The following is a 46,155-nucleotide window of genomic DNA, read 5'->3' as shown; positions in this document are numbered from 1 at the left end:
ACCGAAGGCCAATACGCCGCCGCCGACGTCAAAGACAAAGCAACAGAGGCCAAGGACCACGTCCAAAACCCCTAACCACCACCCAGCAGACAGGCCGGCAACCCGCCTCCCCCGGCGGCGTCGGCCTGTCTGCTTTTCACCTCTCCCCCGTTCGACGAAGGAAACTCCATGAAGAAGCTTTTGCTTGCCCTGCTCCCCACCATCATCAGCCGCATCATGCGCGCCCGCCGGGCCAAGCAGAACCCGGCCGCGAATCCCCGCAGCCGCAACCGGTTCTGATCCTAGAAACGTCCTTAGAGGGGCCCGCCCCGGGCCGAAGATTCAGTAGGAGTACCATGCCCATCCCCGAACAGCGGGGGCCGATCAGCGCCGCCCTGCTCGCGATCCTCGCCGGCCAGCCCGTTGATACGCCCGCCGGCCTGGCCGACCTCCACGCACTTGTGACCTCACAACTGGCCGAGGCTCAAGACGTTATCGAGGACGACGACCTCCAGCTGGCCTTGTTCTGCCTGTACGAGCTGCATTACAGCGGGCTGGACGGCGTGGATGACAGTTGGGAATGGCACCCCGGCATGATCGCCGTCCGCCGGCTTCTGGAGAAGCCGTTCGAACAGGGACTGAGGACTGCAGCCAAAGCTGCGGTTCCCGACATTCCGCAGGTTCCCGGGGCGGTTCCGATCAGCGACGGCGTGGCCACGGTCCTGTTTAACCTCGCGGCGTCGGACACGGGGCCCAGCATGTCGAAGTATGTGGCGAAGAGGGCCACACTTTCCCAGCTCAAGGAATTCCTCATTCAGAAATCCATCTACCAACTCAAGGAAGCGGACCCGCACACCTGGGCCATTCCCCGCCTCGCCGGCCGTGCCAAGGCGGCCCTGGTGGAAATCCAGGCGGACGAATACGGCGGCGGCCGCGCGGACCGGATGCACAGCGCCCTCTTTGCCAGGACCATGCGTGCCCTCGGGCTCGATGACCGCTATGGCGCCTACGTCAACACGATTCCGGCCCTTGCCCTGGCATCAGTGAACATGATGTCCCTCTTCGGGCTGAACCGCCGGCTGCGCGGTGCCATCGCCGGTCACCTGGCGATCTATGAGATGACGTCCTCCCGGCCCAACCAGCTCTACGGGAACGGTTTCCGCCGGCATAACTTCGATGCCGCAGCGACAGCGTACTTCGATGAGCACGTCGAAGCAGACGCCGTCCACGAGCAGATTGCCGGGCGGGATCTGGCCGGAGGCCTGGTGGAAGCGGACCCGGACCTGCTCCCCGACGTCTTGTTCGGCGCGACGGCGGCCCTCGCCCTGGACACCTTGCTCACCCACCACGTTGTGGACGCTTGGGAAAACGGCCGGTCATCGCTGCGCACCAAATTGCCCGCCGCGGCATGACTACAGAAGATCAGGAGCACATGAACCACGAACCAGCAGAAGGGTCGATCGTGGTCTGCCCGGACGGACCGCTGCTGGTCCGCGGGGACTTCGAGATCCTCACGCCAACAGGGGAACCCGTTCCCAGGCAGCGCCGGACGGTGGCGCTCTGCCGCTGCGGAGCCTCAGCGATCAAACCGTACTGCGACGGGACCCACAAGCTGATAAAGTTCCGGACCGAACCTGCCGACGCGGGACGGCCCGAAACGTAAAACTATTCATCACTAATTGCGATGAATATTGTGCGGAAAACATCGCTTTTTCTTAAATGCTATGCAGTTAGATACTGGGATCCACACCACATTTACCCGTCTGGTGTCAGCCCACTAAAATCCCGCAGAGCGAAGAAGCAGCGATGAAGAAACGTATCCAGCACCGCCAGTTCCACAGCAAGAGTTCCCGGAAAGGCCGCGAGGCGCGGACCGGCGAACATTGCCCGCTGAACGGATGGTGGGCGCCGGCCGGCCAGGAGGCAGATGCGCAACTCCTCGCCGAGGGGAGCATCATGCCGCCGAGCGGCGGCGAGTTGGTGACGTGGACTTTGGTGGCGAGCCAGTTCGGGTCCCGCAGGCCCCAGTATGTCCTCTCTGCCGCGGGAGCCTCCATTGACAGCTTCTAGCCAAGTGTCAGCACAGGAGGGCTGTGAAGACGGCTGCCACTTCTGCGAAGGACCGGAAACGGACTGAGCCGAGAGTCACCCGGGCGAGCGGACGACGGCGGGAGCGTTCCCGCCGTCGTACCTTTCCGTCTGGTGCCAACCTGCTCACGTGATTGCGCAGGACCCTGGTTTCCGTTTCCCTATTACCTCAGGAGCGCCGGTTCGGAATTCACGGTGAGCAGCCGAAGGAGCGGGCCTATGTCGTGGCTGGATTCGAGTTCCATGACGTTCTCCACCACGCTGAGTGCCGCCGTCTCCGGCAGCCTGGTGGTGGCGAGGCCCATGAACTTACTTATGGTTTCGTCGTCGCTGAGCCTGTTAGTGGAGGCACCCTTAGCCCGGACAGCCTGGACAATGATGGTGCCGGACTCCGTCTGCACCTCGATCCGCGGTTCCGCCGAACCTCCCTGCTGCTGGGGGTCCACCACCAAGTGGATCCGTTCCATGAGTTCGAGGATCCGGGGGTCAGTCCTGCCCTGTTCGGCCACTTCAGCCAGGCCGACTCCCCCGTGCAGGAGAGCCGTGGCGAGGGCGAACTGCATGCTCAACTGAGCCGAAACCAAGGAGCTCACGTCGGCCTTGCCGCACATGTCGGCGATGAGCGCGCTGGTGTGGACGGTGATCTTGCGGACCGACTCGGCAGAGACGCCGGGCTGCTCCCGCAGATCCAGGATGACATCGATGGCGGCGTGGGTGCTGCGGCAGGTGGCGTAGGGCTTGATGGATGCCCGTTCAATCTGCCATTCCTCACCGAGTGTTTCGAACAGGCGGGATTGGTCTATGTCCTCGTGCCGGCCGTAGAGGCGCAGGAAGCTGCCCCACGGGGCGGCGAACAGGTCCCGCGGTCCGGTGAACCCGGACCTGGCGAGAAGTGCGCTGTTCAGGCCTGCTTCGGCAGCGCGGCCCACGTGCATGCGCTTAGACATTGCACCGTCACCGATGAATGACCAGGTGCCGCCGGTGAAGGACCCGGCCAGGCCAATGGCAGAAACCATCTGTTCGGTGTCCAGGCCAAGGATCACGCCGGACGCCACTGCGGCTCCGAATGTTCCGCACACGCCGGTGGAATGCCAGCCCGCATTGTTGACGGAGTCGTAGCCGCCCAGAGCGTCCTGGACGCGGCGGGCCACTTCATATCCACCGATGACGGCGTGGAGGAGACTGGCGCCGCCAACGTGCGGTCCGCCGTCGGCTGTTCCGCCGTCGGTTACTCCCCCGCGGGAACCGGCCATGGGCAGCGACGCTGCCGCAAGCGCCGCGGGCAGCACAACAGCACCCGAATGGTCGCACCCGCCGGAGTCGTCCAGTTCGAAGGCGTGGCAGGCGATGCCGTTGACGAACGCCGCCCCGAGCGCGGGCAGTTCGGCGGGTGTCCCCCAAAGCGGTGCCCCTGAGCCGGAGGCGGGAGATCCATAGACAGCTCCGAGCGCTGTTCGGCTGATGTCCACTTCCCGTGAGGAGGCTCCTGCAATTCCGGCACCAAGAGTGTCAAGGATGTGGATCTTGGCCCTGTGCCGGACATCGGCGGGGATGTCTGCTGGCCGCAGCGCCGTGAGGAAACCGGCGATCCGCTCTGAAGCAGTGGGGTGGTTGGTCATGTTGGCCTGCCTTCGCGGGTAAGTGCGTGGAATATCTCGGCGGGGTGGTCTGCAGGATTGGGTTTGGCGCTCTGCCGCCACCACTGGGCCACGTCGCCGCCGGTGGCGTGCCATATGTCGTCGTGGGCGGATACATGGTCCATGAACTCGCGCAGCATTCCGATCCGCCCGGGGGTGGCGATGATTTCCGGGTGGAGGGTCAGGACGAAGCACAACCCTTCTGCACGGTAGGCGTCGAATTCCAGGATCCAGTTCCGCAGCACTTCCCGGCTGGAGGCAATCCGTGGACTTCCCGCAGGGATGGGTGGGTCCAGGTTGAAGACGAAGTAGGGGTAGTCGTCCAGTTCGTGGTGGCGGGGCACTTCCACCAATGCGGCCGCAGATCCTGCGTGGAAGTGGGGCAGGTCGTCGCCGTGCCAAGACGAGGACCACGTGAATCGCTGGGTAAGCAGCTCGTCAGTCAGCCCGGGCGCGTAGGACCCGCGTCCTGCGCGGAATCCCTCCGGACGCAGCCCGAGGCGGGACTGGAAGGCGTCCTGGGCGCGACCGATACTGTCCACCTGTTCGGCGAGGGATTGGCTGCCCATGTCTTCGAGCTGCCAGCCCATGTTGCCGAACTCGTGCCCTGCCCCGGCGACTGCCTCGAGCTGCCGGGGGTAGCTCGCGAGGTTGGCGCCGGGAACGAACCAGCTCGCTTTGGTGCCTGTGCGGTCCAGTTCAGCCAGCAGGCGGTCCACTCCCCGCGTTCCCCCGTACTGTCCCACCGACAGGCTCTTGGCGCGGTCGACGGCGTCAGGCGCCGCAGCGAGTACGGACAGTTCCGCCTCAAACCCGACCGTGACTACGAAGGCGCACTTTTTACCCTCGGGCCACCGTCCCTGGGTTTGAGTGATAGTCACGTCTGAGGCTCCTTGGTCTGCTGCCACCACGTGGCGATGTCGGCGCATGTGCTGAACCAGACGTCGTCGGCATCTTTCGCGTGCCGGATCCAGCGGTCCAGCAGTACTGCCCGGCCGGGTTTGCCCACCACTTTGGGGTGGAAGATGGTGGACAGGCACAGGCCTTCGGCGTGATAGCCGTCGAACTCCCTGGTCCAGTTGTCCAGCGTGAGGTCATAGCTGGCTATCCGATCACCGCCCGAGGGCCAGTCCGGGTTGGTGGTGTAAGCAAGCGAGGCGTAGTCGTCCATGTCGGACCGGGCAGGGATCTCAACGAGCTTCCCGCCGGTGTGGAAGTACGGGCGGTCGTCTCCGCGCATGGAACTGGAGTAGAGGAAACCCATCTCCTCGAGCAAGGCCGGGGTCTCGGGGCGCCAGTCCCCCGATGGTGTCCGGAAGCCGACCGCCGTGGTGCCCAGGACATCCTGGAAGATGCGTTGGCTGGTTTCGATGACGTGCCGCTGCTCCACCAGGCTGAGGTCCCAATACTTTTCGTGCTTGTAGCCGTGGTGGGCCATTTCGTGGCCCTGCTCAACGATGCGCCGGCACTGCTCCGGCCACGTCTCCACCACCCAGGCAGGAGTGAAGAAAGTCGCCGCTATTTCGTGCGTTTTCAATAGCCCGAGGATCCTGTCCACGGCCCGCCAAGGTCCGTAGGCGCCTTGGCTGAAGTACTCCGGCCGGTCCCAGATGGTGCCTTTGAGCATGGCATCGCCGGTGGGACCGTCAAGGTCGAAGGCCAGGGCGACGGCGCTGCGTTTGCCTTCCGGCCACACCGCCGCCCCAGCCTTCACTGCTGCGTCTCGGTTCACTTGACGCCGTTGACCTCGGGGGTCATGGCACCGTAGCCCAGGCCCCACTTGTCGAGGATCTTCTGGTACTCGCCATTGTCAACGATCTCGGTGAACGCGTCTTTCACGGCGTTGGCCAGTTGGGTGTCGCCCTTCTTCATGAGGACGCCGAACGGCTTGGCCGGCAGCGGGTCCAGGACGGAAGCGTATTTTCCGGGTTCAGTCTTGGCAAAGTAGGCCAGGTTTTCGCCGCCCTGCGCTGCAAGGTCCACTCGGCCCTGCTCGATCTGGAGGCGGGCTGCAGCTCCGGAGTCCGTGGGGAGGATACTCAGCTCAGGAAGGCCCTTGTCCGTGCAGACGGTCTTGCTGAGGGTCTTGACCTGCTCAAAGTAATCGGTCTTGCCACTGACTGCCAGCTTCTTGCCGCAAATATCCGTTTGCTGAGTGAACTCTCCCGCACGGGCGCCGGAGGTGTAGAGGCGGCCCTGGGATTTGAAGTAGTCCACGAAGTCGGCGGTCTTCTGCCGTTCCAGGGTGTCGGAGATGCCGGACATCACCAGGTCCACGCGGCCTGTCTGGACGGAGTTGATCAGTTGGTCGAAAGGCGACTCGACCACTTCGATCTCGACACCGAGGACCTCGCCAAGCTTCTGCTGCAGTTCGATGTCGACGCCGGAGAGTTTCTTGTCGCTGTCCCGGAACTCCATGGGCGGGAAGTCGGGAGACAGGCCGATCCGGATCTTTCCGGCGTCTTTGATTGCCTGGGGCAGGCCGGTCGTGCCTGCGGCTGCCTCGGTAGCAGTCTCTGCGCCGCCCACGCATGCTGTGAGGCCAAAGGCCGTGACGGCGGTCAGAGCCGCGATGCGTGCGGCATTGGTGAAGTGCTTCATGATGGCTCCAGTTCGTTGGGGATGGTGAGTCAAGAAAATCTTCGGGATGGTGAACTTAGAAAACGCGGGAAAGGAAGGCTTTGGTCCGCTCGTGCTGGGGATTTCCAAGGACGTCGGCGGGCGGGCCGAGCTCTACGATTTCGCCACCGTGCATAAAGGCGACGCGGTCCGCCACTTCTTTGGCGAATCCGATCTCGTGGGTGACCACGATCATGGTGAGGCCAGACTTGGCGAGGTCCTTCATCACGTCCAGCACCTCACCCACCAGTTCGGGGTCCAGCGCCGACGTCGGCTCGTCAAAGAGGATCAGTTCCGGCTTCATGGCCAGCGCCCTCGCGATGGCAACGCGCTGCTGCTGTCCGCCGGACAACTGACGGGGGTAGGACGACTCGCGTCCTTCCAAGCCCACCCGGGCAAGGAGTTCCGAAGCATGCCGCTTGGCCTCTGCGGGCTTGACCTTGTTGACGAGCACCGGCCCTTCGATGATGTTCTCCAGCACCGTCATATGGGGGAAGAGGTTGAACCGCTGGAAAACCATGCCGATGGACCGCCGCTGCCTGGCCGCCTCTTTGTCTGAAAGTTCATAGAGGCGGTTACCGTCCTGGCGGTACCCCACCACTTTCTCGCCCACCCAGATGCGCCCGTTGGAGAGCGTCTCAAGGTGGTTGATGCAGCGGAGGAATGTGCTCTTTCCGGAACCGGAGGCACCCAGGAGGCAGACCACCTCTCCGGCATTGACGTCAAGGTTGATGCCCTTCAGCACTTCATTCAGGCCGAAGCTCTTGTGGACGTTTTCGGCGCGGACCAGAACGTTCGTGGTCATGAGAGTGCCTTCCTGTTGGTGCCGAAGATGCTTTTCAGATGCTGGAAGGGAGTCAGCGGCAATTGCCGGCTGGAGGAACCCTTGGCGAAGAATCGTTCAAGGTAGTACTGGCCGATGCTGAGGATGGATACCGCGCCCAAGTACCAGACGGCACAGACGATGAGCAGTTCCATGATCCGGTTGTTGACGTAGTAAATGTGCTGGGCTTCGGAGAGGATTTCGCTCACGCCGATGGCGGAGGCCAGCGAGGTGGTCTTCAGCATGCCGATCACTTCGTTGCCCACGGGCGGGATGATGACCCGCATCGCCTGGGGCAGCACGATGCGGCGCATAGCCTGCAGACGTGTCATGCCCACGGCCTGGGCTGCTTCCGTCTGGCCCTCGTCAACGGAGAGGATGCCGCCGCGGACCACTTCGGACGTGTAGGCGCCCTGGTTCAGACCGAGGCCGATGGACGCTGCGACAAAGGGTGTGAGCACATCAATCATGCGGCCCGAGTAAAGTCCCGGGATGCCGATCACTGGGAAGATCAGCGCAAGGTTGAACCACATAAGGAGCTGTAGGTAGACCGGGGTGCCGCGGAAGACCCAGATATACAGCCAGGCCACACCGGAGACCACAGGATTCTTGGACAGGCGCATCACGGCGGTGACCACGCCCAGGATCAGGCCAAGGGCCATGGCCACTGCGGTGAGGAGAAGGGCCACACCGATGCCTTGGATCAGCACGGGGACTGTCAGGTATTCCTGGACCGTGGGCCAGTCGATCTTGGCGCGGGAGAAGGAGACTCCCAACCAGACGAGGAGGAGCACCACCGCTGCGGCGCCAACCCACCGCCCCACGTGCCGCCGGGGGACAATTTTCAAGTCGACCGAAGCAGCGTCGGTGACGCTGGGCTCAGTTTGAGTGTTCATGGCTTTTTCCTGATCGTGGAGGGTATCTGCTGCGCCGCGTGCATCTGCGCTGATAGGGCCCATGGTTCAGCCCTCGTGGTCCGGCCTGACCCGCAGGCCGTTGTAGTCGGCAGCCCAGGTCTTCATCTGGTCCAGCCTTGCCCGCAGCCGCGTCAGTTGTTCGGCCACTCGCTTGGGTGACGTTCCACCAAACCCTGAATGGGCATCGAGTGCCGCTTCGAGAGTCAGGACGTTCCTGATATCGGGGGTCAGGCGGCGATCCACCGAGGCCAGTTGCTCATCGCTGAGGTCGTCGTAGTCCAGTCCCCGGCTTTCGCAGAAGCGCACAAGGGAGCCGGAAACTTCGTGTGCCTCGCTGAAGGGAATCCCCTGCCTGGCGAGCCAGTCGGCAACTTCGGTGGCGAGCGTGTAGCCGGCTGTCGCCTGCCGGCGGACTTCCTGGACATTGACGGTGAAGGTCCGGACCAGGCCCGACAGTGCCGGAAGCGCAACTTCCAGGGTGTCAACGGCGTCGATGACGGCGTTCTTGTCCTCCGCGAGGTCCCGGTTGTAGGCCAGCGGCAGGGATTTGACGGTTGCCATGAGTCCCATGAGGTCCCCAAGGACGCGCCCTGCCTTGCCGCGGGCCAACTCGGCGATGTCCGGGTTCTTCTTTTGCGGCATGATGGAGCTGCCCGTGCAGTAGGCGTCATCCATGGTGATCCAGCGGAACTGCTGGGAGGCCCAGGAGATGATCTCCTCGCACAAACGCGAAATGTCGATCAGCGTCAGGGAACAGACGAAGAGGAATTCAATGGCGGCGTCGCGGCTTCCCACGGCGTCGATCGAGTTTTCTGCACTGGTTTCGTAGCCTTGTTCCCTTGCCGCGATTTCGGGGTTGAGGGCAAAGGTTGAACCGGCCAGGGCCGCGGCTCCAAGGGGCGAAACAGCTGCCCTGCGGTCCCAGTCCTGGAAGCGCTCAAGGTCCCGGATCAGGGGCTGTGCGTGCGCCAGGATCTGATGGCCAAAGACCACCGGTTGTGCGGACTGAAGATGCGTAAAGCCGGGGACGGGCGTGTTCAGGTGCTGGTCGGCCTGCCCGGCCAGGGACTCCGCCAGTTCGATCAGCAGTTCACTGACCCGCCGGACTTTGTCCCGCATGTAGAGCCTGAGGTCGTTGGCAGCCTGGTCGTTGCGTGAGCGTCCGGCGCGGATCTTGCCGCCCACCGGTCCCATGCGCTCGATGAGGAGGCGTTCAAGGAAGGTGTGGACGTCTTCGTCCGCTTCCTGGGGGCGCACGCGGTCACGCTCGATGTCCCTTGCCAGGTCATCAATCGTGTCCAGGAACTTCCCCAGCTCAGCATCACCGATGAGGCCGGAGCGGTTGAGCTCCCGGACATGGGCCCGTGAACCGTGCAGATCGTACGGTGCCATGCGGAAGTACCGGGGATCAGCCCGCGAAAAGCGGGCGAGTTCCGGGCTGGACGTGCCCTCGAAACGGCCGCCCCACAACTTTGTCTGTTCATTCATTCGTACAGCTCCTGCCTGGAAAAAGTCTGCGCCGATGAGTGATCCGTATCACTTCATGCAACGAAAGTATTTCTGAAGTAAACAGTAATTGTCAATGGTTTCAATGTTGTTTCGCTCAGATTACGTATAGCGCAGTCCAAGGTAGGACACCGGTCTCCCGCAATTCGTCTATGCTATGAGACACCGGTATCTCCAGCAATTGTTTTTCTTTAGGGCCGGACCGCCGGGCGCCGCCGGCGCCCTCACGATGCCAGGTACAGAGCGCAAGAAAGGGCCCGAAACCAAGGGTCTCGGGCCCTGAAGAGGGACGCTGGAGGGGCTACGCGATGGGCGTGACCGCCACTCCCGCGAGGTCGGAAACGGAAGCGCGCTGAGTGAACGTTGCCGGGAGCAGGTGGTCCTTGAACTCCGGGCCCGAACCGTCGATACGGCCCAGCAGTACCTCCGCGGCCTTCATCCCCATCTCATAGGCAGGATTGGAAATGGCGTGGACTTCCGGGCAACTGACCGTCATCCAGTCCGCATCGTCAAGGCATACGAGCGAAATGTCCTCCGGAACGGTCAACCCCGCCGCGCGAATTGCCTGGAAGGCCGGGAGTGCCAGCTTGCTGTAGGAAGCGATGATGGCACTGGGCCTGTCCCGGCGGTTGAGCAAGGAGGCAACAATCACGTGGGTCTTTTGTGGTGACATGGCGTCGGAAATGAACTCATAGCGCACGCCCGCGGCCCTGGCCGACTCCCGCACGGCGCGGACCCTGTCCGCAATGGTTGAGATAGGGAGGGGGTGTCCCGCCTCCAGCTCCTCGGGAGTCTTGGTGGTGGCCGAAAGGAAGGCAATATTCCGGTGCCCCTTGCTGATCAGGTATTCCATGACGGTCTTGGCGTCCGCGTAGCAGTCAGTCCCAACCCAATCGGAGTCCACGTTGTCGGGACGCCGGTCGAAGAGCACCAAAGGCCGCCCCATGCCCACAACATCCAGCAGGTGCCCGGAATCGCTCCGGCTGGTCGACGCCACGATCAGGCCGTCCACGCGCTTGTCCAGGAACACTTGGACTGCCGCGCGTTCTGCGTCGATATTCTCATCCGTGTTTGCGAGGATGACATCGAAGCCTGCCGCCTTCGCAGCATCGGTCATGCCCCGCACAGCCCGGGCGAAATGTGGATTTTCGATATCGCTCACCACAACCCCAATGGTGTGCGAACGGCCCGAACTGACACTCCTGGCCAGCGCATTGCTCCGGTAACCAAGGGCTTCGGCCGCCGCGGACACCATGGATTGGAGCTCCGGGCTTACCGACCCATATCCGCCCAAGGCACGTGCCGCAGTGGAACGCGAGACCCCCGCCACCCGGGCCACGTCCATCAGGGTAGCCGTGCCATTACGTTTCAATTCCATTGCTAAAATTTACAACAAAAATCGTGGTCTAGGCGGCCAATTCTAGATGCATTGATACCGGTTTCCCAAAAGAATGCCATTGCAGGGGTTTTGGGTCCCGGCCCGGTTATGGTCTATCTACGTGGACGTCGAGCTCTACCGGGACGGGCCGCCGGACCGCATCATCTACTGGGCAATGGTCCAGCCCCCACGCGATGACTTCCCGCACCGTTCCTTCGTCTTGGGTCGACACCGCTCGAACGGTGACCTTCATGCTGACCGGGCCGGCCGGCACGTCCTCCGCGATGCCTAGAATGCCCCGGTCATCGGATTCGCCGTCCACCTCCACCTTCAAGGAAGAGAAGACCATCCCCTGTTCGGCAGCGCGCATCGCGATCAGTGTGGCTGCACAGGAAGCGTACGCGGCACGGAAGAGCCACCCGGGTGAGGGCGCTGATGCAGTTCCTCCGACCCCGGCCACCATGTCTGTGACAAGGGATGCACCATCGGCGCCGGTTACGCGAACCCGAAGGCCGTCCTCCACCACGGCGGAGGCAACCGAGTCGCGATAACGCGCCTCGTCAGGGTGTGCGGCCAGGTACGCCTTGGCTGACGAGATCGCCTCGGCAATTCGTGAGCTGCTCATCCGTGTCTCCTTCGCCGCTGCTTCCGGTGTGGCGCTGACTCTGCGCGTAGCCGGCCGCATGGCGGGCGGCGCAGGATGCTCTCATGCTGAACCTTCAGGTGCGCTCACGCAAGGGAACGACGGCGGGAGGTTCCCGCCGTCGTTCTCGCTTCGGTTGGGTGCCTACTGGCGGAAGGGGACCTTCTCCCAGTTCAGGACGCTGCCGGCCTCGCCGCTGTTGCCGCCCACCGTGAACCTGACGTAGTTGGTGGCGTTGGCCGATCCGTCCACGGTGATGCGCTGCAGGTCATCCGCGGCGGGCTGGCCGTAGATGTCCAGCCACGGCGAGCCATCCGCCAGCGGCTGGTTCTCGGCGAAGACGTGGCTGTCGCCGTTGATGAGGTAGACCGGCCGGTCGAAGCGATTGGTTTCGTCGATGATAGCCGCCACAATGTCGCGGAACCCGGAGACCGTTTCGGGGTTGGCAGAGGCCGCGGCGAGCTGCGAAGGATCGAACATGTCGGCCTGGGTCATAAGCACCACGGCTCGGTCGTTGCGGCGATCGGCGTCGGCGAAGGTGCTGTGTATCTGGTCCAGGACGGCATCCGTCCGGTGCTCAACTTCGGCCAACTGCTCCGGAGTCGGCGCGGTTTCGCCCAGGCCGCTCCACGGCAGCAGCGAGTTGTTGCTGCCCTGGATGTTCAGCACAGAGAAGGCCACGCGGTTCTGGACGAAGCGGACGTTTTCCGGCAGACCCAGGTTCTCCTGGGTCTGGACCGGCATCGTCTCCCCGAGGGTCTTGCCGGGCTCGTCGAAGAAGACCTCACGCAGCTTGCTCAGCCGTTCCAGCGGGTTGTAGGCGCCGTTGTTGGTGCGGTGACAGTCCACCCACTCGTTGTCGCCCGGGGTGAAGACCAATGGGTGCCCGAAGGTATCGAACTGGGAGCGGATGCTGGTGAAGTACTCGTCGGAGCAGACCGAGGAGCCGTTCTTGATATCGCCCACGTGGGTGACGAACTTCAGCGCGCTGTCGGCGTTGATGTCCTGGACGCGGGACGGGAACTTGGCGATTTCGGCGTCGCCGTAAGGGATATCGCCGATGACGCCAAAGGTGAACGCTTCGTTGTCGGAGGTGTGGTTGGACGCGTTGGCGGGCAGCGGCGCAAGGAGGCCGAGCGCCAGGGCGGCTGCCGCCGTCGTCGTTTTCAGGGTCTTTGAAGGCATGGAGGTCTTCCTACTCTCTGTTGCGGGGCTGTTAGGCCGTGCGGGCGGCGAGGAACTGTTCCAGCGCCTCAAGGTCGTCGGTGTTGATGTGGTCCACGCCAGCGTCGAAGAGTTCGTTCCAGACAGCGTCTCGGGCGGCGCCGGGCTGGTCCGGGGTGGCCCAGAAACGGACGCGGTAGCCCTTAATGTGTGCCTCTGCCACGTATGCCTGGAGCTTGGCGCGTTCGGCCTCGGGCATGGGGCCAACGCCCTGCCAGCTGAAAAGCTTGGTCCAGTTGTCACTGACCAGCGGCATGAGTTCGGCAGGCTTTCCGGAGGTGAGGTCGGCGGAGCGTCCGTCGTAAAAGCCGAACCGCTTGTCCTGTGCCTCCATGGTGGCCAGTGGACGGTTTCCGCTGATGACGGCAGTGACGGGCCCTGATTTGGTGGTTCCGTTGCTGTAGCGGCTCATGATGCTTCGGTGCTCGGCCAGTTCCTGCTCGATTGCGGCGTAGGTGGCCTCCCCTTCGCTCTTGATGTCGATCAGGAGCTGGAAGCTGCCGTCCCAGTGGGGGTAAACGCTGTGGCCCTGGTTCCGAACCAGCTCGTCCAGCGGATCGAGGTAGAGGCTCTCGAGCGTTACTCCGGGCGTGGCATCCTCGAGGTCGTGGGCGACGAGCAGTTCGCCGTCGACGAGCCAGACGTCTGCCTCAACGCTGGTGAAGCCGTGCTCGAGGGCATCGAACAGTGGGCGGTCGTGCTCATAGTCGTTGTGGGCGTGGGCGGCGGGCAGCGGCTGTCCGAGGACCACGGACGACGGCGCGTGGGCCGCGTTCGCGGCAGGCGGGGCTGCGATTCCGGTCAGGGAGGTAAGGGCCACGAGGGCGGTGACGGCGCTTTTCAGGAACACGGGGTTCTCCTTGGTACAGCTGAGTCGATTCATCGCCCAGGCGATGGGGGCGCTGGGCAGTGGTGCGTGAAAAGACTTCCTGCTGCGGGAGAACGGGCGTGGCCACAACGGTTTCGGGACGGTGAACGGGAGGCGTCGGTTACGGACCTGCCGGGATCATCACCAATTACGGAACGGCTTTATTGCTGTTCGGCTTGGGGCTAGCTCCTCTGCCAATTCTGTACCCGGCCCAGAACGCCAGGACGAGCAGGCCGGTGGCTGCTACCGCCAAGCCGATCTGTGTCCCTTGGCTAACGATGGCCACACCGCTCCCCATGAAGAGCTGGTCACTCAGCGGCGCGTAAGCGAACCAGCCGAAGCTGACATTCGCGTTGCTCCAGGCGACGAGACAACCCACCACTAACGCGACGAGGCCCACCACGGGCAGGACGGCCGCCGAGACCCGGGCTGACTTTTCCTTGCGTTCCCCTGACGTGCTGTGTTCCCCCATGGAGGCGAGTCTAACCCGGCGGAGGGCGACTGTTACGAGGGGGATGTTGCCGGTGTGTAAGATCCGGAACCATGAGCGTAACGCCGAGCACCACTGGAACTGTCCGGGCTGTCTTCCTTGATGTTGACGGTACTTATGCGGACTATGGCGTGGTTCCCGAGGGGCACGTGCGCGCAGTCCGGACGGCACGGAAGGCCGGTCATCGGGTCTTTTTATGCACAGGGCGTCCAGTGTCAATGTTGCCCAAGAGCATTCTCGCCGCCGGTTTCGACGGCCTGGTGGCCAGCGCCGGTGCCTACGCCGAGGTAGGCGGGACTGTGCTCCTGGACAGGCTGTTTCCGGCTGATCTTGCGGCCCGCACTGTCCGGGCGCTCGACGCGCACGACGCCGTGTATGTCCTGGAGGCGCAGGAGGCCCTGTACGCACCACCGGCGGCGATGCAACGCTTGCAGATGATCCTGGACGCCCATTTCGAGCAGTCACCCGAGGGCCCGGTGGGTTCGTCCGACATCATGCGGGCTGTGCGTCCCACCTCGGACCTGGCCGCCGTACCGTTCGCCAAGGTCTCCGTCTTTGACTCCCCCGTTGCCATGGAGCATCTGGTCGGCGAAATCGGCGGGGCCATCGCGGTGGTCGCCAATTCGGTGGCCGACGACGGCAGGCACGCGGGGGAACTGTACCAGCGCGGGATCAGCAAGGCCGACGGCGTCGCAGCCGTTATCGCCCATCTGGGCATTGCCCGGGAAGACACGGTTGCGATCGGCGACGGCGCCAACGACCTGGAGATGATCGCCTACGCAGGGGTCGGCGTCGCCATCGAAGGATCACTCCCGGAGCTTGTGGCACTCGCCGATCGCACCGCCGCGCCTCCCCGGGAGGAAGGGCTCGTTGCCGCTTTCGCCGAGCTCGGCCTCATCTGATCAGGCCCGGCGCAGCGGCATCACAAGTTGGCGGCTTCTTGCTCCGCAATGCGGATCATCCGGAGCTCGTCCTCCACCGCGCGGGTCGGCCAGTAGTCCCACGACAGCTCATTCGCCCGCGTCAGGTCCGCTTCCGGAAAGAGCTTGACGAGCAGCCCGGAAGCCTGAAGCAGGGCGATCAGTGCCGTGGTCCTGGCATCGGGCGCTTCGGAGCCAGGTTTGGCATCAGGGGCACCGTCCCCGGGCTTCGTGGACTCAGCCGCCGTGGCATCGGCCGGGCCGGCGTCGGCGGTCCTTGCGTCGGAGGTCCCGGCGTCGGCCGTGCCCGCAACGGCCGTGCCCGCAACGGCCGTTCCGGCGTCGGTTGAAGTGTCAGGCACCTCAAGGTTGGACGGCGGGCCGCTGAGGGCGGCGCGGATCTTTTCCAGGAGCGCCGCCTCCGGGGCATGGTCCTTCTCCGGGTAGCGCACGGCCCGGAACAGGCCCAGGTGCCGTTCGCCCACATGTTCCACGATGCCCCGTGACGCCATCCCTTCGTAGATACGCTGGACTTCGGCGCGGCCCTCGAGCATGGAGACCCAACGCTTGGGGGTGTGGGGCCGGGATTTGCCGCGGATGAGTTCCAGTTCGTGCTGGAGATCCGTTTCCGGGGAGGCGCCCGTAGCTTTGACGTGCTTGCCCTGCAGTTCGATCGCGTCGATCAGGTCCAATTCGGCCAGGATTGCGCCGGCCAAGGTGGTCCTGAGTGCGAACACCGGAATATCTGGTTTGCCGGTGACGTCGTTCGTTGCCAGAAGGAGGAAGGCCTGGGGGAGGTTCAGCTCCGACGCCTTCGATGTTTCAGCGTTCATAGCATCATGGTGGCCCTCTTGGGCGCCCACCACAACGGGGATTTACAAGCACCGGCGACGCCAAGGATCAGCAGGCATAAGCTGATTACACAACATCTCTTCCATCACCGGGGAGGTCACCATGGACGCGGAAACCGCCGACGTGACCGGTCATGATGTCACCACCATCACCTGCGTGTGCGGCAACACCGTCAGCAAGGACGGGCTGATCCAGGCCAACTCAGAAGGCGTCCCCGTCCACAACGTCGACGACACCCCGGTCCCCGTCGGGTTGGCGGAATGGCCATCCGATGAGGACCTCTACACCCTGTGCCCCTCCTGCGGCCGCGTGTACCGTGACTCGGTGATCGAGGAGACGGGGACAGCGCCTGTCGCGTTCCGCGTCGATGTCACCGCCGGCCCCATTGCCGAGGCCATCCGGGTGCACTGGGACCTGAGCAGTTGAGGAACGAAGCTCTCCGGAACTATCCAGCCAAAGGCTTTCCGGTCGCCTTTGGCGATCTTTGTGCTGCACGGGCTAGGCAGCGCTGCTCGTCCTGGCGCCTGCCGAGCTCGGCAAAACTAGCTGCCGCCTCCCAAAACAGGGCGATGGCTTGATCATCGTGACCCTCTGCGCGGCGTAGGACGGCTCGTGCTTCCCAGAGGGCGGCGTGCCATGGTCCGCCAGGCCACATGCCTGCGAGCTGCTCCGCGTTGGCGAGCCGGCGGCGGGCTGCGTCCAGCTTCCCGGCCAGTGCGTAATGCGTCGCTGCGGCCACTTGATAACCCATCGAGCACGGCGGACAGACGCTCCTCCCGGCCAGTGCCGCGTCGGCTCGCTCAATGATGCGGACCGCTTGCGCCGGAGATCTGGCAGCCTCAGCGAGCACCCCGTACAGGCGTACGACGAGATGCGGCTCGAGCCACGTGGACGCAGCGGCACCCAGAGCGCGACTGGCTGCCCGGGCGGCCTCCTCGGGCCGATCCTGCGCGAGGTCAACCTCAGCCAGTCGTTGCAGTGTCACGATCTCGCCGGCCGGTGCACCAGCCCGCCGGTGCAACTCGAGTGCGGACTGGAGAAGACTGCGCGCCTCGCCGAGCTCACCGGAGAAGAGTGCCGCCTCCCCCAGCAACAGGTCTGCGATGGCCAGGCCGCGCACCGAGCCTGCTCGTTCGGCGATCGTGCGCAGGCGCGCTATTCGCCGCGCAATTCTCCCGTGCCCGTCCGGCCCGCTCAGGCAGAACTCGGCAAGGCACAACTGTGCGTCAAGAATGTAGCCGGAGCGCGCGGAGTCGTGCTGGGTGAACTCCACGAACTCGGCCTCGAACACTTCGGGCCAACGGTCCTGCATGTTCGCCGCGATCGCCAACACTGCGCTGGCCTCGCCGATCTCTCGGCCCAAGTCCGCTTCCATGGCCAGCTCGCGTGCACGCCGTGCGTATGATGTGGCTTCGACGAGGTCGCCACTATTGAGGGCGATGAGTGCTCGCGCCAACGTGACCCGCGTGCGATTCTCCGCGCGTCGGCTGTCCTGGGCGATGGCCTCCTCGTAGACCGCGACGGTCGCCGCCCCTGGGCCGACGCCCAAGTCGGCGCGCAACCGACGACACAGTCGCTCGAACTGGCGGATCGCGCCCTGGCGATCGCCCGCGCCGAGCGCCCGAACCATGATCGCGCGGTGGGCTTCCTCGTCCGTTGGGTCGGCCTTGACCACGTCGTCCCATCGAGCCGCGGCCTTGAGCAAGCGCAGGTACAGCGTGCGCAGCCGATCGCGGGGGTCCTCGGCCCACACGGCAAATCGATCATCGGGAAGCAGGTCGCCTCGATACAGGGCTAGCGCTTCATCCACCCCTGCCGATGAGGCAAGCGCGGCGAGCCCGTCCTTTTCGAACCGCTCCGCGTCAATGGAAACATCCACGCCTGGCAGCAGCACGAGCAGGTCGCCGTGCGCCTGAACGGAGTCTGGCGAGCCGAGGGCGGCGCGCGCGAAATGCATAGCTTTGCGAAGATTCGAAGCGGCAGCCTGCGCGCTGAGGTCTGGCCAGAGCAGATCGGCGACGACGTCCCTATGCAGTCGGTGCCCTTCTGCGAGGGCGAGGACCTTAACGAGCCCGGCCGCCTTGGTCCGTTTCCACGCGTCGTCCTGAACCGGCCGGCCGTCAATCACGACACCGAACGCGCCCAGCATGAGGACGGCGCACTTCTCCACGCCCTCATGGTAGCTGGGGGGAACGGTCGGGGAACAGGGTCGCCTTACCGTCAGAAGTGACGCGAACCAATTGGCTCCGTCATCACATCACAACGACCAGGAGGACATGATGGGACTGCAACTCGGTGAGATCGCACCCGATTTCTCCGCCAAGACGACTGTCGGCGATATCCGCTTCCATGACTGGCTCGGAGACTCATGGGGAGTGCTGTTCTCCCACCCGAAGGACTTCACCCCGGTCTGCACGACCGAGCTCGGCTACATGGCCAAGATCAAGCCCGAGTTCGACCGACGCGGAGTCAAGATCATCGGCCTGTCCGTGGATTCGACAGCTGATCACGAGCGGTGGGCCGCCGATATCGAAGAGACGCAGGGGGCACGCCCCAATTACCCCGTGATCGGCGACGACGACTACACCGTGGCGAAGCTTTACGGCATGCTCCCGGCGGCCACGTCCGGGGACGCAAAGAGCCGCACGCCCGCGGACAACCAGACCGTCCGCAACGTGTTCGTCATTGGGCCGGACAAAAAGATCAAGCTGATCCTCGTGTACCCCATGACAACCGGACGCAACATCGATGAAGTGCTTCGTGTTGTCGACTCGCTTCAGCTCACTGCGAAGCACCGGGTGGCGACGCCGGTCAACTGGAAGCAAGGCGAGGAAGTCATCATCGCCGGCTCCGTGCCGAACAGCGAGGCCCTCGGGATTTTTGGCCATTGGAAGGAGCCCAAGCCGTACATTCGGATCGTCCCGCAACCTGTGTGATCGTGCAAGAGACTGGAGCCTGACGTGACCGAAACCGCCCACTGCAGGCCGCATTGGCCCGCGCGGGCGGTCCGGCTGACGCTGTCGGCGGCCGGACCGCGCTCGGTGATCAGGCAATAAAGCAGATGGATTACACAGTCGCTACCCGATCGAAATCAGCGCCGCTCATGTGTTCGCACAGCGCCACGCAGGCATCAAAGTGGGTCATGAACTCAGGGTTCTGCTTCCATGCGTCCCGGGACGCCTCGTCGGTCCACTCCGCGAACGAAACATAATGCCCGGCAACACGTCGGTCACGAATGAGGTTCGCCACGAGGATCGACGGGTAGTTCGCCCGGGACCACTGAAGGAACTCCGTCCATCGGTCTATGAACTCCTGATCGCTGCCCTGCTTCACCTGCCAGGTTCCTGAGGCATAGTGGTCTGCCATTGCTCTCACCTCCTTTCCGATTTCTCGCTTAAAGGTAGGTCGCGGCCGTTCCCCGCGCGTTCCTCGGTTCGCGTTGGCAGCACTTCTTGCGAGCAAGGTAGTAGGCGGACGAGGCCGAGTACGAAAACGGTAAATTGGAGAGCGTGATTTCCATCGACCGGGATGACCCCGCACGCCACGATGTCCATCAGCTCCTGAGCGAACACCTGGCGGACATGTTCGCCACCTCGCCGGCCGAAAGCGTCCACGCGCTGGACCACTCGGCGCTGTCCGCGCCGTCAATCACGTTTTGGACGGCCCGCGAGGCTGGCGGCCTGCTGGGGTGTGGCGCGCTCAAGCTCCTGGATTCCACGCCCGGGTCCCCGACGCACGGCGAGATCAAGTCCATGCGCACCACGGCACAAGCACGGGGTCGGGGCGTGGCAACGCTCATGCTCCGCCACATCCTCGACGACGCCCGCTCCCGAAATCTCGAACGCCTCTACCTTGAGACCGGAACCGAGGACTACTTTGCTCCGGCGCGGCGCCTGTATACGCGTAACGGTTTCACCGAGTGCCCGCCTTTCGCCGATTACGTCCTGGATCCAAACAGCGTCTTTATGGAACTCCGCCTCTAAGGGAGAACCCCGGCATGAGCACCCGTACCCGCCGTCGAACTCGCGGGAAAGGTGCGAGATCGCGGGAACGATCCCACGATCTCGCGCCCTTCCCGCGAACTGGGCGAACTCAGGACGTCCACGCAGTGGGCATTGCTGCCCGCGCGTCACGCCGGCTGGCCTGGCACTCAGCCACCCGTCCCGCGGCGTCGCCGTGAACGGCAGACGTAATTGCCTCGACAACAGCGATCTGGCCGGTGGTGTCAGGGACGCCGGGAAACTGCACCTGCGGGGCCTCAACTGCAGCAACCGTCGACTCGCGTGTGGCACGCATACGAAGAATCGCGACGGCGGAAATGAGGCACCAGGCAACGTTCGTGACTACTGAGGGCCACGCTTCGTGGACCGCACCATTGACGATGAAGGCACATGCACCGATGAGGTTGGCCACCTGGAAGCGTTTGCCGGCCTTCAACCAACCCATGGAAACAGACAGGTATGCCGACAGGATCAGAACAGCCCCCGACCAACCTGCGATTTCCCACAGCAGTTCCATGATGTCCTTTCAGAGGTGATGCCCGGGAAGAGGGTGTTGCCTGGATTTTTCCGCGGGCCCGTCCGGTTTAACAGCAATTATGAGTTTGAAATGCCTTTAGAGCAATTGCATTTCACTGAAGGTGTGGTTTAGAACTACTTAACATGGATATCGATCCGCGCAGGCTGCGCGTTCTTCTTGCTGTTGCCCGTACGGGCGGGGTGCTCGCCGCGGCTGACGAGCTGGGAATTACCGCTTCGGCCGTCTCACAGCAGCTCAACAAATTGGAGGACGAGACGGGGCACGCCATGGTGGTGCGCACGCCCAAAGGTTCAGTTTTGACACCGGCCGGCCTGGCAGTCGCGGAAGCCGGCGAGGAGATTGAACGCGCACTCAGCGTCGCCCGCGCCCGTATCGAAGGCGGGGCCCAGATCGCAGGGGTCGTGCGCGTGGGCGGATTCACCAGCTTCGTTCGGACTGTGGTGATCCCACGCCTGCCCGAGTGGCGCTCGCAGTACCCGCAATTGCAGATCAGGATCGTCGAGGACGACTTCCCTGCCCTGATGCGGCTGCTCCGCCAGCGCCAGCTCGACGCCGTCGTGGTGGAGCTCGATTCGACGACGGCCGAACAGCGTTCACTTTCCGCCGGAATGACCGAGGAGCCCCTGCTTGACGAGCCATGGAAGCTGGTGGTTCCCGCCGGCGCCCTGCTCAGCACCGAGAACATCGACCTTGCCCGCCTGCCACTTCCGTGGCTCGGCGTGGAACCCACAGCCGCCAACTCTGCAGTGCTCGGTCGGCTCCGCCAGTCAACCGGCGCCCAGATGGAAACCGTGCATCAATACCAGGAAACGCTCACCGCACTCGCGCTCGTCGCTGCGGGCGAAGGTATTGCGATCGTGCCCACCTTGGCGTTGAGTGGCGTCGCCCACGACGGGGTCGACGTCCTGGACGTCCCCGGGCTCGGAACGCGACGGATCGTCCTGCGCCGGTTCGACCGGCGACGGTCACCGAGTACGCCGGTGGACACCGTCGCACGCCTTCTACGGGAATCGGCTGGGGCGTTCGACACCCGTTCGCCATCCTGAGCGGACGAGTCTAATCGTCCAGGCGCACGCCGCGCAGCAGCAGGAGCGTCCCGCCCACCACCACAGCTGATGCCAGGAAGACGCCTCCTGCGCCAAGTCCGGCCGCCACTACGCCGATGGCGCTGGGCAGCACCACCTGGCCTACCCTGTTGCCGGCAAGCCGAAGGGCCAGCGCCCGGCCGCGCTGCCCCGCCGGAGCCTGGGCTGAAAGCCAGGACATGGTGAGGGGCTGGCCGATGCCGAGGCCCAACCCCAGCACAGCCATGATCACAAACAGCAGCCATACCGGCATGGGAATTGCGGCCGCGGAAAGCGCGAGAGTGGACAACGCCAGGCTGAACACCAACAACCGCATGCGCCCCAGCTTCCGTGCCATCTGGCCCAGCAGGAGCCGGGAAACCATGGAGAACACGGCCCGGGTGGTCAGCATCAGGCCCACCGTTGCCGCTGAGAGCCCGCGTTCGGATCCGAGCGCCGGGAGGTAGACCATGGTCAGGTCCACCACGGCCAGGACGGTGGCGCTGGTGGCCAGAGCGCGTGCGACGCCGGGTGTCCTCAGCAGCGCAACAACACTGCTTTTGCCGCCGCCACCATCGCCCACCACTGCCTTCCTTTTGCCCCCGCTGACGTTGGCCGAAACGCCAAATGTGGTCACGAAAAGCACCAGGCTCATGCAGGCAGAGAGGAAAAAGATCGCCTGCGTATCGGGCCGCACCGAGGCCCCTCCCACCAGGGAAATCGCCAACGGCCCCAAGGCTTGTCCCAGCGATGCCGCGAACGTCAGGTAGCCGAAGGCCGAGTCCATCCTGGATGAGGCAGCGTTGTTGGCCACCACGGCCTGCTGCCCCACTACGCAGGCAAGTTGGCCGGCACCGAGGAACGCGGTTCCGATGACCAGCGTCACGATGGACGATCCCCACAGCAGCAGGAAGGCAGAGCAGGCAAGAACGACGGCGGATCCGATCGCCATCAGCCGGCGCTCACCCAGGCGGTCCACCAGTCCGCCCGTGGGGACGGCGAGCAACAGGGGAAAGACCGCGTAGCTGGCGGCGAGGAGACCCAGCGCGAATCCGGGAACGTCCAGCTCGAGCGCCCGGTAGGTGGCGGCCGGACGGACCAGGAAGGTGACCGCCTGGATCAGGGCGGAATGCGTGAGGAGTGCTGTGGCCGAGCGGCGTCCGAGTTCGCCGATCATGAGACGGCGAGGCTGCCTGTGAGGGCACGCACCGCCGCGTCCCTGGCTCCCATGACGTGGTCGAAGGCTAGCTTGGCGGCTTTGTCGGGTTTGCCGGCGGCCACCGCGTCGACCAGGATCCGATGCTGTGCCAGCGCCTGGTCCCGCCGTTCCTGCGTACTGTTGGTGAAATGGCGGTATCGCTCCATCTGGCTGGAGATCTGGTCATGAAACCGCCGGGCCCACGAGTTCCCCGCAATATCGGCGATCTTTGCATGCAGCGACATGCCCTGCTTCATGGCTTCATCGGCAAACTGCACCATGGCCGCATTGCGCTCAAGAATGCTGTGGAGGGCTTCGATGTCCGCCGTGGTGGCCTTCACGCACGCCTGCCGCGCCATGAGCGATTCCATGGCCGCGCGCACCTCGTACAGCTCGGAAATTGCCGCCTCATCCAGGGCCGGCACCAGAACACCACCGGTGGGTTGCTGTTCCAGCAGGTTCTCCGAAATGAGCCGGCGGATGGCCTCCCGGAGCGGCGTACGGCTCACTTGCAGCGCCTCGGCCATTGCCGGTTCGTAGATGCGCGCCCCGGGCTTCAGCTCAAGGCTCAGGATCTGCCGCTTCAGCTCCGCGTAGACAACGTGTGCCCCGGTGTTCCGGGACGGTGAATCTGCCATGTGATTACCTCCGCATTAAGCATACTTGTATACATCTATACAAGTACATTTCAGTCCCTTGGATAGGGCGCAGGGACTGGCTGCGGACGTTTTTCCAGCTGTGGCGAGGGCACAACGCAGCCCCCGCCGCCGAACTCGCGGGAAAGGGCACGGGATCGCTGGAGCGATCCAGCGATCCCGCGCGCTTCCCGCGAATTGGGCGAACCCTCCGGTTCTAGAACTGCCCAGTCGGGCCGCTGTCCTTGACTTCACCGCGCCAGGCGCCGGTTTCGGTGCCGCGCGATTCAATGAAGTCCTTGAACTTACGCATGTCCGCCTTGACCTGCATCTCGTCGATCTTCAGTGCCGCGCCTGCCTTTTCAGTGACGGTTTCCGGCGCCCATTCGAAATGGACTTTGACCTTCGTATGATTGGCGTCCAGCGGCGTGAACCTGATGATGCCAGCATGGGACTTGCCGTCGGTGCTGCGCCAGGCGATCCGGTCGTCAGGCTCCTGGTCAACTATTTCGGTGTCGAATTCGCGCTGGACACCACCTACCTTGGTAACCCAGTGATTGGTGGTGGCGGTCAGTTGGGTTACGGACTCCACACCGGACATGAACTGTGGAAAGGATTCGAACTGGGTCCACTGGTTGTACGCGGTCCGCACCGGTACGGCGACGTCAACGGTCTCTTCTACGTGTTCCATCTGCTTCCTCCTGTCATGACGGACGGCCGCAACAACAGACCGGCAGCACTGGCAATCCTGCCAGTCAGGCAGCCGCCACATCTGCACGATAAATCCGGCGGCTCAGTGTGTCCAGTCCTCCGGAATTGGCGGGACGACGGCACCACCGGATGACATTGACCGGCACAGTCGTAGGCTACTGGTAGGCCGGACGCCCAATGACGGGCCCCGGGTCCCGAAGGGAACGACGAGTGGACAGTAGTGCTGGTTACTGGTTCTTGAGTGCCGCCGAGTGGGGCAATGCAGCCACCGAAGTGCACACAGGCAGTGGGGAATCGCAGTCGTGGTCGGAGGGGAACCTCGTGCGGCCCCTGATTCACGGTGCCACCTATTTCGCCCGGCTGCACGAGGAACTGTCCGCCCTTGAGGCGGGAGACCGGGTGTGGTTCACCGACTGGCGTGGCGACGGCGACGAACGGCTGACGCCCGACGGGCCGGCGATCGGCGAGGTGCTGGCGCGGCTGGCCCGGGCCGGAGTTGAAGTGCGCGGGCTTGTCTGGAGGTCCCACGGAGAGCGAGTGTCTGCCCCCATGAGCAACCTGTCCAACGAGCACCTCAGCCGCCAGATCAACGACGCCGGCGGCGAGGTGCTGCTGGATCAACGGGTGCGCCTCTTCGGCTGCCATCACCAGAAACTGTTCGTCATCCGCAATCGTCAGGACCCTTCGCGGGACGTCGCATTCGTTGGCGGGATCGACCTTTCCCACAGCCGCCGGGACGACGCCGACCACATGGGAGACCCGCAGGCTGTGGACATGGATCCCCGGTACGGGAAACAGCCGCCCTGGCACGATGCCGCACTGGAACTGCGCGGCCCGGTGGTGGCGGATGTTCTGAAGCTGTTCGCGGAAAGGTGGGATGACCCCCATCCTCTGGACCGTCGCACTCCATACCGGATGCTGCTGCAACGCCTGGCCGACATGCCCCGGCACCCCGAACCCCTGCCGGAGACTGCGCCGCCCCCGCCGCCGGCTGGCCCTCACGCCGTGCAACTGCTGCGCACCTACGGCGTGAAGCATCCGCCGTTCCCGTTCGCACCCCATGGTGAGCGGAGCGTTGCCCGGGCCTATACCAAGGCTTTCGGTCTGGCCCGTTCGTTGATCTACATCGAGGACCAGTACCTGTGGTCGGCTGAGGTGGCAGAGGGAATCGCGGCGGCCCTCGAACAGAACCCCGGTTTGAACGTGATCGCCGTGGTGCCCCGCTACCCGGATTCCGACGGTGCGCTGGGAGGGCCACCCAAGCGGCTTGGGCAACTGCGCGCCATCGATAGGATGCGCCGCGCTGCGCCCGACAGATTCGGCGTGTTCAACCTGGAGAACAGGGCCGGGACTCCGATCTATGTCCATGCCAAGATCTGCATCATCGACGACACCTGGTTTACGTGCGGGTCAGACAACTTCAACCGGCGGTCCTGGACCACGGACAGCGAGCTGACCTGCGCGGTCATCGACACCTCTGATGGCCAGAAGGAAGCACCCGAGGCACGCAATGGTTCCGGGGCTTCCCGTCCCTTGGCCCAAGGACTCCGGCTCCAGCTCTGGGCCGAACACCTGGGCCTAGACCAGAGTGATCCCCGGCTACTCGATCCGGCGGACGGCCTAGGCCTGTGGAATGCCGCTGCCGATGCCCTGGACCATTGGCACAAGACCGGCGCCCGCCCACCCCGCCCTAGGGGACATGTGCGGCACCACACGACCGAACCGGTGACGCCCCTCCAGCGTCTCTGGGCGGACCCTGCGTACCGCCTGGTGGTGGACCCGGACGGCCGCCCTCGGAAGATGCGCGGCACTACACAGTTCTAGCCGAGGACTATTTTGCTCCTGCACGGCGACGGCCCCAGTGAATTGGGGTCCGTACAAGTTCACAATCGCTGAGGGATCCGCGAGTTAGGCTGGCTTCCCCGGGTCGGCGCTCCGGCGGAGCTGCCGTAGCAGCGCAGCCCCGGTTGTCAGCTCCACGACGTAGACCAGCAGGGGCGGCAGGTCACCGGTAGCCACCAGGACGCCGGCGAAGACTCCGGCCCCGCCCACATTGAGCCAGCCCGGCCAGCGCGGGTCCTGTGGCAGGGCGCCGGAATTGGTGTGAGCACGCGCCCGTGCTAAAAGCCCGCCACCCAGGGCACCCATGCCGGCAAGACTCAGCCCCATGTACCCCTGAAAGGGCCAGAAGGGCATATTCCCCAACGCGAAGGCCTCCGGATCCCTGTATCGCGCCTTCAGGTGACCCAGGAACAGACCAGCTCCCGCGACCCACGCAAGTGCGGCGCCTTGGGCAAGCCGCTGCCCCGCCAAGGGTTCCTGACTGCCCCGCCCGCTTCCCGTATCCCAGTGACGGGCGAGCATCACCACGCCAACGGGCAACGCAGCTGTGCCTGCGGCCAAGAGCATTTGCTGGGTACTCCACTGCCCAGGGTCCGCCAGCAGAATGGCCAGTTTGCGCTGCGGGTCTCTTTCGACATACACACGCGAGACTGGCATGAAGGCCCCGGCCAGGAACGTTGCCGATCCCGCCACCATGACGGCCGCCGCCGTCGCATCTCCGCGAATTCGCCGAGCCATGGGATTACGGTAAACCTCGACGTCGGCAGGCACAAGGTTGCGAATTGGCTCACAAAAAGCTCCTGCTACGCAGTGCTGTCGCCTGCGTGGTTGCGGTGTGGCCGCCCGCCGAAAGGGAATGACGCCTGCTGATGCAGGCGTCATTCCTGGATTCAGTGGAGAAGTAGCGTCACACAATGCGACGGCATCCCGCTCCTGACCAGCAACGCCCTACGCTTGACACGTGACTTTGACTACGATCCGCACCGCCGCCGCGAGCTCCCTCGCCGCCGCAGGTCTCCTGTTTACCCTCGCCGCCTGTTCAACGCCGGCCGCCACCCAGCCAACCACCTCTGCACCGGCCTCCACGGCAGCGGCCTCCTCCGCCGCCGACGGGCCCTGCACCGGCGTGAAGGTCATCGTCGACTCGGGATCCCTGAAGCAGGCAGCCGCTGACAAGTCCGTGTGCGTGCCCGTGGACGCGAAGACCCCCGCCTCCAAGGTGCTCGAGGAGGCAGACGTGAAGACTGTAGGCACCACGCAGTACCCCAACGAACTCGTGTGCCGCGTGAACGGCGTGCCCGCCGCAGACTTCGAGATCGTCCACAAGGGCGGCACGTACAAGGAAGAATGCAGCGGCATGCCCGCCGCCTTTGCCTACTGGTCCCTCTGGGTGAAGCCCGCCACCGGTGACTGGGCCTACGCCCAGGAAGGCCTCGCCACCCTGCAGGTCAGCCCCGGAGAGAGCCTCGAACTGCTCTACACCGTCGACGGTGAACCGGCCGCCCCGAAGGCATGACCTTTCGACCCGCGCCGCTACGTGCAGCGGCGGCTCTCGCCGTCGTCTTCATCGCGGCGCGGGTCATCTACCGCATCCTTTTCAACGGGGCGGGCATCGGTGAGCCGGTTTTGCTTGACCTGCCGCCGGTGCGGCTGCCAGCCCCGTACGCCCATGTGGTCCTCCTCGGCCCGCTAACGGGACCTGGGCTGTGGCAGGCAGTTCTGTCCGCCCTGCCGATCGCCGGGATCATCCTCGGTTTCGGCATCCTCAACGCCTGGGTGGACATAGCCCGCGGCTTCGTCCGCCTGGCCCGCGGCGGCCCCCTGCAGGGCTTGGCCCGGACCCTGGTGGTGGCCTGGGCGGCGCTCCCGGCGCTGGCCGACGCCGTCACGTCCGTACGCCTGGCCTTCCGATTGCGGGGTGAACGTTTCGGAGCCCGGGCCCTGGTCCCCGTGCTCGAGCGCACCCTTGAGCACGCAGGCCGGGTGGCCGCGGCCTTGGAGCTGCGCGGCTTCGGGAGTAGGGCAGCACACCAACCCGGGCACGACGACGGCGGCCCGCTTCTGGTGCGCGACGCCCAGTTCCGCATTGGTGACGCGCGGGTGCGCGTGGCGGGGTTTGCGCCGTCGAGCGGGTCAATTTCGGTCATTACCGGGCCCACGGGTTCCGGCAAATCCACCATCCTGCGGGGGATCGCAGGCCTTCTCTCACACGTTGACGGTGGGGAAATCTCCGGCACCGTGCGCGTCGGGGGAACAGACCGCGCCACCACGCCGCCGCGCGATACCGCACGGCTCATCGGCGTCGTCCTGCAGAATCCCCGCGCCGCTTTCGCCTCCACCCGGGTCCGGGACGAAATCTCCCTCGCGCTTGAGCTGCGCGGCATGGCCTCCGGTACCGCCAAGGAACGGGTCCTGGAAGTCGCGGAGCGAATCGGGGTGTCGGCACTGCTGGACCGGAATGTCAGCACCCTCTCGGCGGGTGAGGCAACGCTCGTAGCCATCGCCGCCGCGGTGGTGCAGCATCCGGCCCTGCTCCTGGTTGATGAGCCCCTGGCCGACCTCGACACCACAGCACGCCGGCGCGTCATCACAGTACTCAACGCCCTCGCCCGCGACGACGGTGTCTGTGTCATCGTGGCAGAGCACCGGGCGCAGCAGCTCGTACCGGTTGCCGATTCCTGGTGGACCATCGACGACGGCGCCTTGGTACCAGGTGCCGCGCCCTCCCCTCCTTCGGCCCCTGCCGCCCGTCCAACGCCGGTACAGCCAGCGGAGCACGCGCCGGTGCTGACGGCGGCAAACGTCGCGGTGCACCGCAAGGGCAAGCCGCTTGTCCTCGACGCGTCCCTGACCCTGCACCGCGGTGAAGTGGTGGCCCTCGTGGGCCCGAACGGTGCCGGGAAATCATCCCTCCTGGTGGCTCTCGCCCTGGGTGAAGGAACAGTTGGCGGAACAACGGTCGACGGCGGGACGGTCGACGGCGGCCGGGTCGCCCTCGTCCCGGATGCCTCGGACGACCTCTTCACCAGGGATACGGTGGCGGGAGAGCTCCGCGCGGCCGAGCGGCGCCAGGTGCGCGCTGCGCGGCAGGCTCGGCGTCACGCGGGCCGAAGCAACCCAAGCCGGAGCAGTGACCAGCTTTCCCCACTGCCCGCGGCGTCACGCCTGGCCCGCTTGCGCGGTGACGTCCGGATTCCCATTGGGGATGAGCATCCCCGGGACCTCTCGGCAGGAGAGCGGAGGATCCTTGCGATTGCGCTGCAGACCATGGACAGCCCCCAGGTACTCCTGATCGATGAGCCCACCCGCGGACTCGATCCTGCGGCGCGCACCGCGATGGCGGCAGCGCTGCGGGCGGCAGCGGACTCCGGTGCGGCGGTCCTGATCGCCACGCACGACCTCGACTTTGCCCACGGCCTCGGTGCCCGGATCCTTCCGATGACTGACGGCGTCGTGCCCTCTTCCGCACCGGCCAACGAGCCCGAACCGCTCCTCCCGCTCCCCCGGCAGGCGGGTGCCGGCCCGAGGCCACGGGTCAGCGAACCCACAGATACCCAGGGCGCGGCAAGGCAGCGCGGCATCCGGATGCCCCGGGGCGTCGAGCTCGCCGTCCTCGCAGCCGCAAACCTTCTGGCACTCGCAGCGTTCTGCTGGCCGCTGCTCGCCGCGGCCTTCCCGGAGGACGCTGCCGCCGCCCTCCCGTACGCGGCGCTGGCGATTGCGCCGCTCGCCGCCGTCGCCGTCGTCGTCTCCCTGGACGGGTCGGTCCGCTCCGCACACACGGTGGCGTTGCTCGGCGTCCTGGCCGCCGTCGGTTCCGCGGTGCGCGTGGCGAGCACCGGCGTCGGGGGCGTGGAGGCAGTCTTTATCCTGCTGATCCTGGCCGGCCGGGCGTACGGTGCCCGTTTCGGCATGCTCCTCGGCGCCGCCACGATCGCCCTCTCAAGTGCCTTGTGGGGTGGCATCGGGCCGTGGACACCGTTCCAGATCTTCGCCTGCGCGTGGGTGGGTGCGGGGGCCGGCCTGCTCCCCCGGCGGGTGCGGGGCAAAGCCGAACTGTGGATGCTGGGCGGCTACGGTATCGTGGCGTCGTACGTGTTCGGCCTGCTGACCAACCTGTGGTTCTGGCCGTTCGCGGTGGGCGCCGGCACCGGCATCTCGTACGCGCCCGGCGCGCCGCTGGGCACGAACCTAAGCAGCTTCCTGCTCTACTCGCTGGTGACGTCGACGGCGGGTTGGGACACCCTGCGCGGCATCACCACGGTGGTGGGAATCGCTGTGGTGGGGCGGGCCATCCTCGCTGCGCTCCGGCGGGTGAAGCCGGTCTCCAGCGCGGGCGGAAGGGTCAACGGACACCCTGCCCAGGCCAGGGACCAGCACCAACTCACACCTTGAAGTACTTCGCCTCCGGGTGGTGGAACACGAACGCGTCGGTGGACTGTTCGGGGTGCAGCATCAGCTCATCGCTGAGGATCACGCCCATCCGCTCGGGCTTCAGCAGTTCCGTCACCTTGCGGCGGTCCTCCATGTCCGGGCACGCGGGGTAGCCGAGCGAGAACCGGGCACCGCGGTAGTCGAGCTTGAAATATCCTGCCGTGTCCTTCGGCTCCTCGGCCGCGAAGCCCAGTTCCTTGCGGATGCGTGCGTGCCAGAACTCCGCCAGCGCCTCGGTGAGCTGCATGACCAGGCCGTTGAGTTCGTAGTAGTCGCGGTACTGGTTGGCGGCGAACATCTTGGACGTGAACTCTTCGATCTTCGAACCGGCGGTGACCAGTTGCACCGGCAGAACGTCCACCTGCCCCGATTCGCGCGAACGCACGAAGTCGGCCAGGCACAGGTGCCGGTCGCGGCGCTGGCGCGGGAAGTTGAAGCGCAGCCGGTCGGTGCCGATCGGACCGCCTGAACCGCCGTCGGGGGCGAGGAGACCCGCGGTGCCGAGGACGCCGTCGCGATCCTCCCCGTGGTGCAGCACCACCACCTGCTCCCCCTCGGAGACCACCGGGAAGTAGCCGTAGGCGACGGACGCGTCGAGCATTCCCTCGCCGAGGATGCGGTCCAGCCAGTAGCGCAGGCGAGGCCGGCCCTCGCGTTCCACCAGTTCCTCGTAGGAGGCGCCGTCCTCGCCGCGGCCGGGCTTGAGCCCCCACTGACCCATGAACGTGGCGCGCTCGTCGAGGAAGGCCGAGTAGTCGTGGAGGGCGACGCCGCGCACGATGCGGGTGCCCCAGAAGGGCGGCGCAGGCACGGCGTTGTCGGCGGCGACGTCGGAACGGCCGGGCATGGCCTCCGGTTCGGTGATCGTGAACTTCGCGCCTCCCTTGTGGATCCGCTTCTTCAGCGGCGGCAGGCCGACGTCGTCCGGTGACTCGCCGCGGGCCACGCGGACCAGCGGTTCCATGAGGGCAAGGCCCTCGAAGGCGTCCTTGGCGTACCTGACCACGCCGTCAAACTGCTCCGCCAGGTCCTGCTCCACGTAGGCGCGGGTGAGGGCGGCGCCGCCGAGGATGATGGGCCACTTCTTCGCGAGGCCCCGGGACTGGAGTTCGGCGAGGTTCTCCTTCATCACCACGGTGGATTTCACGAGCAGCCCGGACATGCCGATGACGTCGGCGTTGTGCTCCTCGGCCGCGGCCATGATCTCGGCGATGCCCTGCTTGATGCCGATGTTGATGACTTTGTAGCCGTTGTTGGTGAGGATGATGTCCACCAGGTTCTTGCCGATGTCGTGGACGTCGCCGCGCACGGTGGCGATCACCATGGTGCCCTTGCCGGAGGAGTCGGACTTCTCCATGTGCGGCTCGAGCAGGGCCACGGCGCTCTTCATCACCTCGGCGGACTGCAGCACGAACGGCAGCTGCATCTCGCCGGCGCCGAAGCGCTCGCCCACCACCTTCATGCCCTCGAGCAGGTTGTCGTTGATGATGCCGAGCGGGGTCATGCCCTCGCTGCGGGCCAGGTCGAGGTCCTCTTCGAGGCCCTTGCCTTCGCCGTCGATGATGCGCCGCTCCAGGCGCTCGCCGGTGGGCAGCGCCGCAAGTTCCGCGGCGCGCTGGTCCTTCAGCGCTGCGGTGTCGACGCCGGCAAACAGGTCCAGCATGCTGGCCAGGGGGTCGTACGTGAGGTTGCCGTCGGCGTCGTATTCGCGGCGGTCATAGACGAGGTCCAAGGCGACCTTGCGCTGGTCTTCCGGGAGGGAGGCGAGCGGCACGATCTTGGCGGCGTCGATGATGCCGCTGGTCAGGCCGGCCTGGACGGCTTCGTGCAGGAACACGGAGTTCAGCACCATGCGCGCTGCCGGGTTCAGCCCGAAGGAGACGTTGGAGACGCCGAGCGTGGTGTTGATTCCGGGGTACTTCGTGGTGATCTGGCGGATGGCCTCGATAGTTTCGATGCCGTCGCGGCGGGTTTCTTCCTGGCCGGTGGCGACGGGGAAGGTCAGCGCGTCCACGATGATGTCCTCGACGCGCATCCCCCAGTCGCCCACCAGGGCGTCGACGAGGCGGGAGGCGATGGCAACCTTGCCTTCGGTGGTGCGTGCCTGGCCCTGTTCGTCGATGGTCAGGGCGATCACGGCCGTGCCGTGTTCCTTCACGAGCGGCATGATGCGCGCGAAGCGGCTGTCCGGGCCGTCGCCGTCTTCGTAGTTGACGGAGTTGACCACCGGGCGTCCGCCGATGTGTTCGAGGCCGGCCTGCAGCACCGGCGGTTCGGTGGAGTCGATGACGAGCGGGAGGGTGGAGGCCGACGCGAAACGCGAGACGACCTCCTTGATGTCCGCCACGCCGTCGCGCCCTACATAGTCGATGCAGACGTCCAGCAGGTGCGCGCCGACGCGGACCTGCTCGCGGGCGATGTCCACGCAGTCGTCCCAGCGCTCTTCCAGCATCGCCTGGCGGAAGGCCTTGGAACCGTTCGCGTTGGTGCGCTCGCCGATGGCGAGGTACGCGGACTCCTGGTCGAAATTCACGTGGTGGTAGAGGGAAGCGATGCCGGCTTCACGCTCGGTGGGAACGCGGGAGCCGTCGGCGCCCCGGCCGCCGCTGGTGACCGCGGCCGCGGTGCGGAAGGGGGCAAGACGTTCGACGACGGCGGCCATGTGTTCCGGCGTCGTACCGCAACAGCCGCCCACCAGGCCCAGGCCGAATTCGCGCACGAACTGCTCGTGCGCGGTGGCGAGTTCGGTGGGCGAGAGCGGGTAGTGCGCGCCGTTGGGGCCGAGGACAGGCAGGCCGGCGTTGGGCATACAGGCGATGGCCACGGAGGACTGCTTGGACAGGTGGCGCAGGTGCTCGCTCATCTCGTCCGGCCCGGTGGCGCAGTTCAGTCCGATGGCGTCGACGCCGAGCGGCTCGAGGGCGGTGAGGGCAGCGCCGATTTCGGAGCCCATGAGCATGGTGCCGGTGGTCTCGACCGTCACCTCGACGAAGATGGGGAGGCGGATGCCGCGGGACACGATGGCCTGCTTGCAGCCGTTGACCGCGGCTTTGGTCTGCAGGAGGTCCTGGCTGGTTTCGATGAGGAAGGCGTCCGCTCCCCCGTCGATGAGGCCCTCGGCCTGGAGGGCGAAGGTCTGCTTGAGGTAGTCGTAGGTGGTGTGGCCGAGGCTGGGGAGCTTGGTGCCGGGCCCCATGGAGCCTAGGACCCAGCGCATGCGTCCGTCTGTTTTTTCTGCCGCTTCGGCTCGGTCGCGGGCGATCTCCGCGCCCTTGCGGGCGAGTTCCTCGATGCGGTCGTCGATGCCGTAATCGGAGAGGTTGGACCAGTTGGCGCCGAAGGTGTTGGTTTCGACGGCGTCGATGCCGGTGGCGAAGTACGCGTCATGGATGTCTGCGAGGACGTCCGGCCGCGTGGCGTTGAGGATCTCGTTGCAGCCTTCGAGCCCCAGGAAGTCGTCCTCGAGCGAGAGTTCCCGGCCCTGCAGCATGGTGCCCATGGCGCCGTCGGCAATGACGACCCGCTGGTTCACGGCGTCCAGCAGCTCCTGGGCGCGGGCAGGGCGGGGCACGGACTCAATATCAAGAGCAAAACGGGGCATCTAAACAGGTTACGTGCGACACGCCGAAACATTGCTTCGTGTTTCGGTGTGCTACGGCGGGGGGGTGAGCGGGCGGTTCAGCATTCTCCCTCACGGAAGCCACTCATATCGGGGCGCACGATATCGCGCTGTTTGGCCCGTGAGGCTCCTGGCCTAACGCCGTGCTCGGCGTTGCCATGATTGTAGTCCACCCGCAATTCACCGCCACCAGTCATATGCCTGCTTCGACTCGTGAACAGCCTGCTGAAGCGCTTTGAAGTAGGGGTCGTCGTGGTCGTACGTAAGGTGTCGTCTGTTGCTAGCTAGCCCGACTCTGCAACCCCATTGGTCACCCGGTGGATAGTTCGCGAACTGTAGGCGGAATGCATCATTACACCTCTAGGACTTATATCCCTTGGCGGTGGCCCCCACGAATCGACGTGAACTTTTACGGTCCACACGAAACGCCAATACTGCCCGCACAAACGAATGTGAGACCCGCCATGGCAAGATGAATTGTCACAGAACATAGGAGCGCGCGTTGCGTATTGAGCGGTTGCAGGTAGAAGCCGAAGGATTCTTGGCGGGCTTGGATGTGAGCTTGCATGAAGGCCTAAACGTCATTATCGGCGCTCGAGGAACGGGAAAGACCTCTATCGTCGAACTCATTCGCTTTTGTCTTGGCGTAGGATCCTTCACTGAAGATGCTGGGCTAAGGGGTAACCAACAGGCTGTGGCGATCCTCGAAGGGGGCGCGGTAACTCTCACTATCAGGGATGGTGACTCAACATACTTGATTACGCGTTCCGCGTCTGGTCATGTCACCACTACCGCCGGTTCTGACAGAATCGCCTGCACCGTCCTTGCTCAGAGTGAAATTGAGGCCGTCGGTGCCCAAGCATCAGGGCGGCTTCATCTAATCGACCGATTTAGGTCAAACCAAGACGCCACTGCTCAAAAGATGGAACTCCTTCGGGCGCAACTAAGTAGTCTCACGGTGGAACTGGCGGGACTTCAGACAGAAGTGTCCGGTTTAAGCGAGGAAGCTGCGGGAATTGCAGAGATAACCGCCGAACTATCGGACGCCAAGACGAAACAGCAGCAGATGTTGGAAGCGTCGCGGACCTCGAAAGAACAGCAGGACCTACTAAAATCCCTGCAGTCCGCTGGCCAAACCCTCGCCGCGCAGGAGTCCATACTGACTCAAGACAGAGCCCAGTCAACTCGATTTGAGCTTGATTTGGAGCGTTTGCAGGCAAGCGTCCCTTCGCTGCTGCAGCGCTGGCCTGAGTACGCCGGGCCCGACGCTCTAGCCGAGTACCGCCCCGCTGTCGCCGAAATTTCTTCCTTACTTGACGCCGTATTTCGACATGTAGCGCATATATCCACGGGCATATCGCAGGCGGCCGCGAGCACTTCCCAAGCGAAGGCAATAGTCGATCAAGAGAGCCGCAAGATCAGGCAGATCTTGGAGTCCGCCCAGGCTGGGATCGGACACACGACACGGCTAGTAGCTGAGCTTGAGGAACGCAGCGGTCAACTGCAAGCAGTCCATGGCCTACTGAAAGAGCGCCTCGAAAGACTACGGTCCGTTACCGCGGAGCGTGATCGCCTTTACGAATCACTCGACGAAGTCCGCGATCAGATATTTAGTGAAAGATCAGCCATAGCGGAGGACCTCAATGACAGACTGTCGCCAATGGTACGTATCCGCGTCACCAAGTCGGAAAATGCTTCACAATATCGAGCCGCGATCATCGCTGCTCTACGAGGTAGTGGCCTTCATTACAACTCGATCGCTCCCCGACTAGCCCGCGAGGTGTCTCCCCAGGAGCTCGTGACTTGGGTCGAAACGCAGAACTTCAACGCTCTGAGCACGGCGTTGGGAATCTCCGCTGAACGGGCGGGAGCCATAATAAGCGGTTTGCGTAATCAGGGAGCTGCTGATGTGATAACGGCGGTTATCGACGACGGCGTGGGACTCGATTTACTCGACGGCCCCGAGTACAAGTCGAGCGATAGATTGTCCATTGGACAGCGATGCACCGCAGTTCTTCCCGTTTTGCTAGGTCACCATGGAGACCCACTAGTTCTGGATCAACCTGAGGATCACCTGGATAACGCCTTTATCGCCTCGACACTCGTTCAGGCTCTTCGCCGCAGGGAGGCCGGAGACCAGTTTATTTTCACATCACACAACGCGAATATCCCGGTATTAGGCGAGGCCGATTGGGTTGTCGTCATGGACTCTGATGGCGAAAAAGGATTCGTTTCTCATCAAGGTTCGCTCGAGGACGGACAAATCGTTTCAGCCGTAACGCGCATCATGGAGGGCGGAAGCAAGGCCTTTGCCGCCCGAGCAGCGTTCTACGATCGAGAGGGAGTCGCTGACCTTGGATCCAGCTGATCCCTTTACTTTGTTGGCATCAGGCAGATCGCAAGATCGGCTACGGGGTGCACGCATGATTGCTGAGGCTCAATCACAACCGTCGCTTTCCCGCGTGCGCAGAATTCGAGCTACCGAGACTGACTCCTGGGTGCGCGTGGCATTGGACAGGGCAATCGCGAAATGGGAACAGGCGAACGGTGGCCAGGACGTTGGCGAGGCATGGATCTCAATTCCGAGTGAAGAGCTGGAGGATGCTAGGGCCGAAGCGATTCAATCCGTGACGCAAGTTATTCTGCACGAGATTCGACCTTTGGTTACGGATATAAATAGTGCAGTGAAGGCATCGCTAGGTAAGGAATACCAAGGCTCTCTGGCGTCCACTCGTATCGAACGTCTTAAAATGTTTCTAGCGACCATTCATCGACTGAACGAAGCCGCAGCGGCACCTCGTTTCCTAGAGTTTGATCTCGCCGGTCTAATCATGGAAGAAATTCATGCGGGCGGCTTCACGAACAAACAAGCCGTTGCATCACGAACCGAACCAGTCATTGCTAAGGGAGACCCAGGGTTGTTGCGACTGGCGCTTCAAAATGCTCTTCGTAATGCAGTGGAAGCAAGTGAGTCGACCCAAAAAAATGTCGTGATCAACTGCGGTGTTAGTGATACTCAGGTGTGGGTGGCTGTGCTTGATGAAGGAGTGGGCCTGCCTGAAGCAAGCGAAAGAGTCTGGGAACCCGGGGTTACCAAGAAATCAAAAGATTCGCATTTCGGCTGGGGACTGGCAATCGCGCAGCGGGCGATTCATTCCTTGGGTGGCACGATTCGGCTTACCCCAAGAGAGCGTGGAGGAACATCATGCGAGATTCGGTGGCCCTTGCCAAAGGAACAAGAGGGGAAACATGCAAATCTTGCTGATTGAGGATGAGGATAGAAGCGCTCGACAGGCTAAAGAGGTCTTTGCTAGAGCGGCTCCAAATTCTGTAGTTGTCGTAGCAGGCTCTCGTGACGACGCACTGGCCGCCATGAAAGGGCAAGGCTATGACCTGATTGTCTGCGATTTGCGTATCCCGCCTACGAGCACTAGCGCAGATGTGAATGAAAGCCATGGGCTTGCAGTGCACGCCGCTGCCCGAGAGTTATGCCCCGGGACACCTTTAGTTTTCTTGACCGCTTTCGCTACCCCGCGAAATACGCGCGCTCAGCTGTCCGCTGGCGGAACTCAAGACATCTACGGTTACAAGAATTACCCTATGGTCCAGCTCGTTGAAAAAGACGATCTGGACGAGTTCGAGGACTTAGTAGATACTCTGAATCGAGGGCTCGTCACACTCGAGAATCTATGCCAAGTGGAATCCGGTGAGATGTCTGATGCAATGTTTCTACGGGCGGTTCGAATGTATGCCCTTCAGATCAATATGTCAGAAGTCAAAGTGCATCCGATCGCCGGCGGCCTTTCAGGCGCTTCTCTCGCACGAGTAGAACTATCATCACCGCACGGCGGCAGAGCGAATATTTTCATGAAGGTCGTCCCCTTCCAAAAAGCCTTAAAGGAACGTAGTGCCTTCGAAGAATTTGTTCCTAATCGGTTGCAAACTGGATTCTTTGCCCCTGCACTCTCACCCATCACGGCGGGACTACGCGGGCAAGCGGCTTTGCTTTCCAGTCTCGCCGAAGGCTGCGTCTCCATGTTTGAGGTACTTGACAAAGATCCAAAACGTGCGGCGTCAGCAGTAAGGAATCTCAAGGAAGCAACCAGGACTTGGGTCCACCATAGCCCTCCAGAAGCTACCAACGTGGCAGAACTGCGCCGCCGCCGCATTCTCGATGAAGAGCTAACTCCACTGCCCGCCTCGAATCACGAGTTGATTAGTGGTGACCCTCCGGTGGTGCCGATGAAGACGCGAGTTTGCCACGGCGATCTTCACGGGGAAAACGTTCTCGTGACAGCGGATGACCGACCAATTCTGATTGATTTCGGTGATCTTGACTTAAACGTGGCCCCGCTAGATCCCATAACCCTTGAGTTGAGCATAATATTTCACAAGGCTGGACCTGCTCGGTTTGATAATTGGCATCAGGACGCGAAGTGGGAATCTTGGGCTGATGTTGATGTTTTTGCCAAGGACTCACCATTCGAAGAGTTTATTCGCGAATGCCGTGCTTGGGCATTGGAACAGGATGACGAGGAATCTGTATATGCATGCGCCTACGCCCATGCCATGCGTCAATTTAAATACAAGGACGTCGACAAGCACATAGCGACCGCCATTGCTCAATCCGCCTATTCTTCCTTGGTCCGAAAACCAGACACCTAAACCTCCGCCGCAGGAGCCGCGAACTGAGCTTCATACAAGCGCGCATAGGCCCCACCCGCGGCCAACAGCGAAGCGTGCGTCCCCTGCTCCACAAATTGGCCGGCCTCCATCACCAGTATGAGGTCGGCGTCGCGGATGGTGGACAGGCGGTGCGCGATCACGAAAGAAGTCCGGCCAGACCGCAGCGCACTCATCGCTTTCTGCTCCAGCACCTCAGTCCTCGTATCCACTGACGACGTCGCCTCATCCAGGATCAGCACCGACGGCCGCGCCAGGAAAGCCCGCGCAATCGGGCTCTTCACGGTTCGTGGTGAACGTTCTGCCGTGAAGGATGTTCATGCCGCTGTTCTGGCGGCACTGCGCATCAGGATACGCGTTTTGTAGTTGCGTGCGTTGGTGAATCCCCGGCCAGCCCTCTTTATGTGCTTTATCGGCTCTTCATGGCGGTCTTGCCGGGTTGGGAAACTACATCTAGAGTCGCGTCACCCTAACTACGAGTCGAGCCCTTCCAAGAACCGACGAGCCTCATCATCGTTACGACGGCCCTCATCGCGATAGGACTCCGCGACAAGTCGAAGCGCGGCGGCCGTTCGCGGATATGTGGCGTCGACAAGCAGTGCCCATGCTTCGTAGCCATCCGCGAGCTCATATTCCTGCTTCCCGCCTTCCGTCATGCCCCTCGAAGTTACCCCCCGCTTGTTGTGAAGGCCGATTGTAAAGCCACGTTCCAAGCGATCGTTTGGCGCCGACTCAAGAACATCTCGCACAGGTCGAGTGGGGAAAGTCCCGTCGGGATCGCTTGGCGCGTAAGCGAACACTTCGCCAATCTGCAGCTCCCCGATCTCAACGCGATCGCTGTCCGCTAGACGAACTCGTACGTCGTCTAGCCAAGCTTGTAAGGCGGCACCGTCCACGGTGCCGTCTGGTGTCGTACCAGGTACGACATGCCACTCACGCAGCAGCCGATATGCATTTGCAGCTAATGCTGCGTTGACTTCACGCGGCTCACCACGCCTCGAATTCGCCGGTTTGAACGCCAGTTCGATAAGACTCACGAACCATGTCGGGTCGCGCGCGAGAAGACGCTGAAGTGACAATGCTTTGGATTCGTAGTGCAGAGCGGGAAGAAACTTCCACTCCAAGCGGGCAATCTCCGTATCATCAACGACGTGCGACCGGACGTAGTTTAGGAGCTTAGTCAAGTCGTGCTCCTTAACTCGACCCCTTTCTGCGTCCTCAACTGTTCCGAACTGGTTCAGAGCGTCCATGACGATGCTGACGTCAACATCACCTGCGAGACGCTCGGCGAACAAGCTCAGGGTGTGGACAGCCATCGCGACCCGACCGTGGCGCAGAAGCTGGCGGGCGACTTCGTTGACGTGCTGAAAATCCGCGCCGCGTCCGTAGGGCACGAACTCGGCCCAATAGGCGGCATCTACCTCTTCCCCCAGCGCTGAGAGAAGGTCCCACGCCTTTGTGACGTCCAAGATGGTGTCCAAAAGACGAGCTTGGACAATGGGGCGGTCACTGAAATGCTCGACCCAAGGGCGAACATCTTCGACGGTGCCAGCGAAACGATCGCGAGCGAACCCGTCTGCAAACTGGACGCGTTGGCCGTCCTCACTGTCTAGGAAGGACAGCGCTTCAGCGTCGTGCAGTTCGTCGATTTCTGCCGCGGCTTGACCCAGCGCCCGGGGAAGGGATACCTCGCTCGCTAGCTGCACCATAGCGTCAAACCCTTGCTCATTAATAATCTGCTCTGCCGCAGCTTCGCGCGCCAGCTTTACAGCGGCGTCGTATGTGGCGAAGTCGTCGCTAACAGAGATGCCAATGTTTGGGGTCCAGTCGTCAAAGAGCCATCGGTAAGCTTCGGTTGGACGAGCGGGCTTCAAAGCTTCGGCGACAGCTTCCAGGGGCACCAGCCATCTATCAGGAAGCGACCACTCCGCGTCGGGATACTGCCGATGTTTCCGCACGAAGTCTTCAATCGCGTCCCAAAGGGCGGTGACTACCTCCGGCTCTAAATCCTCCCGGCGAAGAAGAACCAGTCTTGCTAGCACCGCGCGCTTTCCCTCGTCCGGCAACCGATCGAAAGCCCCGACAACCTGTATCCACCGCTGTGGTTCTTCATCGGACACCTGGACGAGTCGTTCCGAGATTACATCTAGGAAGCTGAAGAGTTCCGCGTAGGTAGCGGTTCGCTCTTCGGGTACGACCCAATCGCGGAAGCGCGGCTTGTAGGTGTTCATACCGACTTCTGTCTGACCGGGAAGGAGGCGGAGCATCAACTCCCATGTGACCTCCCTGTGGCGATGAAGCAACGCATCAAGAGTCATCACGCGGCTCTCTGCTGGCGCTGAAGTCTGGGGCAACCAGGGACGAAAAATGTCGCGCAGACTAGCTGCAGGTCGATTGCTAAGCTTGCCGCCGGGATCAATTTCGGCGAGCGACGCAAGGACCTGAGCGGCGAAGCCCATGTGTCGGTTCGACCACGCAACACACTCCAGTGCCCAAAGGAGCCCTGTGTGGGGACTGCTTGCATGCCAACTTTCATCCTGGTCTTGGAAGAGCTTTCGAAGTAGTGGCTCGGAGCCGCTGGCCGCATCGGCGACCGCTCGAAGGAAGACGTCAGGTGCCGCTTCAGCCAGTAGCGGTATCACATCATCCATAGATGCCCACAACTGCGCGGAGTTGTCCTGATTAGCCCGACTTACCAATCTCCAAACGACGCGCTCGGCCCATTGCCTCGCGGAACGCCCCCCTGGTAGGCGAACCTCGTCACCCCGACTCCCGAGCAGCGCCACCGAACGTGCTAAACCCTTGCGCAAGTCGCTAGAGTGAACCCTGGTCTTTCCGTAGACTGCGGCGCTCCACCGGTCCTCGGGAGGCAGTTCCAGACGTGGGTCAACTGCACCGAGCACGTTTTGAACGGCGACCTCCAAAGCATCCAGGTCCGTCTCGCGAATGCTGTGCCGAGCGGTTCGCCAAGAGTCCTCGGGTGCTGCAACAGCCCATGTCCCGCCAACCCGCGTGAACATTGGATCTGCTTGGCGAGCAACGGCTTCTAGTTGCTCCGCAAGACTTTCTTGATCGATGCCTGTGAGGCCCTCCAGAATGTCCACATCCCCACTCCGCAGTTGGCTCCAGGCACCAGCAAGCCATGCACGGCGCAGCGGGCGTTGTGCAAGGTCCTGCGTCCACTGATCCGGGTCGAGCTGACCAAATCTAGTTGCCACTCTCTGGAGGGCGAGCAAACTCTTAACGCCAGCGCGGGCGAACCTGTCCAGGTCAGCTTCATTCACCCCGGCCTGACGCAGCGCTGCATGAAGGGACAGGTGGTCGAGAGGCAGCAATTCAATTTCCGCGTCGCCATCCGTGACGACGAAGACAACATGATGGTTCTGCACGAGTTGCGCCTCGCGCTGGAGGTTCTCTTCGTATGGCAAAAGGATCAATAGGCTTGATGTGCTGTCTAGACGTCGCAGGGATAACCCGTCGTGCACAAGCAACGACCGTGAGAGCATTGGTTCGGATTGCTCTATGCCTTGTGCCATCATGGCGCACGCGGCGAACGCTAGGCCGTCATCGACACTCGCGGCTTTGATGAACGTCCGACCGACGTCCACAGCCAATCGTCGAAGCAGGGCCGCAGCGCTATCCTCGCGTCCAGCAAGCACCACATCCGGTGTAAGCAGTGGGTCGAAACCGTTTGAGAAGCGACGCCACCATTCTTCGATTGTCGCCACGCCAAGCGCAGGCATGTCCAACAGCTCAGACAGCCAAATGCGTACCGCTGCAGCCTCCTCCAGCGCCTGCTCGATGTCGTCTGCGTCGAGGACCCTGACATCGCGCCACTGCCCTTCCTGCCGACGTCTGTCCTCCCAGTCCTTCTTCCTTGGCCACCGACGAGGAGTGACAAAGACGAATGTTGCCGAGGCCTTATCGATTCGAAGTGAATCAGCCGAGCGAGTGTTGTAGTCTTCTGTGGCTTTTCGAGTGGGGTTCTCGCTCGTGCCCATCTCCCAGACGCTGAGGCCGTCCGGCACAAATGAAGTCGCACGCGTAGCCTCCACCACGCCGTCAAACCCGGGGAGTCCAACGCCCTCCCCGCCGCGCATCTCGACGCGTTGGACCTGGTCGTTCTCGTGCCGGATGAGCCTCCGGACAAGACGAGGAAGGTCAGCCTGTGCCGACCGCTGATCGGCCCATCGCTCAAGATCAGTCGCGTCCGCTAGATGTGGCCGCCCAACCCCATTTGTCATCGCTTCAACCTCCCCCCGTATAGAAAGCCTAGATGTTTTCCCGCGTCCTGTGGACGTGCAAGCCCCCTTATCTGAATTTCTCTCCCTTCCCGGCGGCTCGCCCCTGCATTGTCCGCCGCGCCGCGAGCTTGCGGAGACGTCATGCCGTCAGCCCCGCGTGGAGTATGTCCGTCCTTTGCTCCGACATGCCGCGCTGGCAGTGAGGGTTCCCCAATCAACGCATTCTCCCCGATGGAGAGAAGATACTGGCACCCGTACTCATTCGACTGATGCCCGATAACTTCCTCGCTATCTAGACCAAACCCTAACGTTTAAACCTCCGCCACAGGAGCCGCGAACTGCGCCTCATACAAGCGCGCATATGCCCCGCCCGCAGCCAGCAACGAGGCGTGCGTCCCCTGCTCCACGACCTGGCCGGCTTCCAACACCAGGATGAGGTCGGCGTCGCGGATGGTGGACAGGCGGTGCGCGATCACAAAAGAAGTCCGGTCCGACCGCAAAGCCCGCATAGCCTTCTGCACTAGCACCTCGGTCCGGGTATCCACCGAAGAAGTGGCCTCGTCCAGGATCAAAACAGAGGGCCGGGCCGGGAACGCCCGCGCAATCGTCAGCAGCTGCTTCTCCCCGGCTGACACGTTGGAACCCTCGTCCTCCAAAACCGTGTCGTACCCGTCGGGCAGTGACCGCACGAACCGGTCCACATACGTCGCCCGCGCCGCCTCCAAAATTTCGGATTCAGTAGCCCCAGGCCGCCCGTACGCGATGTTGTCCCGGATGGTCCCGCCGAACAGCCACGTATCCTGCAGCACCATCCCCAGCCGAGAGCGCAGCTCGCGCCGCGGCACCGAGGTGACATCCACGCCGTCGAGCGTTATCCGCCCCGCATCCAGCTCATAGAACCGCATCATCAGGTTCACCAGCGTGGTCTTCCCCGCCCCGGTGGGCCCCACAATCGCCACCGTCTGCCCCGGCTCCGCCACCAAAGAAAGCGAGGAAATCAAAGGCTTATCCGGCGAGTACGAGAAGGACACATCCGAGAACACCAGCCGCCCCCGCCCCGCGCCATCAACAGAAACACCCGAAGAAGGATCAGCAGACTCCTCATCCTCATCCAGCAACGAGAACACCCGCTCGGCGCTCGCCACCCCGGACTGCAGCAGGTTAGCCATGGACCCCAGCTGCGCCAGCGGCATGGTGAACTGCCGCGAGTACTGGATGAAGGCCTGCACGTCGCCCAGCTGCATCGCCCCGGACGCCACCTGCAGGCCACCCACCCGTTACTGACCTGGGGAAGAGAGCGAAGCCGGGTGCAATTCTCACCCAGCTTCCCTCTGTTCTGGCCGAGTTACTGGGTGGCGCCCCTAGATTCGTCCTCGACGTCCTTAGGTGCCGTGAGATCCATCTCGAGCAGCGGCACTACTTTGGACTTGGTGATGTAGCGGTGACCCAGCCATAGAACGATGAAGACAGGCAACCCGATGTAGGAGGAAAGCACTTCCGCGGACCGGCCTGCAAGCACAGCCTCGTAATTCTGTCCCGCGATGACCAGTATCAGCAGGGCGAAGGCCAGCAGTGGGCCAATAGGGAACAGGGATGCCTTGTACGGCAGGTCGCTGACTTTGTTTCCCTGGGCCAGGAAGCCGCGCCTGAAACGGTAGTGGGAGACCGCGATTCCCGCCCAGACAATGAAGCCGCATAGGCCAGACATGTTCAGCAGCCAAGAATAGGCCGCACCCTGCCCGACGATCGCGGAGAGGAACCCGAAGAGTCCGACGGCCGCCGTCGCGAGCAACGCCGCGACCGGCACACCACGCGCATTGGTTCGGCCGAAGATCTTCGGGGCCATGCCGTCGTGGGCCATTGCGTAAAGCATCCGAGTGGAGGCATACAGTCCGGAGTTGCCCGCGGACAGGATTGCAGTCAGGATCACGGCGTTCATCAAGGCCGCCGCGAAGGCGATTCCGGCGCGATCGAAGACCAGGGTAAAGGGCGATGATGCGATATCGGACTCACCGGAGGCCAGCAGGCTCGGATCCGTGAACGGGATGAGGCAGCCGATGATGAAGATGGCTCCAATGTAGAAAAGCATGATGCGCCAGAAGACAGTGCGGATAGCCTTCGGCACCTCGCGGCGCGGGTTCTTCGCTTCGCCGGCGGCGACTCCGACGAGCTCGGTGCCCTGGAAGGAGAACCCGGCAACCATGAAGACCGAGATGATCGAGACCCAACCCCCGTGGAACACGTCTTCGCGGTTTTCCCAGTTGCTCAGTCCCGGAGAGTTATCCCCGAGGATGCCGAAAATCATCAGCACCCCGGCGATCAGGAAGAGCACCACTGCGCTGACCTTGATCAGCGAGAGCCAGAACTCCGACTCACCAAAGGACTTGGCCGAGAGGGCATTGAGCCCGGTCAGCACCAACAAGAAGATCCCGGCCCACACCCATCCCGGGACCCCCGGGAACCAGAAGTCCATGATGATTCCGGCCGCGACCAGCTCCGCGGCCACCGTGATGGCCCAGTTGAACCAGTAGTTCCAGCCGATCGCGAACCCAAAGGACGGAGAGACGAAACGGGTGGCAAAAGACTGGAACGAACCGGCAACCGGAATTTTGGCCGACATCTCGCCCAGTGACTGCATCAACAGGAACACCATCAGCCCGACCAACGCGTAGCCGGCCAACGCACCGCCGGGACCCGCCTGGGAAATGGTGCTGCCCGAGGCCACAAACAGCCCGGTACCGATCGCTCCGCCAATGGCGATCATCTGCAGGTGGCGGTGGTTTAGCCCGCGCTTGAGTTCGTTGGTGGATTCGCCGGAAGCGTGAACTGCCCCTATCGCAAGGGAAGACCCCTCTGTTCCATCGGGCTTGGTTTCTGCGAGAGTTCCGTTCGGTGGTGTCATGCAGCACCTCCCTTGGATATGGTTGCGGGCCGGGCCGGGTTCCCAGTGCCAATAGCGGCTCGACCGGTGCAGGCGTCTGCGACTGCCGTGTCGAGCGGATAGGCCGCAATAGCCCGATCACTTCGTTGTGTGTGGGAGCCAAGTCCCATGGTGCCTCCGAAAAGGTAGCTGCGGTGAATTTGGGCCTTCCGAAGCCTTCAGGCCGGAAGGACGGTGATCAAGCTAACACACGCAAAGGAAGCGTCATTTGGCGTGCCGAATGTTGCACGTCCAACGGGTCAAGTCCTTATTCATACGTGGTGGCAATCCAATCTGAGCGCAAGAGTTGCTGATTTGATCT

The 46,155-nt window shown here is 63.4% G+C and carries 37 protein-coding genes and 2 pseudogenes; 14 read left to right on the top strand and 25 right to left on the bottom strand.

Going from position 1 to position 46,155, the window contains the following annotated elements; all coding sequences use genetic code 11:
* Positions 1–335: 335 nt before the first annotated feature.
* From V9L18_RS19485 to V9L18_RS19475, 3 genes are all read left to right on the top strand, one after another.
* Positions 336–1,391 carry an iron-containing redox enzyme family protein gene (locus V9L18_RS19485; RefSeq protein WP_337348805.1) on the top strand — a complete coding sequence of 352 codons (1,056 nt, stop codon included), beginning with the start codon at positions 336–338 and terminating at the stop codon, positions 1,389–1,391.
* Between the two features lie 20 nt (positions 1,392–1,411).
* Positions 1,412–1,642 (top strand): CDGSH iron-sulfur domain-containing protein, encoded by a 231-nt coding sequence (locus tag V9L18_RS19480; protein ID WP_337348804.1) that lies wholly within the window; start codon positions 1,412–1,414, stop codon positions 1,640–1,642.
* Between the two features lie 143 nt (positions 1,643–1,785).
* Positions 1,786–2,049 carry a hypothetical protein gene (locus V9L18_RS19475; protein ID WP_337348803.1) on the top strand — a complete coding sequence of 88 codons (264 nt, stop codon included), beginning with the start codon at positions 1,786–1,788 and terminating at the stop codon, positions 2,047–2,049.
* Positions 2,050–2,231: 182 nt separating this feature from the next.
* On the opposite strand, the gene V9L18_RS19470 is transcribed toward V9L18_RS19475, so the two are convergent.
* The 12 genes from V9L18_RS19470 to V9L18_RS19415 form a co-directional block, all read right to left on the bottom strand.
* A complete protein-coding gene (locus V9L18_RS19470) occupies positions 2,232–3,686 on the bottom strand; it encodes an MmgE/PrpD family protein (protein WP_337348802.1) in 1,455 nt (484 codons plus the stop codon).
* The gene (locus V9L18_RS19465) at positions 3,683–4,585 is read right to left on the bottom strand and encodes a polysaccharide deacetylase family protein (RefSeq protein WP_337348801.1); all 903 of its coding nucleotides are present in this window, start codon (positions 4,583–4,585) and stop codon (positions 3,683–3,685) included. Before V9L18_RS19465 ends, V9L18_RS19470 begins: the two co-directional genes overlap by 4 nt.
* A complete protein-coding gene (locus V9L18_RS19460; RefSeq protein WP_337348800.1) occupies positions 4,582–5,436 on the bottom strand; it encodes a polysaccharide deacetylase family protein in 855 nt (284 codons plus the stop codon). Before V9L18_RS19460 ends, V9L18_RS19465 begins: the two co-directional genes overlap by 4 nt.
* On the bottom strand, positions 5,433–6,305 hold the full coding sequence (locus V9L18_RS19455; protein ID WP_337348799.1) for an ABC transporter substrate-binding protein: 873 nt from the start codon (positions 6,303–6,305) through the stop codon (positions 5,433–5,435). The genes V9L18_RS19460 and V9L18_RS19455 overlap by 4 nt, the downstream gene beginning before the upstream one ends.
* Positions 6,306–6,360: 55 nt before the next feature.
* The gene (locus V9L18_RS19450; RefSeq protein WP_337348798.1) at positions 6,361–7,128 is read right to left on the bottom strand and encodes an amino acid ABC transporter ATP-binding protein; all 768 of its coding nucleotides are present in this window, start codon (positions 7,126–7,128) and stop codon (positions 6,361–6,363) included.
* On the bottom strand, positions 7,125–8,042 hold the full coding sequence (locus V9L18_RS19445) for an amino acid ABC transporter permease (protein ID WP_337348797.1): 918 nt from the start codon (positions 8,040–8,042) through the stop codon (positions 7,125–7,127). Before V9L18_RS19445 ends, V9L18_RS19450 begins: the two co-directional genes overlap by 4 nt.
* A 66-nt stretch (positions 8,043–8,108) precedes the next feature.
* Positions 8,109–9,551 (bottom strand): argininosuccinate lyase, encoded by a 1,443-nt coding sequence (gene argH, locus V9L18_RS19440; protein WP_337348796.1) that lies wholly within the window; start codon positions 9,549–9,551, stop codon positions 8,109–8,111.
* 319 nt (positions 9,552–9,870) lie between these two features.
* Complete coding sequence (locus V9L18_RS19435; protein WP_337348795.1) at positions 9,871–10,947, bottom strand: LacI family DNA-binding transcriptional regulator; 1,077 nt, start codon at positions 10,945–10,947, stop codon at positions 9,871–9,873.
* Positions 10,948–11,053: 106 nt separating this feature from the next.
* Positions 11,054–11,572, bottom strand: a complete 519-nt coding sequence (locus V9L18_RS19430; protein ID WP_337348794.1) for an OsmC family protein — start codon at positions 11,570–11,572, stop codon at positions 11,054–11,056.
* Between the two features lie 162 nt (positions 11,573–11,734).
* On the bottom strand, positions 11,735–12,775 hold the full coding sequence (locus tag V9L18_RS19425) for a hypothetical protein (RefSeq protein WP_337348793.1): 1,041 nt from the start codon (positions 12,773–12,775) through the stop codon (positions 11,735–11,737).
* 31 nt (positions 12,776–12,806) lie between these two features.
* Positions 12,807–13,664: a phosphatidylinositol-specific phospholipase C/glycerophosphodiester phosphodiesterase family protein gene (locus V9L18_RS19420; RefSeq protein ID WP_337348792.1), complete on the bottom strand. Its 858-nt coding sequence runs from the start codon at positions 13,662–13,664 to the stop codon at positions 12,807–12,809.
* 166 nt (positions 13,665–13,830) lie between these two features.
* Complete coding sequence (locus V9L18_RS19415; RefSeq protein WP_337348791.1) at positions 13,831–14,154, bottom strand: hypothetical protein; 324 nt, start codon at positions 14,152–14,154, stop codon at positions 13,831–13,833.
* A gap of 71 nt (positions 14,155–14,225) precedes the next feature.
* Between V9L18_RS19415 and V9L18_RS19410 the strand changes: the two genes are divergently transcribed.
* Positions 14,226–15,074 (top strand): HAD family hydrolase, encoded by an 849-nt coding sequence (locus V9L18_RS19410; RefSeq protein ID WP_337348790.1) that lies wholly within the window; start codon positions 14,226–14,228, stop codon positions 15,072–15,074.
* A 20-nt stretch (positions 15,075–15,094) separates the two neighbouring features.
* Here V9L18_RS19410 and V9L18_RS19405 read toward each other — a convergent pair whose 3' ends face one another.
* On the bottom strand, positions 15,095–15,925 hold the full coding sequence (locus V9L18_RS19405) for a GOLPH3/VPS74 family protein (RefSeq protein ID WP_337348789.1): 831 nt from the start codon (positions 15,923–15,925) through the stop codon (positions 15,095–15,097).
* Between the two features lie 121 nt (positions 15,926–16,046).
* On the opposite strand from V9L18_RS19405, the gene V9L18_RS19400 reads away from it, so the two are divergent.
* Positions 16,047–16,370: a hypothetical protein gene (locus tag V9L18_RS19400; protein ID WP_337348788.1), complete on the top strand. Its 324-nt coding sequence runs from the start codon at positions 16,047–16,049 to the stop codon at positions 16,368–16,370.
* A gap of 19 nt (positions 16,371–16,389) precedes the next feature.
* Here the strand turns inward: V9L18_RS19400 and V9L18_RS19395 are convergent, their stop codons facing one another.
* Positions 16,390–18,114, bottom strand: a complete 1,725-nt coding sequence (locus V9L18_RS19395) for an AfsR/SARP family transcriptional regulator (RefSeq protein ID WP_337348787.1) — start codon at positions 18,112–18,114, stop codon at positions 16,390–16,392.
* 109 nt (positions 18,115–18,223) lie between these two features.
* On the opposite strand from V9L18_RS19395, the gene V9L18_RS19390 reads away from it, so the two are divergent.
* Positions 18,224–18,880 carry a peroxiredoxin gene (locus V9L18_RS19390; protein WP_337348786.1) on the top strand — a complete coding sequence of 219 codons (657 nt, stop codon included), beginning with the start codon at positions 18,224–18,226 and terminating at the stop codon, positions 18,878–18,880.
* Positions 18,881–19,010: 130 nt separating this feature from the next.
* On the opposite strand, the gene V9L18_RS19385 is transcribed toward V9L18_RS19390, so the two are convergent.
* Positions 19,011–19,310: an antibiotic biosynthesis monooxygenase family protein gene (locus V9L18_RS19385; protein ID WP_337348785.1), complete on the bottom strand. Its 300-nt coding sequence runs from the start codon at positions 19,308–19,310 to the stop codon at positions 19,011–19,013.
* Positions 19,311–19,453: 143 nt separating this feature from the next.
* On the opposite strand from V9L18_RS19385, the gene V9L18_RS19380 reads away from it, so the two are divergent.
* Positions 19,454–19,927 (top strand): GNAT family N-acetyltransferase, encoded by a 474-nt coding sequence (locus V9L18_RS19380; protein ID WP_337348784.1) that lies wholly within the window; start codon positions 19,454–19,456, stop codon positions 19,925–19,927.
* A gap of 109 nt (positions 19,928–20,036) precedes the next feature.
* On the opposite strand, the gene V9L18_RS19375 is transcribed toward V9L18_RS19380, so the two are convergent.
* The gene (locus V9L18_RS19375; RefSeq protein ID WP_337348783.1) at positions 20,037–20,462 is read right to left on the bottom strand and encodes a CBU_0592 family membrane protein; all 426 of its coding nucleotides are present in this window, start codon (positions 20,460–20,462) and stop codon (positions 20,037–20,039) included.
* Positions 20,463–20,605: 143 nt separating this feature from the next.
* Here V9L18_RS19375 and V9L18_RS19370 point away from each other — a divergent pair, with 143 nt between their 5' ends.
* Entirely contained in the window at positions 20,606–21,529 is a 924-nt protein-coding gene (locus V9L18_RS19370) for a LysR family transcriptional regulator (RefSeq protein ID WP_337348782.1), read from the top strand.
* A 10-nt stretch (positions 21,530–21,539) separates the two neighbouring features.
* Here V9L18_RS19370 and V9L18_RS19365 read toward each other — a convergent pair whose 3' ends face one another.
* The 3 genes from V9L18_RS19365 to V9L18_RS19355 all read right to left on the bottom strand — a co-directional run bounded on the left by V9L18_RS19365 (position 21,540) and on the right by V9L18_RS19355 (position 24,071).
* Entirely contained in the window at positions 21,540–22,724 is a 1,185-nt protein-coding gene (locus V9L18_RS19365; RefSeq protein WP_337348781.1) for an MFS transporter, read from the bottom strand.
* Positions 22,721–23,383, bottom strand: a complete 663-nt coding sequence (locus V9L18_RS19360; RefSeq protein WP_337348780.1) for a GntR family transcriptional regulator — start codon at positions 23,381–23,383, stop codon at positions 22,721–22,723. Before V9L18_RS19360 ends, V9L18_RS19365 begins: the two co-directional genes overlap by 4 nt.
* A gap of 214 nt (positions 23,384–23,597) precedes the next feature.
* Positions 23,598–24,071, bottom strand: coding sequence for an SRPBCC family protein (locus V9L18_RS19355; protein WP_337348779.1), 474 nt, complete (start codon positions 24,069–24,071; stop codon positions 23,598–23,600).
* A 230-nt stretch (positions 24,072–24,301) separates the two neighbouring features.
* Between V9L18_RS19355 and V9L18_RS19350 the strand changes: the two genes are divergently transcribed.
* A complete protein-coding gene (locus V9L18_RS19350) occupies positions 24,302–25,915 on the top strand; it encodes a phospholipase D family protein (protein ID WP_337348778.1) in 1,614 nt (537 codons plus the stop codon).
* Between the two features lie 84 nt (positions 25,916–25,999).
* Here the strand turns inward: V9L18_RS19350 and V9L18_RS19345 are convergent, their stop codons facing one another.
* Positions 26,000–26,671 carry a hypothetical protein gene (locus V9L18_RS19345; RefSeq protein ID WP_337348777.1) on the bottom strand — a complete coding sequence of 224 codons (672 nt, stop codon included), beginning with the start codon at positions 26,669–26,671 and terminating at the stop codon, positions 26,000–26,002.
* A 223-nt stretch (positions 26,672–26,894) separates the two neighbouring features.
* Between V9L18_RS19345 and V9L18_RS19340 the strand changes: the two genes are divergently transcribed.
* Together V9L18_RS19340 and V9L18_RS19335 are read left to right on the top strand one after the other, a co-directional pair.
* Positions 26,895–27,449 (top strand): hypothetical protein, encoded by a 555-nt coding sequence (locus V9L18_RS19340; RefSeq protein WP_337348776.1) that lies wholly within the window; start codon positions 26,895–26,897, stop codon positions 27,447–27,449.
* Positions 27,446–30,328, top strand: a complete 2,883-nt coding sequence (locus tag V9L18_RS19335) for an ATP-binding cassette domain-containing protein (protein WP_337348775.1) — start codon at positions 27,446–27,448, stop codon at positions 30,326–30,328. Before V9L18_RS19340 ends, V9L18_RS19335 begins: the two co-directional genes overlap by 4 nt.
* On the opposite strand, the gene metH is transcribed toward V9L18_RS19335, so the two are convergent.
* Positions 30,318–33,968 (bottom strand): methionine synthase, encoded by a 3,651-nt coding sequence (metH, locus tag V9L18_RS19330; protein ID WP_337348774.1) that lies wholly within the window; start codon positions 33,966–33,968, stop codon positions 30,318–30,320. The two genes, V9L18_RS19335 and metH, sit on opposite strands and share 11 nt — an antisense overlap.
* Positions 33,969–34,488: 520 nt before the next feature.
* On the opposite strand from metH, the gene V9L18_RS19325 reads away from it, so the two are divergent.
* The 3 genes from V9L18_RS19325 to V9L18_RS19315 are packed head-to-tail and all read left to right on the top strand — an operon-like array spanning position 34,489 to position 38,651.
* Positions 34,489–36,354 carry an AAA family ATPase gene (locus tag V9L18_RS19325; RefSeq protein ID WP_337348773.1) on the top strand — a complete coding sequence of 622 codons (1,866 nt, stop codon included), beginning with the start codon at positions 34,489–34,491 and terminating at the stop codon, positions 36,352–36,354.
* A 55-nt stretch (positions 36,355–36,409) separates the two neighbouring features.
* Positions 36,410–37,255, top strand: a complete 846-nt coding sequence (locus tag V9L18_RS19320) for a sensor histidine kinase (protein WP_337348772.1) — start codon at positions 36,410–36,412, stop codon at positions 37,253–37,255.
* Positions 37,236–38,651, top strand: a complete 1,416-nt coding sequence (locus tag V9L18_RS19315; protein WP_337348771.1) for a phosphotransferase — start codon at positions 37,236–37,238, stop codon at positions 38,649–38,651. Before V9L18_RS19320 ends, V9L18_RS19315 begins: the two co-directional genes overlap by 20 nt.
* Here the strand turns inward: V9L18_RS19315 and V9L18_RS19310 are convergent.
* The 4 genes and pseudogenes from V9L18_RS19310 to V9L18_RS19295 all read right to left on the bottom strand — a co-directional run.
* Positions 38,648–38,917 (bottom strand): annotated as a pseudogene (locus V9L18_RS19310) (ABC transporter ATP-binding protein); the annotation flags it as partial. The gene V9L18_RS19315 and the pseudogene V9L18_RS19310 sit on opposite strands and share 4 nt — an antisense overlap.
* Before the next feature lie 225 nt (positions 38,918–39,142).
* A complete protein-coding gene (locus tag V9L18_RS19305; RefSeq protein WP_337348770.1) occupies positions 39,143–42,670 on the bottom strand; it encodes a hypothetical protein in 3,528 nt (1,175 codons plus the stop codon).
* Positions 42,671–43,224: 554 nt separating this feature from the next.
* Positions 43,225–44,187, bottom strand: a pseudogene (locus V9L18_RS19300) (ABC transporter ATP-binding protein); the annotation flags it as partial.
* A 71-nt stretch (positions 44,188–44,258) separates the two neighbouring features.
* Positions 44,259–45,815 carry an amino acid permease gene (locus V9L18_RS19295; protein WP_337348769.1) on the bottom strand — a complete coding sequence of 519 codons (1,557 nt, stop codon included), beginning with the start codon at positions 45,813–45,815 and terminating at the stop codon, positions 44,259–44,261.
* Between the last annotated feature and the right edge of the window lie 340 nt (positions 45,816–46,155).

Origin of the sequence: Pseudarthrobacter sp. CCNWLW217, assembly GCF_037203985.1 — a bacterium.
Classification (GTDB): domain Bacteria; phylum Actinomycetota; class Actinomycetes; order Actinomycetales; family Micrococcaceae; genus Arthrobacter.
The sequence above is the reverse complement of the archived record's forward strand: the minus strand, read 5'-3'. Positions and strand labels throughout refer to the sequence as shown.

Bases quoted from the DNA above. Each gene is read 5' to 3' on its own strand.
- V9L18_RS19450 (WP_337348798.1), bottom strand. From the start codon at position 7,128: ATGACCACGAACGTTCTGGTCCGCGCCGAAAACGTCCACAAGAGCTTC.
- V9L18_RS19430 (WP_337348794.1), bottom strand. From the start codon at position 11,572: ATGAGCAGCTCACGAATTGCCGAGGCGATCTCGTCAGCCAAGGCGTAC.
- V9L18_RS19335 (WP_337348775.1), top strand. From the start codon at position 27,446: ATGACCTTTCGACCCGCGCCGCTACGTGCAGCGGCGGCTCTCGCCGTC.
- V9L18_RS19345 (WP_337348777.1), bottom strand. From the start codon at position 26,671: ATGGCTCGGCGAATTCGCGGAGATGCGACGGCGGCGGCCGTCATGGTG.
- V9L18_RS19370 (WP_337348782.1), top strand. From the start codon at position 20,606: ATGGATATCGATCCGCGCAGGCTGCGCGTTCTTCTTGCTGTTGCCCGT.
- V9L18_RS19400 (WP_337348788.1), top strand. From the start codon at position 16,047: ATGGACGCGGAAACCGCCGACGTGACCGGTCATGATGTCACCACCATC.
- V9L18_RS19375 (WP_337348783.1), bottom strand. From the start codon at position 20,462: ATGGAACTGCTGTGGGAAATCGCAGGTTGGTCGGGGGCTGTTCTGATC.
- V9L18_RS19445 (WP_337348797.1), bottom strand. From the start codon at position 8,042: ATGAACACTCAAACTGAGCCCAGCGTCACCGACGCTGCTTCGGTCGAC.
- V9L18_RS19470 (WP_337348802.1), bottom strand. From the start codon at position 3,686: ATGACCAACCACCCCACTGCTTCAGAGCGGATCGCCGGTTTCCTCACG.
- V9L18_RS19360 (WP_337348780.1), bottom strand. From the start codon at position 23,383: ATGGCAGATTCACCGTCCCGGAACACCGGGGCACACGTTGTCTACGCG.
- V9L18_RS19385 (WP_337348785.1), bottom strand. From the start codon at position 19,310: ATGGCAGACCACTATGCCTCAGGAACCTGGCAGGTGAAGCAGGGCAGC.
- V9L18_RS19425 (WP_337348793.1), bottom strand. From the start codon at position 12,775: ATGCCTTCAAAGACCCTGAAAACGACGACGGCGGCAGCCGCCCTGGCG.
- V9L18_RS19365 (WP_337348781.1), bottom strand. From the start codon at position 22,724: ATGATCGGCGAACTCGGACGCCGCTCGGCCACAGCACTCCTCACGCAT.
- V9L18_RS19295 (WP_337348769.1), bottom strand. From the start codon at position 45,815: ATGACACCACCGAACGGAACTCTCGCAGAAACCAAGCCCGATGGAACA.
- metH (WP_337348774.1), bottom strand. From the start codon at position 33,968: ATGCCCCGTTTTGCTCTTGATATTGAGTCCGTGCCCCGCCCTGCCCGC.
- V9L18_RS19415 (WP_337348791.1), bottom strand. From the start codon at position 14,154: ATGGGGGAACACAGCACGTCAGGGGAACGCAAGGAAAAGTCAGCCCGG.
- argH (WP_337348796.1), bottom strand. From the start codon at position 9,551: ATGAATGAACAGACAAAGTTGTGGGGCGGCCGTTTCGAGGGCACGTCC.
- V9L18_RS19405 (WP_337348789.1), bottom strand. From the start codon at position 15,925: ATGAACGCTGAAACATCGAAGGCGTCGGAGCTGAACCTCCCCCAGGCC.
- V9L18_RS19475 (WP_337348803.1), top strand. From the start codon at position 1,786: ATGAAGAAACGTATCCAGCACCGCCAGTTCCACAGCAAGAGTTCCCGG.
- V9L18_RS19435 (WP_337348795.1), bottom strand. From the start codon at position 10,947: ATGGAATTGAAACGTAATGGCACGGCTACCCTGATGGACGTGGCCCGG.
- V9L18_RS19355 (WP_337348779.1), bottom strand. From the start codon at position 24,071: ATGGAACACGTAGAAGAGACCGTTGACGTCGCCGTACCGGTGCGGACC.
- V9L18_RS19480 (WP_337348804.1), top strand. From the start codon at position 1,412: ATGAACCACGAACCAGCAGAAGGGTCGATCGTGGTCTGCCCGGACGGA.
- V9L18_RS19485 (WP_337348805.1), top strand. From the start codon at position 336: ATGCCCATCCCCGAACAGCGGGGGCCGATCAGCGCCGCCCTGCTCGCG.
- V9L18_RS19410 (WP_337348790.1), top strand. From the start codon at position 14,226: ATGAGCGTAACGCCGAGCACCACTGGAACTGTCCGGGCTGTCTTCCTT.
- V9L18_RS19305 (WP_337348770.1), bottom strand. From the start codon at position 42,670: ATGGGCACGAGCGAGAACCCCACTCGAAAAGCCACAGAAGACTACAAC.
- V9L18_RS19390 (WP_337348786.1), top strand. From the start codon at position 18,224: ATGGGACTGCAACTCGGTGAGATCGCACCCGATTTCTCCGCCAAGACG.
- V9L18_RS19455 (WP_337348799.1), bottom strand. From the start codon at position 6,305: ATGAAGCACTTCACCAATGCCGCACGCATCGCGGCTCTGACCGCCGTC.
- V9L18_RS19315 (WP_337348771.1), top strand. From the start codon at position 37,236: ATGCAAATCTTGCTGATTGAGGATGAGGATAGAAGCGCTCGACAGGCT.
- V9L18_RS19320 (WP_337348772.1), top strand. From the start codon at position 36,410: ATGATTGCTGAGGCTCAATCACAACCGTCGCTTTCCCGCGTGCGCAGA.